The organism is Grimontia sp. AD028 (assembly GCF_000973155.1).
GTDB classification, from domain to species: Bacteria; Pseudomonadota; Gammaproteobacteria; order Enterobacterales; family Vibrionaceae; genus Enterovibrio; species Enterovibrio indicus.
On record NZ_LASY01000016.1, the window covers coordinates 173,015 to 230,160 of the forward strand.

General features: G+C 47.3%; 47 protein-coding genes (1 of these 47 cut by a window edge). 21 read left to right on the forward strand and 26 right to left on the reverse strand.

Annotated features, from left to right (window positions below):
* Positions 1–310, forward strand: partial view of an aerobic cobaltochelatase CobT subunit gene (locus tag RN22_RS04155; RefSeq protein ID WP_046303205.1) — the 3' portion only. It extends 1,439 nt beyond the left edge of the window; 310 of the gene's 1,749 nt are visible here — the last part of the coding sequence; its start codon lies beyond the left edge, outside the window; its stop codon occupies positions 308–310.
* Positions 311–434: 124 nt separating this feature from the next.
* The gene (locus RN22_RS04160) at positions 435–1,238 is read left to right on the forward strand and encodes an IclR family transcriptional regulator (RefSeq protein WP_046303206.1); all 804 of its coding nucleotides are present in this window, start codon (positions 435–437) and stop codon (positions 1,236–1,238) included.
* 49 nt (positions 1,239–1,287) lie between these two features.
* Here the strand turns inward: RN22_RS04160 and RN22_RS04165 are convergent, their stop codons facing one another.
* The 5 genes from RN22_RS04165 to RN22_RS04185 are packed head-to-tail and all read right to left on the reverse strand — an operon-like array spanning position 1,288 to position 6,579.
* The gene (locus RN22_RS04165; RefSeq protein ID WP_046303207.1) at positions 1,288–2,019 is read right to left on the reverse strand and encodes a DUF599 domain-containing protein; all 732 of its coding nucleotides are present in this window, start codon (positions 2,017–2,019) and stop codon (positions 1,288–1,290) included.
* 22 nt (positions 2,020–2,041) lie between these two features.
* A complete protein-coding gene (locus RN22_RS04170) occupies positions 2,042–3,622 on the reverse strand; it encodes a gamma-glutamyltransferase family protein (RefSeq protein ID WP_046303208.1) in 1,581 nt (526 codons plus the stop codon).
* Positions 3,623–3,624: 2 nt separating this feature from the next.
* Complete coding sequence (locus tag RN22_RS04175; RefSeq protein ID WP_046303209.1) at positions 3,625–5,109, reverse strand: tripartite tricarboxylate transporter permease; 1,485 nt, start codon at positions 5,107–5,109, stop codon at positions 3,625–3,627.
* Positions 5,110–5,124: 15 nt separating this feature from the next.
* Positions 5,125–5,580 carry a tripartite tricarboxylate transporter TctB family protein gene (locus RN22_RS04180; RefSeq protein ID WP_231590843.1) on the reverse strand — a complete coding sequence of 152 codons (456 nt, stop codon included), beginning with the start codon at positions 5,578–5,580 and terminating at the stop codon, positions 5,125–5,127.
* Between the two features lie 45 nt (positions 5,581–5,625).
* The gene (locus RN22_RS04185; protein WP_046303211.1) at positions 5,626–6,579 is read right to left on the reverse strand and encodes a tripartite tricarboxylate transporter substrate binding protein; all 954 of its coding nucleotides are present in this window, start codon (positions 6,577–6,579) and stop codon (positions 5,626–5,628) included.
* Positions 6,580–6,718: 139 nt separating this feature from the next.
* Here RN22_RS04185 and RN22_RS04190 point away from each other — a divergent pair, with 139 nt between their 5' ends.
* A complete protein-coding gene (locus tag RN22_RS04190; protein WP_046303212.1) occupies positions 6,719–7,480 on the forward strand; it encodes an IclR family transcriptional regulator in 762 nt (253 codons plus the stop codon).
* Between the two features lie 107 nt (positions 7,481–7,587).
* Here the strand turns inward: RN22_RS04190 and RN22_RS04195 are convergent, their stop codons facing one another.
* The 3 genes from RN22_RS04195 to RN22_RS04205 form a co-directional block, all read right to left on the reverse strand.
* Entirely contained in the window at positions 7,588–8,877 is a 1,290-nt protein-coding gene (locus RN22_RS04195; RefSeq protein ID WP_002538689.1) for a TRAP transporter large permease, read from the reverse strand.
* Positions 8,878–8,886: 9 nt separating this feature from the next.
* Positions 8,887–9,414 (reverse strand): TRAP transporter small permease, encoded by a 528-nt coding sequence (locus tag RN22_RS04200; protein ID WP_046303213.1) that lies wholly within the window; start codon positions 9,412–9,414, stop codon positions 8,887–8,889.
* 90 nt (positions 9,415–9,504) lie between these two features.
* Positions 9,505–10,668 (reverse strand): TRAP transporter substrate-binding protein, encoded by a 1,164-nt coding sequence (locus RN22_RS04205; RefSeq protein ID WP_046303252.1) that lies wholly within the window; start codon positions 10,666–10,668, stop codon positions 9,505–9,507.
* Between the two features lie 430 nt (positions 10,669–11,098).
* On the opposite strand from RN22_RS04205, the gene RN22_RS04215 reads away from it, so the two are divergent.
* Complete coding sequence (locus RN22_RS04215) at positions 11,099–12,712, forward strand: GMC family oxidoreductase (protein WP_046303215.1); 1,614 nt, start codon at positions 11,099–11,101, stop codon at positions 12,710–12,712.
* A 118-nt stretch (positions 12,713–12,830) separates the two neighbouring features.
* Here RN22_RS04215 and RN22_RS04220 read toward each other — a convergent pair whose 3' ends face one another.
* From RN22_RS04220 to RN22_RS04230, 3 genes are all read right to left on the reverse strand, one after another.
* Positions 12,831–13,598, reverse strand: coding sequence for an IclR family transcriptional regulator (locus RN22_RS04220; RefSeq protein ID WP_046303216.1), 768 nt, complete (start codon positions 13,596–13,598; stop codon positions 12,831–12,833).
* Positions 13,599–13,912: 314 nt separating this feature from the next.
* Positions 13,913–15,109, reverse strand: coding sequence for an acetate/propionate family kinase (locus RN22_RS04225; protein WP_046303217.1), 1,197 nt, complete (start codon positions 15,107–15,109; stop codon positions 13,913–13,915).
* A 230-nt stretch (positions 15,110–15,339) separates the two neighbouring features.
* Positions 15,340–15,801 carry a TetR/AcrR family transcriptional regulator gene (locus tag RN22_RS04230; RefSeq protein ID WP_002538662.1) on the reverse strand — a complete coding sequence of 154 codons (462 nt, stop codon included), beginning with the start codon at positions 15,799–15,801 and terminating at the stop codon, positions 15,340–15,342.
* A 458-nt stretch (positions 15,802–16,259) separates the two neighbouring features.
* On the opposite strand from RN22_RS04230, the gene RN22_RS04235 reads away from it, so the two are divergent.
* Together RN22_RS04235 and RN22_RS04240 are read left to right on the forward strand one after the other, a co-directional pair.
* Positions 16,260–17,906, forward strand: a complete 1,647-nt coding sequence (locus RN22_RS04235) for an AMP-binding protein (protein ID WP_046303218.1) — start codon at positions 16,260–16,262, stop codon at positions 17,904–17,906.
* Between the two features lie 205 nt (positions 17,907–18,111).
* A complete protein-coding gene (locus RN22_RS04240; protein WP_046303219.1) occupies positions 18,112–18,402 on the forward strand; it encodes a DUF406 family protein in 291 nt (96 codons plus the stop codon).
* A 47-nt stretch (positions 18,403–18,449) separates the two neighbouring features.
* Here RN22_RS04240 and RN22_RS04245 read toward each other — a convergent pair whose 3' ends face one another.
* On the reverse strand, positions 18,450–22,499 hold the full coding sequence (locus tag RN22_RS04245) for a response regulator (RefSeq protein WP_046303220.1): 4,050 nt from the start codon (positions 22,497–22,499) through the stop codon (positions 18,450–18,452).
* 233 nt (positions 22,500–22,732) lie between these two features.
* Between RN22_RS04245 and RN22_RS04250 the strand changes: the two genes are divergently transcribed.
* Entirely contained in the window at positions 22,733–23,611 is an 879-nt protein-coding gene (locus tag RN22_RS04250; RefSeq protein WP_197076246.1) for a DMT family transporter, read from the forward strand.
* A 34-nt stretch (positions 23,612–23,645) separates the two neighbouring features.
* On the opposite strand, the gene RN22_RS04255 is transcribed toward RN22_RS04250, so the two are convergent.
* From RN22_RS04255 to RN22_RS04265, 3 genes are all read right to left on the reverse strand, one after another.
* Positions 23,646–24,254 carry a DNA-J related domain-containing protein gene (locus RN22_RS04255; RefSeq protein WP_002538655.1) on the reverse strand — a complete coding sequence of 203 codons (609 nt, stop codon included), beginning with the start codon at positions 24,252–24,254 and terminating at the stop codon, positions 23,646–23,648.
* A 303-nt stretch (positions 24,255–24,557) separates the two neighbouring features.
* The gene (gene gcvT, locus RN22_RS04260; RefSeq protein WP_046303221.1) at positions 24,558–25,676 is read right to left on the reverse strand and encodes a glycine cleavage system aminomethyltransferase GcvT; all 1,119 of its coding nucleotides are present in this window, start codon (positions 25,674–25,676) and stop codon (positions 24,558–24,560) included.
* A gap of 76 nt (positions 25,677–25,752) precedes the next feature.
* Positions 25,753–26,385 carry a helix-turn-helix domain-containing protein gene (locus RN22_RS04265; protein WP_046303222.1) on the reverse strand — a complete coding sequence of 211 codons (633 nt, stop codon included), beginning with the start codon at positions 26,383–26,385 and terminating at the stop codon, positions 25,753–25,755.
* A gap of 592 nt (positions 26,386–26,977) precedes the next feature.
* Here RN22_RS04265 and RN22_RS04270 point away from each other — a divergent pair.
* The 5 genes from RN22_RS04270 (at position 26,978) to RN22_RS04295 (ending at position 36,881) form a co-directional block, all read left to right on the forward strand.
* The gene (locus RN22_RS04270) at positions 26,978–28,378 is read left to right on the forward strand and encodes an L-serine ammonia-lyase (RefSeq protein ID WP_046303223.1); all 1,401 of its coding nucleotides are present in this window, start codon (positions 26,978–26,980) and stop codon (positions 28,376–28,378) included.
* 114 nt (positions 28,379–28,492) lie between these two features.
* Complete coding sequence (gene gcvH / locus RN22_RS04275) at positions 28,493–28,870, forward strand: glycine cleavage system protein GcvH (RefSeq protein WP_046303224.1); 378 nt, start codon at positions 28,493–28,495, stop codon at positions 28,868–28,870.
* Positions 28,871–28,885: 15 nt separating this feature from the next.
* Positions 28,886–31,750, forward strand: coding sequence for an aminomethyl-transferring glycine dehydrogenase (gene gcvP, locus RN22_RS04280; RefSeq protein WP_046303225.1), 2,865 nt, complete (start codon positions 28,886–28,888; stop codon positions 31,748–31,750).
* A gap of 347 nt (positions 31,751–32,097) precedes the next feature.
* Complete coding sequence (locus RN22_RS04285) at positions 32,098–34,323, forward strand: methyl-accepting chemotaxis protein (RefSeq protein WP_046303226.1); 2,226 nt, start codon at positions 32,098–32,100, stop codon at positions 34,321–34,323.
* Positions 34,324–34,823: 500 nt separating this feature from the next.
* Positions 34,824–36,881, forward strand: coding sequence for a hybrid sensor histidine kinase/response regulator (locus RN22_RS04295; protein ID WP_046303228.1), 2,058 nt, complete (start codon positions 34,824–34,826; stop codon positions 36,879–36,881).
* A 39-nt stretch (positions 36,882–36,920) separates the two neighbouring features.
* Here the strand turns inward: RN22_RS04295 and cqsA are convergent, their stop codons facing one another.
* Complete coding sequence (cqsA, locus tag RN22_RS04300) at positions 36,921–38,105, reverse strand: alpha-hydroxyketone-type quorum-sensing autoinducer synthase (RefSeq protein ID WP_046303229.1); 1,185 nt, start codon at positions 38,103–38,105, stop codon at positions 36,921–36,923.
* 260 nt (positions 38,106–38,365) lie between these two features.
* Positions 38,366–39,373 carry an esterase family protein gene (locus tag RN22_RS04305; RefSeq protein ID WP_046303230.1) on the reverse strand — a complete coding sequence of 336 codons (1,008 nt, stop codon included), beginning with the start codon at positions 39,371–39,373 and terminating at the stop codon, positions 38,366–38,368.
* A gap of 406 nt (positions 39,374–39,779) precedes the next feature.
* On the opposite strand from RN22_RS04305, the gene RN22_RS04310 reads away from it, so the two are divergent.
* Positions 39,780–40,184, forward strand: coding sequence for a DUF4332 domain-containing protein (locus RN22_RS04310; RefSeq protein ID WP_002538638.1), 405 nt, complete (start codon positions 39,780–39,782; stop codon positions 40,182–40,184).
* 69 nt (positions 40,185–40,253) lie between these two features.
* Here the strand turns inward: RN22_RS04310 and RN22_RS04315 are convergent, their stop codons facing one another.
* Positions 40,254–40,883: a class II aldolase/adducin family protein gene (locus RN22_RS04315; protein WP_039849971.1), complete on the reverse strand. Its 630-nt coding sequence runs from the start codon at positions 40,881–40,883 to the stop codon at positions 40,254–40,256.
* A gap of 720 nt (positions 40,884–41,603) precedes the next feature.
* On the opposite strand from RN22_RS04315, the gene RN22_RS04320 reads away from it, so the two are divergent.
* The 4 genes from RN22_RS04320 (at position 41,604) to RN22_RS04335 (ending at position 43,739) form a co-directional block, all read left to right on the forward strand.
* Positions 41,604–41,828, forward strand: coding sequence for a hypothetical protein (locus RN22_RS04320; RefSeq protein WP_002538632.1), 225 nt, complete (start codon positions 41,604–41,606; stop codon positions 41,826–41,828).
* The gene (locus RN22_RS04325; protein WP_046303231.1) at positions 41,828–42,172 is read left to right on the forward strand and encodes a hypothetical protein; all 345 of its coding nucleotides are present in this window, start codon (positions 41,828–41,830) and stop codon (positions 42,170–42,172) included. The genes RN22_RS04320 and RN22_RS04325 overlap by 1 nt, the downstream gene beginning before the upstream one ends.
* Before the next feature lie 98 nt (positions 42,173–42,270).
* Positions 42,271–43,098 (forward strand): AraC family transcriptional regulator, encoded by an 828-nt coding sequence (locus RN22_RS04330; RefSeq protein ID WP_046303254.1) that lies wholly within the window; start codon positions 42,271–42,273, stop codon positions 43,096–43,098.
* 32 nt (positions 43,099–43,130) lie between these two features.
* Entirely contained in the window at positions 43,131–43,739 is a 609-nt protein-coding gene (locus RN22_RS04335; RefSeq protein ID WP_046303232.1) for a LysE family translocator, read from the forward strand.
* 48 nt (positions 43,740–43,787) lie between these two features.
* Here the strand turns inward: RN22_RS04335 and RN22_RS04340 are convergent, their stop codons facing one another.
* A complete protein-coding gene (locus RN22_RS04340; protein ID WP_046303233.1) occupies positions 43,788–44,894 on the reverse strand; it encodes a M20/M25/M40 family metallo-hydrolase in 1,107 nt (368 codons plus the stop codon).
* Positions 44,895–45,581: 687 nt separating this feature from the next.
* Between RN22_RS04340 and RN22_RS04345 the strand changes: the two genes are divergently transcribed.
* The 3 genes from RN22_RS04345 (at position 45,582) to RN22_RS04355 (ending at position 48,466) form a co-directional block, all read left to right on the forward strand.
* Positions 45,582–46,376, forward strand: a complete 795-nt coding sequence (locus RN22_RS04345; RefSeq protein WP_046303255.1) for a winged helix-turn-helix domain-containing protein — start codon at positions 45,582–45,584, stop codon at positions 46,374–46,376.
* Positions 46,373–46,837 (forward strand): hypothetical protein, encoded by a 465-nt coding sequence (locus tag RN22_RS04350; RefSeq protein ID WP_046303234.1) that lies wholly within the window; start codon positions 46,373–46,375, stop codon positions 46,835–46,837. Before RN22_RS04345 ends, RN22_RS04350 begins: the two co-directional genes overlap by 4 nt.
* 159 nt (positions 46,838–46,996) lie before the next feature.
* Positions 46,997–48,466, forward strand: coding sequence for an aerolysin family beta-barrel pore-forming toxin (locus RN22_RS04355; protein WP_046303235.1), 1,470 nt, complete (start codon positions 46,997–46,999; stop codon positions 48,464–48,466).
* A gap of 68 nt (positions 48,467–48,534) precedes the next feature.
* Here RN22_RS04355 and RN22_RS04360 read toward each other — a convergent pair whose 3' ends face one another.
* Together RN22_RS04360 and RN22_RS04365 are read right to left on the reverse strand one after the other, a co-directional pair.
* Positions 48,535–49,134, reverse strand: coding sequence for a glutathione S-transferase family protein (locus RN22_RS04360; RefSeq protein WP_046303236.1), 600 nt, complete (start codon positions 49,132–49,134; stop codon positions 48,535–48,537).
* Positions 49,135–49,143: 9 nt separating this feature from the next.
* Positions 49,144–49,803 (reverse strand): glutathione S-transferase family protein, encoded by a 660-nt coding sequence (locus RN22_RS04365; protein ID WP_046303237.1) that lies wholly within the window; start codon positions 49,801–49,803, stop codon positions 49,144–49,146.
* Between the two features lie 122 nt (positions 49,804–49,925).
* Here RN22_RS04365 and RN22_RS04370 point away from each other — a divergent pair, with 122 nt between their 5' ends.
* Entirely contained in the window at positions 49,926–50,783 is an 858-nt protein-coding gene (locus tag RN22_RS04370) for a LysR family transcriptional regulator (protein WP_046303238.1), read from the forward strand.
* Between the two features lie 61 nt (positions 50,784–50,844).
* Here RN22_RS04370 and RN22_RS04375 read toward each other — a convergent pair whose 3' ends face one another.
* From RN22_RS04375 to RN22_RS04395, 5 genes are all read right to left on the reverse strand, one after another.
* Positions 50,845–51,468 carry a LysE family translocator gene (locus RN22_RS04375; RefSeq protein ID WP_002538616.1) on the reverse strand — a complete coding sequence of 208 codons (624 nt, stop codon included), beginning with the start codon at positions 51,466–51,468 and terminating at the stop codon, positions 50,845–50,847.
* 85 nt (positions 51,469–51,553) lie between these two features.
* Positions 51,554–53,485 carry a diguanylate cyclase domain-containing protein gene (locus RN22_RS04380; protein WP_046303239.1) on the reverse strand — a complete coding sequence of 644 codons (1,932 nt, stop codon included), beginning with the start codon at positions 53,483–53,485 and terminating at the stop codon, positions 51,554–51,556.
* Positions 53,482–54,057: a YfiR family protein gene (locus RN22_RS04385; RefSeq protein ID WP_231590845.1), complete on the reverse strand. Its 576-nt coding sequence runs from the start codon at positions 54,055–54,057 to the stop codon at positions 53,482–53,484. The genes RN22_RS04380 and RN22_RS04385 overlap by 4 nt, the downstream gene beginning before the upstream one ends.
* Positions 54,042–56,204 (reverse strand): TonB-dependent siderophore receptor, encoded by a 2,163-nt coding sequence (locus RN22_RS04390; protein ID WP_046303241.1) that lies wholly within the window; start codon positions 56,202–56,204, stop codon positions 54,042–54,044. The genes RN22_RS04385 and RN22_RS04390 overlap by 16 nt, the downstream gene beginning before the upstream one ends.
* A gap of 338 nt (positions 56,205–56,542) precedes the next feature.
* Entirely contained in the window at positions 56,543–57,076 is a 534-nt protein-coding gene (locus RN22_RS04395; RefSeq protein ID WP_046303242.1) for an NUDIX hydrolase, read from the reverse strand.
* Positions 57,077–57,146: the final 70 nt, after the last annotated feature.

Sequence of the window (57,146 nt, forward strand, 5' to 3'; positions counted from 1 at the left end):
AAGGTCGCGTCAGATAGACACCTCGAGACATCTATTGCTGGTGATATCTGATGGTAGTCCGATAGATACCGCCACCAACCTGACCAATGACGACTTCTATTTGGATAACCACCTCAAGCAAGTCATAGCAAGCCGAGAGAAACAGGGCGATATCATCACTGCTCTGGGTGTGGGTGTGGACCTTAGCCGCTTTTACCCACTCAATTTAACCTTAGATATCGACTTCCAACCTGATAGTGCGACTTTCAACGATGTCATCACACTGATTGCAGAATCAGTACGAAGATCTTATGGCAAAAGGAGGTCATGAAAATCGTGATTTAGTCGCCAACGCCGAAGCGGGATAAATGGCAGAGGATTTCATTTTTCAAGATGGTTTGTTGTCATTTTCCAGAATTTTGATATATATGGCGGGTATGGAATAAGGGAGAACCATGAAAACGAAGAACAAATCTGATCTGGCTGCTGTGGACGGCGACACGCCAACATTACGTCTATTTTCATTGCTGGAACTTATCGCTAAAAAAGACGAATTTTTCTCGCTACAAGATCTCACCGAAGAAACCAACATCCCCAAGCCTTCACTGCATAGAATGCTTCAACAGCTGGAAAGTGCAGGTATCATCCAGCGCGACGGTGACGACAGACACTATGGCAAAGGCGCAAGACTGCGTCATATGGCAGAGAATGTCTTGCTCAACTCCACCACGCACAGCGCACGACACAACCTGTTGAGCCAATTAAGAGATGAAGTGGGTGAAAGCTGTAACCTGACATCCCTGTCCGGCGGTGAGGTCATTTACGTTGACCGCGTAGAAACGGAAGCTCCATTGCGTTTCCATTTGCACCCGGGTTCCCGAGTCCCCGTTCACTGCTCAGCAACAGGTAAACTGTTTCTGGCAAATATGACCCCTTCCCAGCGCCGCAGGCTGCTTGGTAACTCTGAAATGACCGCCTTCACTGAAAAAACGATCACTGATCTGGCTTCTTTGGAGGAAGAGCTCGAAAACGTTCGTGCCTGCGGTTATGCCATCGACAACGAAGAGTTCCTACCCGGATTGTTGTGTGTCGCGGTTCTTGTGCCATCCAAGCGCGGAAAATCCAATCTCGCTGTCGCCATTCAGGCACCTATCATGCGACTCAAAGCCGACCAAGCCTTACATTTCCTCCCTGCACTACAAAGGGCATCTCTCGCGTTTGCGAAGATAGAAGAAGAAAGCTGGGGTGAAGATTCTTGATGCTACCGGTACACACCAAAAATACTAATATTCCAACTACTTGCCGATCCTAACGACTCCCCGTTGAGGAGTCTGAGGTTGGCCATTCGATGTCTTCCATTGACGTGATATCGAAAGCTCTTGAAAAGAACTCTCTTCTCAAAATAATAAGAATAACAATCAGGAAAACAGCATAGAAAACATAAGGATGGATAATCCAAGCCAGTGAGGATATTCCAAAGTAATAAGCTCGCACACCATATTGAAAGTGGTAAGAGGCCAGCACGCTCATTTCGGAGAGTTTGTTGACAACGAGGCTCGTCGCTTTTGAATCCTTTTCACTAGGCTCTGGCGCTGACCCCAGCATAAGCAAAGAGTTCGCGTGTAAACCCATAGACCACGCAAATTCAAAAAACGCAATCACCATGATAATTAACAAACTCGTTATTTTTAAAACCACTGCCTCCTCTGTCGTGCCATTCAAGTAAGAAAAAGAGTTTAACTTTTCGGTGATTGAGTGGCTTGCACCTAATAGCGCAACTAAGCCGCTAATAACAAAAACGGTCGTTGTAGCGAAGAAAGACACATTGTGAATCAATCCTCGCACCAAACTGACATCCGTAATTCTCTCATGGCGCCAGAGCATCTGGGTTGCCCACGCTTTTCTCCACAACATCATTTGGCTGGAAATATTCTTCCCAAATATCGCCTTACTTATAGGCTCATAAAGAAATAGAGACAAAAAGAGAACAACAAGTGCAACCAAATCTCCGTCGTTTAGCTTTAGTAAGAATTCACTCATCCTCTGCCACCCATCACGCCTTTCATTCTTTGATCGCATCTGACCAGGCTGACATCACCTCTGTGATGCCAGCATTCTCAAGTTGGCCACCTACAACCTGACTCGAAATGATGCTTGGGCAAGCGAAGTTGAACGGATATATCGTCCTCGGGGCTAATTTGACCTGTTGTATTGTTCCCCTTAAATCTTCAATGAGGCTTTCATCCATTGTGTCATCCACAATCGTGAGCTCACTGAGGCTGGTATCTATCCTTGGCATACACATCGCTTTCTCTATATCCATCTTGTAATCCAAGATAAACGAGGAAAGTTGCGCTACAGCAGGCATGATTTTACGTCCACCCGATGCGCCTAGCGCAAAGTAGTGACCATCGTTGCGTTTGAGAATGGTGGGACACATATTCGCCAAGCATCTTTTATCAGCAGCAAGCGAGTTTGGCTTGTTAGGTTCAGGATCAAACCACATGATGCCATTGTTCATAAGAATGCCACTGTCTCCCAACATCAACTTGGAGCCAAAAATGGAAAGCAGTGTCTGCGTTACCGATACGCAATTTCCCTCAGAATCAACAACGTTAAAATGTGTCGTGCAACTAGGTGCTACTTCCTTACGTTCATCTCCCATTAAGCGGTAGCGCTCTTCGTTGGCTAACCTAATTGCAGTGTCGTAGACCTGGTAGGCTTTTGAGTCAGGAGAATTGCCCTCTGGCTGCCAATTCTCCATCAGTGAAAAAGTGCGTTTTAAGGTTGGACCGGCAGTCATTGACGGCGTACCAAATATGGTATGGTCACGATAACTGTATTTATCCGCAGTCTGCAGAGTAGCTGTGTAACTTTCAAAGTCTTCCAAACTATGCCGGCCTCCTGCTGCAGCGAGTTCATTGACAATAGTTCTTGCTAACTCCCCGCGGTAAAAACTTTGATAGCCTTCTTCCGCTATGGTTTCCAGCGTTTTAGCCAGACGTGACTGATCGCAGACGTTTGATGAATGAGACGTCCACGCTGAAGATTTAGGGAAAAGACCAGAATCCAAAAACGTTTCCGCAGACGCTTTAAACGGCACCAGATCTTTGGCGACGGAAGAAATAACTAACTGTGCATACCAGTCAACGACCAGCCCTTTCTTAGCAAGGTCTATGGAAGGCTCAATCAGTGCTTTCCAGGGAAGAGATGAAAAATGCTCAGCAGCCAACCCCATTCCAGCCACTTGGCCAGGAATAGCAACCGCGAGCGCCCCCGTCACATTCCTGTCTTCATGGACGCGAGTCCAAGGAAACAAATCTGTCGCTGAACCTTCAACAAGCGGATAATCTTCGACGTTAAGATTCTTAGGGGACTTCATACCGAAGTTGATCACCTTAACTTCGTCAGTTTTAGCTAAACGAATCACCATAAAGCCGCCACCACCGATACCGCTCATCCAGGGCTCCGCGACGCCTAAGGCGAACGATGTTGCTATTGCCGCATCCACTGCGTTTCCGCCTTTTCTTAGAACCTCTGCACCAATTTCTGACGCAATACGGCTTTGTGACGTCACCACACCTCGGTGCGTACGAACAACTTTCTTCTTAATATTCCACGAGGATGATTGAGACAGACTCACTGTTAAACTCCATTTTTATTCGTGTTACGACGGAAAATCACTACCGCAGATATGACTGATAAAGCTAAAAACAACACAGAAAGTGGTGTAGAGACGAAGATGAGCCAATTCCCTTCAGACAGGGTGAGCGCCTGACGCACTGCTTGTTCACCCACAGGCTCAAGAACAAAGCCAATCATCATTGGGGCAAGAGGAAAATCGAGCTTTCGCATGACGTAACCCAGCAAGCCGAACCCCAACATAATCCAGAGATCGACCGTGCTGTTGTTGAACCCATAAACACCAACAACACAAAACACGGCGATGATGGGCAGCAAGACACTTTGAGGGATTCTTGTAATCTGAAAAAACAGCTTTATCGCGACCTTACCAACAAGAGGTAGAAACAGTGATGCGATAAAAAGCACGACGAACAGTGAATAAATCAACGAAATATCTTCACTAAAAAGCGCAGGACCAGGCGCCAAGCCATGTATCAGGAAGGCTCCCATCAGAACAGCGGTTGTCACATCTCCTGGCACACCTAATGCGAGCAGAGGAATCAAAGCACCACCGCAGGTAGCATTGTTCGCTGACTCTGCGGCAGCGACTCCCTCTAACTCTCCTTGGCCAAATTTCTCGGGTGTCGCCGATTTCCTTTTTGCCTCGGAATAGGACAGAAACGCCGCGGGCGTTGCTCCCAATCCGGGTATCGCCCCCAGCACAACACCAATGAATGAGCCTCTGCAGATGGTCTTTAAGCTCCCCCTGATTTGAAACCATGAAATAGATGAACTGGCTTTGTCGTGGGCTTGTTTCGCTGTCTGTTTCTCAACCAAATTTTCTGCTTGTATCAGGAGCTCAGAAACGGCGAATAAACCGATCAGCATCGCCATCAGCGAAATACCATTCATCAAATTGACGTTATCAAAAGTGAATCTTGGGGTGGCCACCATCGGGTCTAGCCCGACGGTCCCAAAAAGAAAGCCGAGTGAAGCGGTAATTAGACCTTTGGAAAGTGAATTACCCGATACACCAGCAACAACAAGAAGCGCAAAAAGTACTAGGGTTGCGAACTCCGGCGGTCCAAAATTAGTTGCCAGCTTCGCAAGGGAAACAGCGCCCAAAACCAATATGACAGTGGCAATAACATCGGCAATAACGGACGCCCATAGCGCCATTCCCATCGCCTCGCTTCCTCGTCCTTTTTGAGCCAAAGGATAGCCATCCAGAACAGTCGCCGCTGCTGCAGGAGAACCTGGTGTATTTAATAAAATGGCGGGGATACTCCCCCCGAAAAGACACCCCTTATAAGCCCCTAGCAAAACACAAAACGCTGTTAGAGGGCTAAATCCATAGGTCAATGGAATAATCAATGCAATCCCCATGGTGCCAGTTAACCCCGGGATTGCACCCATAAAGATGCCAAATGCAACACCAACAAAAATAGCGACAAGATTGAGTACAGAAAAAACTGAAACAACAGATTGAAGGATCTCGCCTTCCATACCACCCTCCTTGGTTTAAACGGACATTCCCAGTCCAATGACAAACAGTGCATAGAGCGCGAGAGTGACCAGAGCCGGTATGATGATTAGCGTCGCTGGTCGTCGTACTCCATTGATGAGAAAGAGCAGAAACATCATTGCTGATACAGAAAGGATGAAGCCGTATGTTTCAAACACACTGATAAACAGAACTATCACAAGGACAGTAAGAAGAGGTCGAAACCATGTCCCAACACTCTGCTTTGAAGCGGCAGTTTCGTGCTCACCAGCGGCTTTATCAAAGCTGCTTATAAACAGAAAAACTGCGCCAATACCAACCAACGCACAACCAAAGTATGGGAAGAACCTCGGTGACAACGCGATAGATTGAGTATCTTCAACCTGTCCTGGTATTAATGTGGCACCTATAAACACAGCAATAATGGCAAGCACCACTGCTGACAATCTGTCCTTTGATTTTTGATTCATCATTCTTTCCTGAATTCCTGCTCTACTCTTCCTGCTCTCAATACTGGGCTATTTCCCTAGCCCAGAGAGCTGAATGATTTCGCCTTGCTTGTGGAACGTCTCTGTCACGTTCTTCTCGAATTTCTTCGCGTCAAGATAGTTCACCTGCATAGCCAGTTTTTCGATAATCTCCTTGAAGTCCCCACTTTCTGTCGCAACTTGTATTGCGCTTGCAAGTTTCTCTACCACTTCATCGGGAATCCCTTTTGGACCCGCAATACCCAAAATAGAAGGCGCGGAGATGTCGTAACCTGCATCAATCAAGGTGGGCACATTTGGGAACTCAGCCATTCGCTTGTCTGTGATGATTGAAAGGAGTTTAAATTCACCAGAACGGACTTGAGGCAGCCACTCCGTCGCTCCAGCCATCAAATCAACATGCCCACCCAAGAGTGCCGTAACACTTGCAGCACCGCCTTTAAACGGGATCGCCTTCCAATTCAACGACTCTTGTTGCGCGAGACGCTCCATAGCAAGGTGTTGTGGAGTACCGGCACCAGCAATGGCGTAACTCACTTCGCCCGGATGTTGCTTCACATATTCAACAAGCTCTTGAATAGATGAGTACGGCGCATCCTTGGGGGCCACTATTCCAAGGTTCCATTGGGCAATTTGAGAGATGAAAGAAAAGTCGTTTAACGGATCATAAGGCAGGTTTTGCATATGGGGAGAGAGTACCGCCGCGCCTGTCGTCAGTGTGAAAATAGAATATCCGTCAGGGCGTTGCGCTTTCGACAACGCAGCCGCGACAGACCCGCCACCTCCCGGCTTATTGATGACAGTAACTTTCTTACCAAGACTTTTCTCAAGTTCGGTGGATAACACACGCGACACTGTATCCGTTGTTCCACCGGCTCCATAACCAACGGTTAATTTGATTGTTTTCTTTGGCCATTCAGCAGCTTGAGTAAAGCTAGCGACAATAGAAAGCACAGCAAATAGCGTAGCGAATAGATACTTCATGATATTTACCTCCATATAAATATTGCATTGCAATACTTTGTTGTGTATTGTGTTACTTCGTTAACAACCCTATAACGATCAGGTTACGATCGCAAACCAGATCTTGCGTTCTAATGTCTTATTTCTGAGGATTTAGAGGATGGAGAATCGCTTATTTGTTGGCTCAGTTAAGAAAGCCTTTGAAATCATTGAAGCTTTTGATGTGACCACGCAAAGCATGAGTTTGACCGAACTTGTTCAGGTCACGGGGATGGGGAAAAGCGCAGTCCAACGATATGTTTATACCCTTGAGGAGCTGGGATACCTGACGAAAAATCCAACCTCAAAGCGATATGAGCTCTCCTTAAAAATGCTCCTTCCAGCAAGTAGTTACCTTAGTCAGAACAATCTGGTGAGCGCCATCAACCCACACATTGTCAATCTGCGTCAGAACCTGGATGCGCGCGTTGGCGTCAGTGTCTACCATCAAGAAAAAGTGGTTTATCTCATTCCGTTACAAAGCATCACCGAAGCCTATCCCAACGATTATCCGGGCTTTACTGTCCCCATTTACTGTACAAGTTCAGGCAGAATTTTCCTTTCCACTTTTGATGATAATAAGGTCGACTCTATCTTGGAGAAGGAAATCAAAAGACCATTCACGCCGCTGACGATGACAAATGAAGAAGACATTAAGAATGAAGTGCAGAAGTTTAAGCAAAATGGATATTGCATAACCAATCAAGAGATAAGCCATGGAAAGATAAATATTTCTGTACCCATTCTGAATTACGACAAGGAAATAATAGCCTGCATTGTCGCCATATTTAAAACGAGCGAATGGGATGAAAATCGCTTAATTAAAGAGGTTTTCCCTAAGATCCAGGAGGTAGCTTCATTCATCAGGGTTCCCTCAAGATAGCGTATTGAGAATGAATGCCCCCATTAACAGTAAAAAGTAAAAACGGCGCTATATAACAGCGCCGTTTTTATTTGTCAGCACAGCAATAGATTTTAAGGTCGGGCTCCCTAACCCACAGCTGAAAACTGCACAAGATAGGTCGAAAGCGGCGGCCAGAAAGCGATGATCATCCATGCCACCATCAGTGCAAACAGGTAAGGCATTACGTATTTCACAATGGTGAAATACGGTATTCCCGTGATCCCGCTGGCAACATACAAGTTCAATCCATAAGGTGGCGTGATAAACCCAATGGCATCACCAACCAAGAAGATTACCGCGAAATGAATCGGATCCACCCCCACGCTATAAGCAATTGGCGCCAGAATAGGCGCAAGAATGATGGTATTGGGCAGGCTTTCTAACACCGTTCCGGCCAACAACACCAACATCATGCAGGCAATCAAAACAAACGTCGGGTCACCAATGGCAGACATCCATCCACGCACCACTTCACCAGCACCCAAGAGGGAAAGCAACTGTTGCATCACAACGGATATCGCGATCAGTGGTGCCAACATGCCCGTGATTTGCCCTGAACGCAGTAAGATGTTCGGCAATTCGCGCAGTTTGATTTGTCGCGTGATCAGCACGCCCGCTATCAAACAGAAACCCACCGTGACACCGGCTGCTTCAGTCGGAGAAAAGGCTCCGGAATAGATGCCGTATATCACTATTCCGATGGCAATTAAGCCGAGGTAGGCTTTTAAACCGGTTTGAAAGATACGCTTGGGCTCAAACTTGATTAGGTTACCCCATCCATTCTTCTTACAGACGATGTAGCACGCCAACTGCATTGCAATAACCATCAATAAGCCAGGTAACATTCCACCAACGAACAAATCGCTGATCGAAAGATCGAGCAGGAAGCCATAAACAATGAAGATGATACTTGGCGGAATAATGATGCCCACTGTGCCGCCCGCCGCAGCGGTGGCAGCAGCAAAACGCTCATCATAGTTATTCTTCGCCATCTCTGGCTGCATGATGGAACCGATGGTCGCAGTTGTCCCTGCATTGGAACCGGAAATAGCGGCGAACATTCCGCACGCACCAATGGTGGCCATTCCCAAGCCCCCCCTCACCCATCCTAAAATGGAATAGGCAAAATCTGACATGCGCTTGGCGATACCGGCAGCATTGATTAAGTCTCCTGTCATGATGAAGAGTGGCAAGGCCAGTAAGCCAAAGAAGTTCAAACCTTCAAATAAGGTCACGCCAATGTTGGCAAGGGTAAAATCGATAACGAGGCTACATCCTACAACCCAAAAACCAATCACAAGAAAAATGGGAACGCCGATGATAAATAGCAGTGTGACACCGAGAGAAATCAGCGTAATGAGAGTGCCGTCTTCCATATCCTGCTCCTAATCCAGTAGTGATGCTTGGAGCACGAAAGGCTCTTTACGCTGATATTGCCTAATATCTTGAGCTAGATTCTGCAGCACACGAATGACGATCAGCCCCCAAGCAAGTGGCGTTGCTAAGTAAAACCACCACTCCATGACATCATCCGTTCCACCCACAATGGCGAAATTGTCATAAGCAATGTAGGTTTGACTCGTTGCGTGATAGATCACGATGATGGCGAAGGCAATCCAGAGCACCGCATCCAAAACCAAGCAGTAAAATTGATGTTTGTAGGAGAGTCGCGAACGAATTTCGGTTAACGCTAGATGCGTACGTTTTTTGATGTTGTATGAAGCACCAAACCACGTCACCCACAAGAAAAGCAGTACAGGCACTGTCGTGCTCCAGGGCACTTGTTGGTTGAACAGAAACCGCCGAACAACCTCTACAAAAATTATCCCAGCCATACTTGAGTAGGTGATCAAGATGATGACCTTTTCAGTGTTTTCATCTAACCATTTGAGCAAGGTTTGTAGCGGTTTCATGCTGACCTCACAGAGTTTGAAGTAAAGACACGCACAGGCCTGTTTGCGGATGTGGTTTCACATCAGCAAGCAGACACTGTGCGACCCTATTTAGCTTATCCACCAGCGTTGTGGCGGCACATTAACAGCGGAAGTGTCGCGCGGAATTTCTCGCGCAATATCGTAGATTTCTTGGTAGGTATCGTGTCCGCCGGACCATTTATTCAAACGGTCACGCCACTGTTCCCAAGGTTCTGGGTTAAACTCTGGTGAACACATTTCTTCCGCTTTACGAAGTTCAGCATCAGACAAAGTGGCAACTCGGGTGTTGTTTTCAGCGAAGATGGTGCCCGCACGTGGCGGGTTCGTTGCACCGATGACGTCAGTCAGTGCCGCCTCATTCATGCCCTGTGTGAAAATCTGAGCGACATACGCAGACTCCATCACATCATCCTGAAGGTCGGATCCCAACTTATCAAACACCGGTAGACTCATAGCCGTGTGCTCAGTCCCCGAGAAGAATTTCAGGTCAACACACTGCGATACCACTGGTGCCATACCCGCATAAGCCACCGCCCCCATCCAAGTTTCTGCCCCGTCGATAAGCCCTTGTTTCAGACCATCCAAGGTTTCTTCCCAAGCAATCGGTACTGGGTTGAGGTTCATCAACTGCATAGCGATACGCCCTAGTTGCGTACCCGTTACACGGTTTTTCGTGCCCGCTAACTGGTCGATCGACGTGACGAGAGGCTTGTCTTTCCATTTCAAGCCAAGCTGGATACCTCGCAGCTCGCAATGGGTAAACAGGAATTGCATTTTATGACGCTGGCGCAACGGCTCTCTAAACAGGGGCTCGCTTTTCTTGCTGTAGAAAAAATGAAACTGAGAGGCGCGGGAAGGGAACATGTAGGCGTAATCCAACACATTGAGATACGGCGCACCACCCGCTGAGTTTTGGGTTGAGGCAGAATACATATCGATGATGCCCTGCTGTGTCTTCTTCACACAATTGGTTTGCCCGCATATCTGATTGCTGCCAATGAACTCAACGCGAATTGCGCCGTTTGTCCGCTCCTCCAGATCTCTTGCAAAGAAAAGCTGCGCCGACTTTTGAATATCAAGGTTCTTCTCGTTAAACCCGGACGCACCAAATTTAAGTTGAAATTTCGGTGGCGCAGAATAGCGTTCCTTTTGGGTATTTTCGGCTGCTCGTGCCAGTGAAGATACCGTGGCACCTGCTCCCAAAGTACCTGCTGCGATAAGGGTGGAGGTCATCCCAAAATGGGCTGACACCTTCATAAAATCTCGCCGCGTGAGTTTTTCCCGATTTTTGCTCATGCTCGCACTCCTTTGTGTTGGCTGTCGCTCAAACGTTTACGCTGGCATGCCCACATTTGCGTTCTCAAACAGAGCCTTCTGCGTTCAATCATCACGCTCTGAAATTCAAGCAATCCAACGTTCAGTGGAAAATTTTTGCTCCGTGTTTTTGGTAACGCTTCAACCACTCCATGTTAAAGAATGGTTAAAAAATGAACCGGAACATTCCATTTATGGCATAGAAAAATCAAAATTCAAGCCTTGACTATAAAAATCGAGATAACTAGTCTCATATTTTAATGTTTGAGAATTTTCGATTTCGCGCTGGATCGGGAGCATCTCGCCTTGAATACATGACAGTTACTCGTGAACAGGGAGAAGGGAAAAGATGGGATTATCTTCAAATCATTACGATTTTATTGTTGTTGGAGCTGGATCTGCCGGGTGTGTTCTTGCCAATCGTCTGTCTAAAAACCCATCGGTCCGGGTCCTTTTGATAGAAGCTGGAGGGAAGGATAACAATCCCTGGTTGCATATACCGGTGGGGTATTTCAAGACCATGCACAACCCAAAAACAGATTGGTGCTATCTCACAGAGCCTGATCCGGGTATCAATTCTCGCCAATTGCAGTGGCCAAGAGGCAAAGTGTTAGGAGGCTCCAGTGCTCTGAATGGGCTGTTGTATGTTCGCGGACAAGCGGAAGATTATGATCATTGGGCAGAGCTCGGAAACCAGGGGTGGTCGTATCAGGAGGTGCTTCCCTACTTCAAAAAGTCAGAAGATCAGGAACGCGGTTCCGACGAGTATCACGGTGTAAATGGCCCGCAGAAAGTCAGCGATTTGCGCTTACGCCGCCCGATTGCCGATCACTTCATCAACGCCGCGACCGCGCTGGGTATACCTTATAACCCTGACTGCAATGGCGAAGTCCAAGAAGGTGTCGGTTACTTCCAGCAAACCGCATATAAAGGCTTTCGCTGGAGTACAGCAAAATCCTTCTTGCGCCCCGCTAAGCATAGGGAAAACCTGGATATTCTCACCAATCACCATGTATCAAAAGTGCTCTTTGAGAACAAAACTGCCACCGGCGTTGAAGTACTCAAAGAGGGTGCTAAAAAGCAAATTATGGCGAGTCGGGAAGTCATTCTGAGCGCAGGTGCCATTGGCTCGCCACAGTTACTTCAACTTTCAGGAATCGGTCCAGCTTCTCTGCTTAACGCTCTGGGCATTACGACTGTTCAAGACTTGCCTGGTGTGGGTGAAAATCTGCAAGACCATCTTCAGGTGAGATTGGTCTTTAAAACCAGTGAGCGCACACTCAATGACGAATTGAATAGTCTGACGAAACGAGTGATGGTGGCGCTGCAATACCTATTTAACCGAACAGGTCCACTCACTCTGGCAGCAAGCCAAGTCACCATTTTCACACAGTCCGACCCAAGCTTAACGCGTCCAGACATTCAGTTTCACATGCAACCGCTTAGCGCCGACAAACCCGGGGATGGCGTACACCCCTTTTCAGCGTTTACTGCGTCAGTGTGTCAACTTCGACCTTATAGCCGCGGGAGTGTAAAAATCACGTCGAAAGATCCCTTAAAACATCCAGCCATTCAGCCCTGCTATCTGTCTGATGAGCGCGACCAGACTGTGATTATCAATGCCATTAAAGTCGCAAGAAAGATAGCGAGTACGCCTCCGCTTTCAGAGCATGTGCTAAGCGAATATGTGCCGGGTGAAAAATTCCAATCCGATGAAGAGTTGTTGGCAGCAGCCAGAGAATTCAGCCAAACCATTTATCACCCAACTAGTACCTGCAAAATGGGGGTTGATGAGATGGCTGTCGTAAACCCAAGATTGCAGGTTTATGGCGTTAAGAACTTACGTGTTGTAGATGCTTCAATCATGCCGGAAATAGCATCAGGTAACACAAATGCACCCACTATCATGATTGCAGAAAAGGCCTCTGACATGATTCTGGAAGACCATGGTTTCGCGCATTAACGGGCTGTTCAGACTACGCCGAAGAAAGTGTTCGCCATCAAGAATGGGGAGAGTCTGCTGGCTATTTGGTTTCAGTTTACCCTTTTCGCTCACCAGACTCTAAATTAGCGAGTTTTACTCAATCGTCAGTTATACCAAATTCCGCGACAGCTAGACGCTGGGCAGCACGGCGAAGTAGCGGCAAATACTGTCTTAACTCTTCTGTTGTTTTACGCGCAGAAGGTGCATGAACGGCGACAGTAAAAGCGACGCGGTTATCGTTGTTGATCACGGGAACCGCGATTGCCACCATATCATCAAGAAACTCGCCAGAGTCCACACCCACGCCATCTTCGGCGATCTTCACCAAATGCGCTTCCAACTCAGCGAGATCCGTGATGGTTTGCGAAGTCTCGCGAGTCAGGTTCATGCTTTTTAACAATCGTTTGCGCGTCGCAGCCTTCATGTCTGCAAGGAACAGCTTACCCGATGCTGTGCAATGCAGTGGGTAATGCGCCCCGACAGGTAAATGAATGCGATATGGCCAGTTAGTCTCAACACGTTCCAGATAGAGAATTTCATAGCCATCCAAAATCGTCAGATTACAGGTCTCACCTATCTCGTCAGAGAGCTCTTTTAAAATGGTATAGCGATGTGCATTGATAGAAGAATTTTTAAGAGTGGCTCTGGCCAAATCTAACAAACGAGTGCCAGCGGTGAAGCGCTTTCCATCAGGTTCGCGCTGCAACAATCCATCCTCTTCCAGTTGTTGCGCGATACGATGAACGGTTTGTTTTGGTAAATCTAACTCTTCAGCGAGATAGACACTGGAAAGTGGCTTTTCGGCTTTCACAATTTTTTCAAGGATATGGAAGCCACGAATAAGCGTTGATTGCGTTTCCTTCATTCTGCTCCTCCGTTTGTTGTTTGTTCTTTTTAGGAACGCGAGAAATGAAATATAAAACTATCTTGATTTTATTAATTGGATACATAAATCGCCAACACAACTCTAATAATTGAGACATTGAGTCCTGAATACCCACTCAATTTTAATGTTGGAAGGGAAATATAGCATTGGGCAAGCCCCCCCTATTTGGCGATGTAACCGTTAGGCGTCAACACCAAGAAGAGTTTTACGATTTTCTGATGTTTGTTTTGCTAACAAAAAAGCCGCTGACTCTCATCAGCGGCTATTTTTGTTATTCGTCTGTTTACTGCTGATTAAGCAAAGCTTGCAGCTTGCGACGCGATAACGAATTCTTCGTTGGTTGGGATAACAATCGCAACCGCGCCAAGCATGTCAGATTTAGCAATAACACCGCCATTACCAAAACGTGCAGCTTCGTTACCTGCTTCGTCTTCAACAAAGCCAAGAAGCTTCAGGTTTTTCAGGATTTCACGACGGATAGGTAATGAGTTTTCACCGATACCACCGGTAAAGATGATCGCGTCGATGCTATCAAGTGGGATCATGTACGAACCGATGTATTTGGCTACGCGGTAAGTGAAAACCTCAAATGCCAGCTTGGCACCTTCATGACCACTTTCCATCGCTTCCAGAATGCCGCGCGCATCTGAAGTCAGGCCTGATACACCCAAGAAACCTGATTTCTTGTTCAGAGCTTCGAACACTTGCTCTTGGCTCCAGCCTTTCTTCAGCAGGAATTCAATAATGCCTGGGTCAAGGTCACCACAGCGAGTACCCATCATTAGACCTGACAGTGGCGTGAAGCCCATTGAGGTATCAACAGACTGACCATTGCGAACCGCACACACAGAAGCGCCGTTGCCCAGATGAACAGAGATGAAGTTAGCTTCTTCAACTTGTTTGCCCAGCTGTTTTGCTGCTTCGCGAGTCACGAAGTAGTGGCTGGTACCGTGGAAACCGTAGCGACGAATGCCGTAGTCCGTGTACAACTCGTTAGAGATGGCACCAGTGAATGCCTTCTGCGGCATGCTTTGGTGGAAAGCGGTGTCGAACACTGCCACCTGAGGCAGCGCTGGGAAAGCTTTCATTGCCGCACGGATACCCATCACGTTAGCTGGGTTGTGCAGCGGCGCAAGATCGCTCAGTGCTTCAATTTCTGCCAATACGTCTTCGTTCAGAAGCGTCGCATCAGCAAATTTCTCGCCGCCGTGAACAACACGGTGGCCAATTGCAACCAGTTGGCTGCCAACATCCATGCTCTCCACCAGCTCAACAATCAGGCTTACTGCTTTCTCGTGATGGTTACCACCTTGTTCCAGCATGGCTTCTTGCTTGTCTTGGCCTTCGCGTTTCCAGCTAATGCGCGCATCTTCTAGGCCGAAGCACTCGCCCAGACCAGAAAGAATCGCTTCTCCGGTTTGTGCGTTCATCAATGCGAATTTAAGAGAGGAACTGCCCGCGTTAAGGACCAGTACTAGTGAATTGCTCATGAAAAATCTCGTTGGCAAATGGGTGTAGGATTCGAACTCGAGAGCCCATTATTAAATTAATTTTGAACAATTCAACTTAAATTTGAATGAGAAGCCCTTTTTTGGCCTTTTACTGTTTCAGATCAAAAATAGGCTCCTAACGCACAGAAAACGGGCACTTTAGAAGAAAGTGAAGGACACAAAAAAGGCTCCTTCAGAAGGAGCCTCAGAAATCTGTCGAGCTGGCTTTATCAAGCCATGGTAAGTAAGGATTTACCCAGCAGCCACTCGAGGTCTTTTTCAAACTCTTCACCATAGCGGTTGCAGCAGACATCATGCAATTTTCTGCTGGCATGACTGGTGAACTCCACGGCGTTTTCCGACGAAACAGTGTGTAGAAAAAAGAGACGGAGAACGGCAATAAAACGGTTGTCTGAGCGAAGGGCTGTCAGCCAGCTTTCTATAAAAGAACGCTTATCGCCTTCCAAGTCCAATCTGTCAATCAGGATGCCTAGTAGCCTGTCATCCAAGCGAGTGATGAAATCCGTTTTCTTTGGAAAGTGATGGCTGATCCCCGTTCTGGAAATCCCCGTTTGCTGGCTCAGCGTGGTATACGACATCTTGTCATACCCCAAGGTCACCAACTGATCGACCACTGCATCCAGAATTAACCTGATGGTTACTTCTGTATCTTCTTTGCTTCTCTTTGGCATAGCTTTATCCCTGTTTTTTGGCTTCCGTAAGCTTTAACAATCAAGACATCACTACTACCGCTGTTAACGCTGTTGTTAGTATGGATTTCACGTATGTAGAGCTTGATTATGTTGGTACAAAGAGGGTTTACCGACTACCGACCCTTAACTTAACAGTCTTAAAGATAGTACATACGTGTAAATTATGAGCCATATAGATGCAAAAAAAATGAGAAGCGTGAAGGGCATTGCATAAGCTGGACCAACAAGTGTTATCAAGGTGTAACACGCTGAAAGACAAATGCTATTCTTGTCAGTAAATCTCTAACGCTGATTGTTGCAGCGTTACATGCATCATAATTTGAACAAGCGTTTGAATTAATAGCTTGACCCTTGTCCTATAAGACGCCTAATTTAACAAGCTAGTAACATAGAATTAAAAACAAACTCTTTTCCCTACAGTTATACGGGGTCCTTTTATGGCTCAACAAAAACCATATCTACAAATGCTGCGCTGGGCTGAAGAACGCCCCAATGAAATCTTTCTTCGACAGATCATTAACCGGAAGTTTAACGACTTCACCTACTCCGATGTCGTTGACCAAGCGTTACGTATCGTCACTGCCCTGCGTGGTATGGGTCTCGAGCCAGGAGATCGCGTCGCTCTGATCTCAAAAAACTGTGCTGAATGGTTCACTGCTGACTTAGCGATGATGCTCGGCAGCTACATCAGTGTGCCTATCTTCCCAACAGCCGGTACGGAAACCATCTCTCATGTGCTTGATCACAGTGAATCCAAAGCCCTATTTGTAGGTAAATTGGATGACACACAAGCACTGAAGGATTCTTTAGTTGATCGTGCAGATATTCCTACCATTGCTTTCCCTTACCCAACCATTAATTGCGGTTACGATTGGAAAGACTTGATTGCCCAAAACGATCGTGCGGACGTGAAGCCTGATCACCAAGACGATGAACTGATGTCTATTGTTTATACCTCGGGCACTTCAGGCTTACCGAAAGGTGCAATGCTGACTTACGGTGCACATGCTTGGTCTGCGCAGCAATTGATTAATCACATTGGTATGCGTGAAGGCGAGCGACTCTTCTCTTACCTTCCTCTGGCGCATATCACAGAGCGCGTCTATATCATGGCGACGGCAATGAATGCAGGTATCTGCACAGCCTTCCCTGAGTCGCTCGATACCTTCATTGAAGACGTGAAGATGCATCGCCCTACCCTGTTTATTTCGGTGCCTCGCTTGTGGACGCTGTTCCAGCAACGTATTCAAGAAAAACTGCCAGATAGCAAACTTAACTTCCTGCTTAAGCTGCCTATCATTTCTGGCCTGATTAAGAAGAAAGTGGCAACGAATCTCGGTTTGGATCAGGCTCGTGTTCTGGGATGTGGTTCAGCGCCGGTTTCCGCAGCGTTGCTGCGCTGGTATGAAAAACTGGGGCTTAACATTACTGAAGCCTGGGGTATGACCGAATCCTACGCTTACAGCACCCTGAACTATCCGTTCCGCAGTGACAAAATTGGCTCAGTGGGTAACGCAGGACCGGGTGTTGAAATCAAAATTGCGGAAGACGAAGAAATTCTGGTTCGCAGCCAAGGTTTGTTCACCGGTTACTACAAAAACCCTGAGGCATCTGCTGAAACCATTGTTGATGGCTGGTTGCACACAGGCGATATCGGCTTCTTAGATAACGAAGGCTTTCTCACCATCCAAGGCCGCAAGAATGACACCTTCAAGACCGCGAAAGGTAAATTTGTTGCGCCAGTGCCTATCGAGAAGCGCTTGTTCGAGCTCAGCAATATAGAAATGATGTGTCTGGTGGGGTCTGGTATGCCAGGGCCTATCCTACTGGCTTTGCCACACCACTTCCCTGATTTTGACAAAGAACGCTATGAGCGCCGTGTGAAGAAAGTGATTGATACCATTAATGGCGAATTGGAATCACACGCGAAAATCAAAGGCGTATTAATGATCAAAGAGCCATGGAGCATCGAAAATGGCCTTCTGACGCCTACACTCAAAATCCGCCGTCATCTGTTAGAGAAGAAATACCACGACACAGGTGCGAACTGGCCATCTGGCACATTGGTTCAATGGGAAGAGTAAGCCTCGATAAATAAGCATGGAAAGCGCGGGTTTTGCCCCGCGCTTTTTTAGTTTGGGTATAGCAAAACGAATGCTCACCTTCTTTCAAAATTCTTTTTAAAAAGCCCTACTTTTTACGAGCTCTAGTGTAGTAATATTACATAAATTCCAACATACAGACGCTAGGGAAATACCCAACCAGCGGCTGCTATTGAGAGAGAAAGTGATGAGCCAAGAAGAATACCAAGTATGCGATGCCTGCGGTGTGACAGCAGAAATGGGCTTTGTTATCGGTGAAGGTGACGAAGTGGCAGAAGTTGAAATCTTCGCTGAAGATAAGGCTTCGGCTGTTGCTGAATTTCAACGTTATCTGGATCTGGCAAAGCAGGTAAATGACAAGGTTATCCACGATCTTGATAAAAATGCCGAGCTTTCACTGAACCCGCTGGCCGTTAAACTTAAGTTCGAATGCAGCGCTGAAAAGCTGATTTTTGAACTGCGCAGTCGCTCGCTGTAAATCGCATTCAAAAAAGCCGCGTACCAACGCGGCTACCTTACTTAAGGTCAGAACAGCTCTGGAGTTTCATCCACTTCATCGACGCCCAGAGATTCAATGACCACTTCTAATTTGCTCGCAGCGGCTTCATATTCGAACTTGCGAATTGCATCTTCTACACCGGAGAGATCCACCTCCATGCCTTTCGAGTTCTCTTTGATGCCAGTGATGAAATCTACCGCCTGAGTATCAAAGTTGTTCAGCAAAATCTTCAACTGTTCGAGCTCAATACGGAACTCTCTTGGCGTGTAACCGGCAAACGCCTGAACCTCTTCTTTTTCTTCTTCGGGTTCTGCACCCGGAATGTAGGATTGAATTTCCTGCAAGCACTGCTCGATTTTATCCATCAGCGATGCTTCCATTTTCAGCTCCGAGCCCGCTTGGTCTTCAAGGTTCCCTGCCAATACCGCCAGGCCTTTCGCCGACACATTAGCGGCAGCGCCTTTCAGAGAGTGGGCAAACATTTCAACTTCATCCCTCTCTTCATTGGCGAGTTGTTCGCGGACCTTGTCGATCACCGCCAGCTTGGTTTCCGTAAACGCCGTGATCACTTTCCAGTAGGCATCCACATTGCCGCCAATCCGTGTAATCCCCTCATTTGCGTCCAGCACGAGCGGGTCGATGTTGTCCATATCTGCCGTTGGCGTTTCTTCTTTTTTGCCATTGAGCGCTACGGAAGATTTCACCGCTTCTTTCGATGCAGACGTCCAACGCTGAATAGCTTTGAGCAGCTCATTCACATCAATAGGTTTGGAAACGTGGTCATTCATCCCCGCTTCCTTACATTGCTTCACATCCCGCTCCATGGCATTCGCTGTCATCGCAACAATTGGCAAGCTGGCAAGGGCTTCGATTTCTCGTATTTTCCGAGTTGCTGTCAGGCCATCCATCACTGGCATTTGCATGTCCATCAACACGATGTCGAATTGCTGTTCTTGCACCATATCCAGCGCCACCTGACCATTATCTGCCACCTCAATGGTCGGGTTGAATTGTTCAAGAATCCCTTTCGCCACCTCCTGGTTAATCATGTTGTCTTCAACCAGTAAGATAGTCAGCCCAGTAAAGTCGATTTCCTCAGTTTCATCTTTTTCCGCTTCACGACAGTTGGCTAGTTTCATTTCTTCCCTGCCAAAGGCTTCCATCAGCGCATCAAACAAAGATGATGGGTTGATGGGCTTAACCAATGACGCGTCAAAGACTTTCTGGACTTCTTCATTGATCAAGCCAGAGTCCTCACCATAGGCACTGGCAAGAATGACTTTTGGCATCTTGTTCAGAGGTTTATCGCGAATTTGTAGTGTCGCTTCATCGCCGTTAATGCCTGGCATTTTCCAGTCCATGACAACCACATCAAAGCCGTCATGGCTCTTATCTGCGGACTCCACTTCGTAAACCGCTTCTTCACCATTCGAAACGGCTGCCACGCGCAGATCGAGGTTATCCAGCAGCGCATACATGATGTCGCGGGACGCTTGGTTATCATCCACCACCAGCACGCGTTTATCATGAAGAATCGTGGTACGTGCAACTTGCTCTTTGATGCTGGATTCACTGCGGCCACAACGGATGGTGAACGAGAAGGTCGATCCTTTACCTGGCTCACTTTCCACCCAGATTCGACCACCCATAAGTTCCACAAAACTCTTCGAAATGGTCAAGCCGAGGCCAGTACCACCGTATTTGCGGGTAATGGAACCGTCAGCTTGCGAAAACGACTGGAACAAACGACCCAGTTGCTCCTCGCTCATACCAATACCGGAGTCCTGAATGTCGAACTGGACTTCGATGATCTCGTTAGCATCACTGACTTTGCGGGCACGAATGATGATTTCGCCCGTTTCAGTAAACTTCACGGAGTTACCGGTCAGGTTAATGATGATTTGTCCCAAACGAAGCGGGTCACCCACCAAGTCGTCTGGGAGATCTGGGTCGATATCAAAGATAAGCTCCAGATCTTTTTCTTTCGCTTTCACGGAAATGATGTTGCTGATGTTGTCCAACACCTCACTGAATCGGAACTCGATATGTTCAACAGTGAGTTTGCCCGCTTCAATTTTCGAGAAGTCAAGAATGTCGTTGATGATGCCCAGCAGGGATTTACCGGCTTTCTCGATGTTCCCGACATAGTTGCGCTGTTTATCGTTCAAATCTGTCAGCAACGCAAGATGAGACATACCGAGAATCGCATTCATTGGCGTGCGGATCTCATGGCTCATATTCGCCAGGAATTCCCCTTTCGCTTTACTTGCTTCGGTGGCCTGATCTTTCGCCGCAATCAAATCAGATTCGAGGCGTTTCTGGGTCGTCACATCTACGAACAGGCCGACAATACCCATTGGTTCCCCATCACCGCCGAAATACGTCGCTTCGTAAACGGTCAGTATCCGGACATCGCCACTCGCATTGGCCAGTTCAATGTCATAAGCCGTAGATCCCGAGTTTTCAAGAAGCTCTTTTTCTTTTTCAACAAACATGGTGGCGACATCATTGTCGAAAAGCTCTGCAGGTGTTTTATCCACGACGTCGACAAAGAAGAGACCAAGGAAATCGGTGAACGCATCATTAACACCGATGTAAGTGCCTTCGGTATCGCGGAAGTAGGTTGGATTGGGAATGGCGTTGATGATTTGTTGATTAAGTTTGAGCTGTTCGGAAACGCGTTGTTCGGCTTCCATTTGAAGTTCAGCATTGATGGTCAACTGAATGCCGACAGCCAAATCTTCCTGCACTTCGTTGAGCCAGTCTATTTCTTTGTCAGAAAGTAAACGCACTGAACCTAACTCAAGCACGCCGACCATTTCGTTATTCACAATCAGTGGAATGAAATACATTTCACTCAAAGAAAGTTTGCCCACTGGCAAGGTCAAAGCGAAGTGGTCTTTGTCGTTGCGAATCCTTAGCGTTTCTTTTGTGACCAGAATAGTGCGGTGGAAAGAAACGGTTTCTTTCTGCATCGCTTCAGATTGCTCATCAACACCGACGCCACCGACCAGATTCATGCTGTCATTTCTTACGACATAAAGCGCCGCATACGGTAACTCGAGGCGTTGAGAAAAGAAATTCGCGACTTGGAAGCCAAGTTCTTCCATGCCAGAACAACCGCGAATCAAGTCTGAAAATGCTTTAACCTGGCGGCTGAATTCAAAGCGTTCCGCAATTTCACGTAACACTTCATTTTGCGCCTGGGCAAGATCTTTCAGCTCGCCCTGTCTATCAACATCCAACTTAAATTCAAATTCTTTGTCGCGCACCTTGCTGACAATCGTGCTTCGGATGTTATCCAGTGGTTTGAGGAAGCGGAACCAAAGTAAGGTGGTTGTAGCAAGCACCGCAATCAATAACATGCCTGCCATAGTAATGGCGATGCCATCCATATTGGCGCGCTCTTGTGTCAGGACCTTCAGGTCTTCGGAAGTCTTTTTATCAATCGCATCATAGAAAGCACCGATAGGCCCCATGATTTTGTTGGTGGCGTGAATATAGTCCGGTCCAAATAGCATTTGCCGAGCAAGTTCTGGGTCTGGAATCACTCGTTCGATGCCACGGGCTGTACGTTTTCGGCCTTGGATCAAATCCATGGCCGTTTGCTCAATGCTGATGAGATCCTGTGAGCGTGAGAGCGCTTGGGTCAAGAACGACATGTGCGCTTCGCTGATCCCAGACTCACGCATCCTCGCTAGCAGTGAGGGATGGGCGGGACGGTTTGGGATATTGGGCTCAATAATTTCTTTATTGGGATCAGACTGCTGTGACCAGTAGTCAAAATTGTAATTGTCAGGTGTAGCCAGTTGCCCGTTACGCACCGCCTCAACCTGTTCGAACAGATAACGCCAACGATTGTTAGATGTCACCGCGTAACTGCGCGCGAATTTTGTCAGAAGTTCAGAGCTATGTTTCAGCTCAATGGCCAATTTGTATTGCTGATAACGCTGCTCATAGATGGCGTTGATTTGCTGAGTCAACGAATCAGAACGTAAATGGGCGATGATGATTGCTACGCCGAGAAAAAGGATTAATCCCATCAACGCGAAAAAGATGTGGCGTATAGATCTCATTTTGTCTCCAAATTCTCTATATGGTGACACTCTTATCAGATAAGAGTAGACCCCACTTGCTGCTTGATAAAGTGAGAAGGGGCAAAACCTGTTTGCACTTATTGACTTAACTCAGAATAAATGGGCTACTGTCATCGAATAAAAATTAAACAAAGCGTTTCTATTACCTGCCCGCCCCTACGTTTGGTGGTTTGCCCGCAAGGAATTGGGCATAAAAACAAGGAGAAACAGGCGTGACACCGATTTTCAAAGGCACGACAGCCATGTTGGTGGGGATCACGATCCTCAGTGTTGATGCGCTGCTCATTCGGTTGATTGAAGCGTCCGGTTGGACATTGTTGTTCTGGCGTGGACTGCTGTCTGCGCTCATCATCGCTAGCTTTATGATGGCGACCCGCCCTGCCCAGACAATTTCGGCACTTAAAAAGCCCTCCAAAGCGTTGCTGGTAGGCTCGTTTGCATTCTCTATTTCGACGGTTTGCTTTGTCCTTTCTATCGACCATACGCAGGTTGCCAGCACCCTTATTATCATCAACATCAGTCCGCTGATCTCTGCCCTTCTTGCATTCCTGTTTCTGAAAGAGCGGGTTGATAGCCGAACCCTCATCGCCATCGTGGCGGCGATGGTCGGCGTTGGTTTCGTTTTCTATGGAAAGGCAATGCCTACGGCCTCCTTTGGCAATTTGATGGCGCTGATAACAGCGTTTATGCTGGCAACTTACTTTGTAATTTTGAGGAAAAGTAAAAGTGCCAATGCTCCGCTTTATCTGGTTCTGGGTGGGCTTTGTACTTCAACGATCTCACTGTTTGCGGGTGCTGAGCCTTTTTCACTGACTCCCCAGGAATGGAAATACACCTTGCTGCTATGCGGTGTTGTCGTCCCAATTTCGTTTGTGTTGATTTCAATTGGTCCGAAATACCTACCCGCTGCGCACGCAAACTTGTTCATGCTCCTTGAAGCGATTCTTGGACCACTGTTTGTTTGGGCCGCTTTGGGAGAAGTACCAAGTAACAATGTGCTGATTGGTGGTGGGATTGTATTGTTGACTTTGGTGGTGTTTACGCTAACTGCTGCCAAAAAACATCGCGCATCAAACAAAAAACCCAGCTAGGTATAAGCTGGGTTCTATAAATATCCGCTTTGTATCATAACCGCAGACTCTGCCAGGCTTCGCACATGGTACGGAAGGTTGCGGCATCCCCTTCCGGTCTGTCTGGGTGCCATTTCAGCGCCATCTTGCGCCACTGGCGTCGGATTTCTGTATCAGAGGCATTTTCAGCCAACCCTAAAGCTGCCAGCGCATTTCGGCGCTCAACAGTCGTTTCACTGCAGTGGCCCACGTGTTGCTGATAGCGTTTCCAGAATGAACTCAACAGTTCGCGAACGTCTTCCGTTTGCGCGTCGTAGTTATTCCAATCCATGTAGTAGCCGCGAAGTGGGTCATCGCGGTTCACTTCATGTTGCACAAAACCCGAACCTGCACCACGCCACATGAGACGGATATCCATCGACTCTACCTGCAACCATTGCTGTGGCAGCAACATTTCCTGCAATTGGTAAAGCGCGTTCATGATAAGAAAATTACGCTTGAACAAGTCCAGTTGAGGGTCGTCATCTAGATGGTCCATGATGGTATTTTTCTGCAGTTCTGCCATCAGGTAATGCACTTTCCAGCTTTGGTTTGACGCTTCAAGTACACTCAAAATCGGCCAGATCAGAGGGTTATCAATATCATCCCGTTGTTCCGCAAGCATACAACTCTTTCTCCTATCGACCTCATGTCGTACATATAAGACATTAATCCATAATTCCGTGAATCGCCTGCTTAATTAAGCGGTTCTGTCCGATTTCACAGTCTCTTGCTTCCTGTGCCAAAGAAATTGCATTCCTATTGATAGAAAGCTCACTTAATCAGGCCAGCATATCCGGTGCCAATTTTGCAACTTGGTGTAAATTTTTTCGACAGTAAAAGTGCGCATATCTCGCAGCTGATTGAGAGACAAAAGAAAAAGGCCGATGCATAGCATCGGCCTTTTCTCAGGGTTTATTCTCTAGCGTTAACCACGATAGTAACGCTGAGGAACAAACGGCATTTTTTCGACGGTCATCGGCAATTTCTTACCGCGTACTTCTGCAAAGACTTCAGTACCAATAGCAGCACTGGCTGTAGCCACATAACCCATGGCAACTGGCTGGCCTTTGGTTGGGCCAAATGTACCACTGGTCACTACACCAATTTCGTTGTCGTCAGCATCAAACAACACAGCGCCTTCACGCACTGGCGCTTTGCTTGAGCCCAATAGGCCAACGCGCTTGCGGGAAACATCTTTGGTCGCGATTTGGTCGAGAATGATGTCTGCGCCAGGGAAACCACCTGCACGCTCGCCATCGGCACGGCGTGGCTTACTGATTGCCCAAAGCAGGCTGCCCTCTACTGGCGTCGTAGTGGTATCAATGTCGTGCCCGTACAGGCAAAGGCCACACTCAAGACGCAGTGAGTCGCGAGCTCCCAGACCAATCCACTCAACTTCCTCTTTCAACAGCAGTCGGCGTGCAAACTCTTCTGCTTTGTCTGCTGGAACAGAGATTTCGTAACCGTCTTCACCGGTATAGCCAGAACGGCTGACCAGACATTCGATGCCTGCTAAATCCATTTTCGCTGCATCCATGAACACCATGTCAGCAACCGCTGGGTTCAGCGTCGCCAGTACAGTAGCGGCTTCAGGGCCTTGCAGTGCAAGCAGAGCGCGATCTTCAATCACTTCCAGTTCGACATCTGCTGGGATGTTCGCGCGCAAGTGTGCGATGTCTTGCTCTTTACAGGCAGCATTAACCACCACAAACAGGTGATCGCCAAAATTGGTCACCATCAGGTCGTCCATCAGACCGCCTTGTTCGTTAGTAAACAGCGCGTAACGTTGCTTACCTTCTGGCAAATCAATGATGTCTACCGGCACCAGAGCTTCCAGTGCCTTCGCTGCATTCTCGCCGTGCAGACGCAACTGACCCATGTGAGAAACGTCAAACAGGCCCGCGTGTTCACGGCAATGAATATGTTCTTTACGCACACCCAGTGCGTATTGCACTGGCATGTCATAGCCAGCGAATGGAACCATTTTCGCGCCCATTTCGATGTGAAGGGCGTGCAGTGGGGTTTTAAGTAGATCCTGAGACATGTTTCACTCCATGATCACGGCGCTTGCCGACTTGCTAAATAATCATCCGCGGTATCTGCGGGGATAAAATCCAATCTTAAGATGCCGTAACCCAAAGGATCTGGGCATCTTCTTCACTGAGCGAAGTGAGCATATGCCCCATCGCAGCGTCGTAATAAACGCTGTCGCCCTCATTCAGTTCAATCGCTTCGTAAAACTCAGAGTAGAAGGCAATGCTGCCTTCCAGCACTAAAAGAAATTCTTCACCATCGTGGCGAATCCATTCGTCATACTCTTCAAACGAGCGCGCCCTCACGCGGGATTTAAACGGAAACATCTTCTTATTAGTGAGCTGGGTCGCCAATAATTCATGTTCGTATGTCCCTGTTGGGCGGCACTTCCCTTCGCCTACACGGGTAATATCACGGCGTCCGGTTGCCTGGCGCGACTTTGGTGGCGCAAACAGCTGCGGAATATCAATCTTCAATCCAACCGCCAGTTTTTGCATGGCCTGGAAAGTTGGAGAGATCTGTTCATTTTCGATTTTCGACAGCGTGGAGCGAGCCAGACCGGTAAGCTTGCTAGCTTCTTCTAACGTCAAACCGCTATTGGTTCTGATCTCTTTCAGCCGTTCACCCAAACGCAGCGGAGCAATTGGCGCATCGGCCTGCACGCTGGCTCTTTCAACGGTAACTGACGGATACACGTCCTGTGCATCTGGCTCTGACATAGCTCGACTCTCGACTTGATGTTGCTGGTGGCGGCCATTCTGACACAGTCATCACGAAGACCAACACGAATAAGTTAACACTTTTAACAAAAAGTTTCCTATTGGAAACTTGGCTAAATCTTCATCATCGAATTGAAGCCAACTTATCAGCACATGAATTTACACCGATAGACACCCCATTTTTGCCGATATAAATCAACTCTGGCTGCAATCGTTTAACGCGTTGAATTTATTGACCACACCTATCCTGAAAGGATTTAGCATTTGCAATCTTGCGTGTAAAAGAGTAAAAAAGCAAACGTTTGCGCAAGGTAAGTATTTTAAGAAAGTCTGATATTGAGCAAATTGTCAGAACTGTTCGCGAGATCACATCAAGAGTTTCCTATAGGAAATTTTGTTTTGCAGGGCGCAAACACGTTTTGTATGTTACGCAAATGTTGAAGTTCAAATAACAATAAAACGCCACGCTTGCTATACCCAAAGTAATAAGCACTTCAACGTGACAACTGGGCAAGCGATGACGGGATAGTCATCAACCGGCACCCAAGCCAGAACGGTGGTGCGTAACCTACAAAAAGCAAGGAGACGTGCAATGAGTCATAGCATGTTTGACCTGTTTAAAATCGGCGTTGGTCCGTCTAGTTCCCACACTGTGGGGCCAATGGTCGCCAGCGCAAGATTTGCAGAAGAATTGCGCGATAAAGAAATCCTCCACAATGTGGAAACCGTGACAGTCGAACTCTACGGTTCTCTGGCACTAACAGGGAAAGGTCACGCGACGGATGTCGCGTGTGTAATGGGACTGATGGGCGAATGGCCTGACAGCGTAAACCCAGACGACATCCCGACCATGACTAACATGGTGAAAGGCAGCAAAGAGCTACCACTAGATGGACACCGCTTTGTTCCTTTTGATTGGGACACTGACTTGGTTTTCCATTTCGACAAAGTGCTGCCAGAACATCCAAACGGGATGACATTGACCGTGAAGGGCGACAACAGTGAAGTGCTGCTTTGTCGGACATACTTCTCAGTCGGTGGCGGTTTTGTCGTAGAAAAAGGTGAAACTGATGCCCTTGCATCAGATTTTACCCCGCCGTTTCCGTTTAATAGCGCGGTGGAATTGCTCGCCCATTGTGAGCAACAGAAAAAGAGTATCGCCGAGATCATGTTTGCCAATGAACTGGCTCGTGCCAAAGCGCATGACAGAAAAGCAACCATGAAAACGGTCAACGAACACATTGATGCTATCTGGCATGTGATGAACGCCTGTATTGAGCGAGGCATTGCGCAAGATGGTGTGTTGCCAGGCGGCTTGCAGTTAAAACGCCGGGCAAAGAAATTGCACGACTGCATTATCAAGAAAGATTTAGATGGCCTGCCGCTCGACACCAATGATTGGGTCAATATGTTTGCCATGGCGGTCAACGAAGAAAATGCAGCAGGTGGCCGCGTTGTTACCGCACCCACCAATGGTGCAGCTGGCGTCATTCCAGCAGTGCTGGCGTACTACAACAAGTTTGTTTCGCCGAACAACATGGAAGGGATAAGAACCTTCCTGGCAGCCGCAGCAGCGATTGGATCTCTCTATAAGACCAATGCTTCGATCTCAGCTGCAGAAGTGGGCTGTCAGGGTGAGATAGGTGTTGCCTGTTCAATGGCAGCAGGCGGATTAGCCGCCGCGATGGGTGCTACTTCAGCACAGATTGAAAATGCAGCAGAAATCGGCATGGAACATAACTTGGGACTGACTTGCGACCCGATCAACGGATTGGTTCAGGTGCCATGTATTGAAAGAAACACCATGGGTGCAGTGAAGGCAATCAACGCCACCAGGCTCGCACTCAATGGCGATGGAGAGCACCACGTTTCGCTAGACAGCGTGATTAAAACCATGCACGAAACAGGACTCGACATGATGAGCAAGTACAAGGAAACGTCCCAAGGCGGACTGGCAACCAACGCAATCGCCATCAACGTTGTTGCCTGTTAATAGAGTACTTGCTGGACAGAAATATCAGACGGGTTTGGAGAATCCCCGGCCCGTAAAATTTTTATGCTGCATGCAGCAGCAACGATTTAACTCGTTTCACACGGAGAAGTAAAAATGGATGCAACCCTGAAGTTTACTGAGAGCCACGAGTGGGTAAAAGACAACGGCGACGGCACTGTAACTGTCGGTATCTCTGATCATGCACAAGGACTGCTTGGTGACGTGGTATTCGTTGATTTGCCAGAGGTAGGTTCTGAAGTAGAAATCGGCGAAGGTTTCTCACTCGTAGAATCTGTAAAAGCTGCGTCAGATATTTACGGCCCGGTAAACGGTGAAGTGGTAGAAGTTAACGAAGATCTGGAAGACAGCCCAGAGCTGGTTAACGAAGCACCTTTTGAAGGCGGTTGGATTGCAAAAATCAAGTTAGCTGACGACAGCAACCTTGATCATCTGATGAGCGCTGACGCTTATCAGGAAACTATCGAAGACTAATTCAGGACGAAGGTCATGACAGAATCACGCTTACTTGATCAACTGCAGGCTGACAACGAGTTTGTCTCCCGTCATAACGGGCCGCGCGTATCAGACCAGCAAGCGATGCTGAACACAGTAAATGCCACCAGCCTTGAGCATCTCATCGAAGAAACTGTGCCAGCGGGTATTCGCCTGCCGCAACCTATGACTCTGGACGCGCCACTGAGTGAAGTGGCGATGTTGAGCAAGCTGAAAGCTATCGCCAGCAAAAACGTCATCAAGCGCAGCTTTATCGGTCAGGGTTACTACGGCACCCACACGCCAAACCCTATTCTCCGTAACGTGTTGGAAAACCCAGGTTGGTACACGGCGTACACCCCTTACCAGCCAGAAATTTCTCAGGGTCGCCTTGAATCTCTGCTGAACTTCCAGCAAATGGTGATGGATCTGACCGGTATGGAGCTGGCTAACGCTTCCCTGCTTGACGAAGCAACGGCTGCTGCAGAAGCCATGACGCTGTGTAAGCGTGGTGGTAAAAGTAAGAGCAACACTTTCTTTGTGGCAGATGACGTTCACCCGCAAACGCTGGACGTTATCAACACCCGTGCTGGCTTCATGGGCTTTGACGTAGTCGTTGATACAGCTGATAACCTGCCTCAACACGATGTGTTTGGCGCCCTCCTGCAATACCCTGGCACAACGGGTCAGGTGCGTGATCTGACCGCTCTTATTGCTGCGGCACAAGCGAACAAAACGCTGGTGACGGTTGCTGCTGACCTGCTCTCACTCACCCTGTTGAAAGCGCCGGGCGAGATGGGCGCAGACGTCGTGATTGGTTCTGCACAACGCTTTGGCGTACCTATGGGCTTCGGTGGCCCACATGCCGCATTTATGGCAACGCGTGACAAACTGAAGCGCACTATGCCTGGCCGTGTGATTGGTGTGTCTATCGACTCAAAGGGCAACCAGGCGCTTCGCATGGCAATGCAGACCCGTGAGCAGCATATTCGCCGCGAGAAAGCGACCTCAAACATCTGTACTGCACAGGCACTGCTGGCAAATATGGCTGCCTTCTATGCCGTATATCACGGTCCAGAAGGTCTGAAGAAAATTGGTCGTCGAGTTCATCATCTGACGGCACTGGCAGCAGCGGCATTTAACCATGCTGGTATCGCGCTTGCGTTCCATGACTTCTTCGACACGATTACGCTGAACACAGGCGATCAAACTGACGCACTGTTCAATAAAGCGCAAGACGCTGGCTTCAACCTTCGCAAACTGGATGGTCAGTTGGGCGTGAGCTTCGACGAAACCACCACATTGGCTGAAGTAAACGCACTGGTTGCCGTGCTGACTGACGAAACGGACGTAGCGCAATATGCCTCTTCTGTAGAAGCAGACGAATACGCCGCGATCCCAGAAGCGTGCCGCCGCACCAGCGATTACCTGACGCACCCTGTGTTTAACACTCACCAGAGTGAAACCCAGTTGATGCGCTACATGAAGAAGCTGGAAAACAAAGACTTCTCTCTGACTCACGGCATGATCCCGCTCGGCAGCTGCACCATGAAGCTGAATGCCGCCGCAGAGATGATCCCAGTAACCTGGCCTGAATTCGGTGAACTGCATCCATTTGTTCCTGCTGATCAAGCACAAGGTTACGGCGAGCTGGCGGATTCTCTCAGCAAGATGCTGTGTGAAATCACAGGTTACGATGCCATGTCCCTGCAGCCAAACTCTGGCGCACAAGGTGAATACGCGGGTCTGATTGCGATTCAGCGTTACCACGAAAGCCGTGGTGAAGCTCACCGTAATGTCTGTCTGATCCCAAGCTCAGCACACGGCACTAACCCGGCATCTGCTGCCATGGTGTCAATGAAAGTTGTTGTGGTTGGCTGTGATGAAGACGGCAACATTGACGTTGAAGACCTGAAAGCAAAAATCGAGAAACACCGCACCGACCTATCGTGCATCATGATCACTTACCCTTCTACGCACGGTGTGTATGAAGAAGCGGTACAGGAAGTGTGCGAACTGGTTCATGAAGCTGGTGGTCAGGTTTATCTGGACGGCGCGAACATGAACGCACAGGTTGGCCTCACCAGCCCTGGCTTTATCGGTTCAGACGTTTCTCACCTGAACCTGCACAAAACCTTCTGTATCCCGCACGGCGGTGGTGGTCCAGGTATGGGTCCAATCGGTGTGAAATCGCACCTTGCACCATTCCTGCCAGGACACGTGATTGAAGGCACCAACTACGCAGTTTCTGCTGCACAGATTGGTAGCGCATCAATCTTGCCAATTTCATGGGCATACGTTGCCATGATGGGTGAGCAAGGTCTGACGGAAGCAACTAAGGTTGCCATCCTGAGTGCAAACTACGTGATGGAGCGTCTGCGTCCTTACTATCCGGTTCTGTACCGCGGTACTCACGGTCGCATTGCGCACGAATGTATTATCGACATTCGTCCAATCAAAGATGCATCTGGCATCTCTGAGGAAGATATCGCAAAACGTCTGATGGACTACGGTTTCCACGCACCAACCATGTCTTTCCCAGTTGCTGGCACACTGATGATTGAGCCAACAGAAAGTGAAGACAAAGCCGAGCTGGACCGCTTCTGTGACGCGATGATCGCAATTCGCGAAGAGATCGCTAAAGTTCAGGATGGTGAATGGCCACTGGAAAACAACCCATTGGTTAACGCGCCGCACACACAGAGTGACCTGATGGCTGCAGATTGGGAGCGCCCTTACAGCCGTGAGTTGGCTTGCTTCCCAAGCGCACAATCGAAAGATGCGAAGTACTGGCCAACAGCGAACCGTGTCGATAACGTCTACGGTGACCGTAACCTGATTTGCTCTTGCCCGAGCATTGAGAGTTACATTGAAGACTAACAGGTGACACGGTTTCACCACCAAAAGCGAGCCCATCGGCTCGCTTTTGTATTTTTGGAACTAACATCCCGTGCAATGCATTTCATCAAAATCTCCCACTAATGCATCTATTTGCAAAATAGGCAGTTAGTACAAATCCCCCATAAACACCACCCATTTTTTGCTCAACAAATGTTCATATTTGTCGACACAAATATATGCATTACAAGACATAATCGTGATGAGAATCACTTTCACTTATTGGCAGTTAATAGTTCCTAACACTATTTTCATTTCATTGAGCACAATTTCTCGCTATTGATACACGAATAATTAACAAATAAATAACATTGGCTAGGGGACAAAGAATGAAGCTTAAGCAGAAAATGTTGTTGATCCTTCTTGGTATCGGGTTAATCCCCGCTGCCATTATTTCTGTCTTTTCGTTACAAATGGCCAGCGCCTCGTTGGAGCAGCAAACGTTCAGTCAACTTGAAGCACTTCGTGAAGTGAAAAAAGATGCAGTTGTGCGTTACTTTGACAGTGCAGCCGCTCAGTTGACCACCACTGCAAATTCATCCGCATTGGCAGAAAGCGCGATTGGAATGATTGATGCCTATCGAACCGCGCCAACTGAAATCAATGCTGACCAAATTTCAGAACAAAAACTTGTCTCCTACTACCAAAAAACACTGATATCACCGACTGAGCAAAAACGCGGAACCAGGCTCGACACAGATGCTTCGTCTCTCGTCGCTGAGCTCAGCACTTCCGCGAAATATCTCCAGTACGCTTACCTTGTCGACAACGACAACAGCAACAAAGCCTTGATGTCGGCCAGTAATTTTGGTCTGCGCTACGATTTCCACCACAAGGCCATTCATGACTACCTCGCTTCGACCAAAGAGAAATTTGGCTATTATGATATTTTCCTGATTGACGTCGAAAGCGGTAACGTTGTCTATTCCGTCAGTAAGGAAACTGACTTCGCCACCTCGCTGAAAAAAGGGCCGTTCTCAGATAGCGGTCTGGCGGATGCATATCAACAAGCAACCGGCTTGAAGAAAGGACAAGTCACTTTTGTCGACTTCGCGAAGTATCTGCCATCGTTCAATGACCCCGCAGGCTTTATCGCCACGCCGATTTATGACAAAGGTGAGGCTGTTGCCATCCTTGCTTATCAATTTCCGATTGATCGCCTCAACGCCATCATGGGAGAACGCGCTGGGCTGGGCGAAACCGGTGAAACCTATCTGGTCGGGGCTGATAATCTGATGCGTTCTGATTCTTATCTCGATCCCGTCAACCACTCTGTGATTGCTTCATTCAGCAACCCAGTTAAAGGCGCAGTGAAAACACAGGCTGCGACACAAGCGTTGAATGGCATTTCCTCTGTGGAAACCATTATGGATTACAACGGAAACCCAGTGTTATCCGCGTATGCCCCACTTTCCATTCTGGGAGCAGATTGGGCGATTCTGGCTGAAATTGATGTGGCTGAGGCCTTTGCATCTGTCACAACGCTTCGTAACTCTGTACTGGTCACTATTACCATCGCGTTGGGCATTATCGCAGCTGTGGCGATTTACTTTGCCAATGCCATCACCCGTCCACTCGGTGGCGAACCAAAAGAAATGCAGAAAATTGCAGATACCATCTCCAAAGGGGATCTAACACTCAGTTTCACGATTGATGACGCCAGCAGTGGTGTTTATCGCTCAATGTACGACATGACGAACAATCTGAAGGCGCTGACAGGTAGTGTGGTGAAAGCGACCGAGCAGCAATCTTCGGCGTCTTATCAGCTGTCGCAAAGCACGCGTGATACGTTGCAAAACATTGAGAAGCAAAACAGCAGCACGCTCCAAGTTGCCACTGCCATGGAAGAAATGACCATGACGGCCAATGAAATCTCCAACAATACCTCTGAAACCGCCCGTGCAGCGGCGGAAGCGCAGGAGCTCATCAAAGAGAGTAATCAGGTCGTTCATTCCGCTTCCAACAAAATGATGAACCTGGTTTCTGATCTCAATGTCGCCAAAGAAAAAACCAACTTGCTGGTAAAAAGTGCTGATAATATTTCCGGTATTTTGGTGACCATTGGGCAAATTGCCGAGCAGACCAATCTACTTGCACTGAACGCAGCCATCGAAGCGGCGCGAGCAGGTGATCAGGGAAGAGGCTTTGCCGTTGTGGCAGATGAAGTCCGGAGCTTGGCGCAAAGTTCGCAAAATGCGACTGAAGAAATCGCTAGCTTGATCACCTCGCTACAAAAAGTATCTGATGAAACCCGCAAAGCGATGGAAACCGGCGCACAAAATGCCGAGCAGGTGGCGAATCAAGCGATGGATAGCACTGACCGCCTGGAATCAGCCGTCGCTTCTGTCGAGCGTATTGCAGATATGACGATTCAGATGGCGAGCGCGTCAGAACAACAATCCACTGTCGCAATCGACATCAACAAAAATCTGGTCGACATCAATTCAATGTCCCAAAGTACAGCAACAGCCATGCACCAGATCACCGAAGCCAGTACCGAACTGACGAAATTGGCGAAAACGTTGGAACATCACACCAGCCAATTTTCAATTTAGCTCTCATACCCAAACAAGCTGAAGATATAGAATTCAGCGCGTTTGGGGAGACTCAAATATCTTTGCCAAAAGCCACTTTTTCGAAAGTGGCTTTTTTGTCTAAAAATGGTCTTAAAACCACTTCTTTCCGCGCATTTATCATAGAAATTTGAAGTCAAATAGTTGCCTTTCATGAAAAACAAATCTTGTACGATTAATAAGACAACCCACTGTTTACCCATTGTATAAAGTTTCTTTCAACAGTTGCTATTGCGTCTAATTATTTTAAAAAGCGCTGACCAAATATGAATATAAATTCATACAAGTGACTCGGACTAACATACTGATTTATTGAATTTCTCTTATTTTTCATTGCAGAAGAAAAATAAACGAGGCCAATAAGCGAGTTAGCCAATTTTCTATTCAATGTTGTAACCGAAATAAAAATGGCAACTTCTCGATATCAAAGACAAAAACGCTTGTGGCGAAACGTTTGGATTAGGACAGCATTTATCAAAAGCATGGAAGCGGCCTTCCGCAAAGTCTACCAATACGCCGAACCCAACCTGACACTGGTCGGCTGGATGGGGCTTATTGGCTTTCCCCTCTATTACTTTGTCTGGACTGATTTCCTGCCGCAAACCTATGAGAATCTTCCATTACGACTCTTCTGCTGCGTGTTTTTTATCATCGTGTTGATGCGAAACAAACTCAAGCCGCCTCTCAAAGACCAAATGCATTGGTTTTATCAAATTGCTATCACCATCGTTTTACCGTTTTTCTTCTTCTACATGTTGTTGATGAACAACTGGTCAACTGTCTGGTTATTGTCATTTATGGCCGCGGTTTTCCTGCATATTCTGATGGTACACATCACCTGGGTTATGTTTGCTCAGACCCTGATTGGCATTAGTTCAGCAATGCTTTGCGCTTGGGTAGCAAGCGGGTATCACCTTGAGTTTTCGATGGATTGGACGTACGTGCCAGTTTTTCTTTTCATCTATCTTTTCGGCAATATTTTCTTTTTCAGAAACCAGCAGGAACATGAAACCAAAGTGTCGATTGCCAAGGTCTTTGGCGCTGGTATTGCCCATGAGATGCGAAACCCACTGGGTGGACTTTGCTCCACGCTGGATTTAATTCGCTCTACCCTGCCCGACCCCTCCAACAGCAACAAACGGGTTTATCAACTTAGCGAAGAAGACATCAAGCTGCTGCGTGAAGTCAGCAGTGATGCGATGAACATCATCCGGGCCGGAAATGAAACCATCGACCTGCTTCTCACTTCTATTGACGAAAGCCGTGTCTCCCGATCTACCTTCAGACGCCACTCGGCCAATCATGTATTGAAAGGAGCAATAGACAGTTTCGGTTACAAGAGCACAACGGATAAGTCCGCTATCGTATTACGCACTGAAGAAGACTTTGAGTTTTTGGGTAGTGATACCCTGCTCAAGTACGTTATTTACAATCTTTTCAAAAATGCTTTTCACCATCGCAGCAATGAAAACTTCGCGATTGATATCATTTTGGAAAGCGACCAATACGATAACCGCATTATTGTCAGAGACAGTGGTCAGGGTATTCCACGAGAACTGCTTGAAACTATCTTTGAAGATTTTTACACCACAGGCAGGACCGGAAATTACGGTCTAGGCCTCCCCTTTTGCCGAAAAGTGATGCGCTCATTTGGGGGCGAAATTTCCTGCGATTCAAAGCTTGGCGAGTGGTCAGCGTTTACCCTGACTTTCCCAAATATCGACTCCCCAACAGTTGATGACATTAAATCTAACCTCATCAAACTGAAGTCGATGTTGGTTGTCAGTGACGAAACAGACTTGGTTGCGCGTGCCAACAAAATCAGCAAGGAAGCAGGATTTAAACTGCAGGTATTCAATGTACTGGAAGCACTGCAGAAGCGGGACTACGAATTCGAATACGATGTGATTGTGGTTGACCTTGAGAGCGTTAAATCCAACGGCGATGTTCTTAGCCATATCGAACCTTTGCTGTCCTTCACTGATGCGCAAATTGTGTATCTACACAATGGCTCGGTTGCACTCCACTCATCGCACTCGGTTTATCAGCCTATCTGGATTGAAACGCTGGTTTGGCGTATCAACACGCCTGCTGTTATCGAGCAGCTGTTTTTTGATACCGCAGAAGTGGCGCCAACAGGTCCTGTGGTCACGCCAGGACATTCACTCAACCAGACCATTATGGTCGTTGATGACAGTGAAACACTGCGGCAATTCACATCAATACTGCTAGAGAAGCAGGGATTTAAAGTCATCCAGTGCCCCAACGGCAATAGCGCGTTAGAAACCTTAATGGATGATGACCAATCCATTGATTTGATATTGATGGACGTTGAAATGCCCGTTATGGATGGACTTGAAACCTCCAGAAGGATCCGCGATGCGAAACATCGCCACGCCAACATCCCCATCATTGCCCACACTGGTGATGATTCGAAGCCCACACTCGATAAGATCATTAGCTCAGGCATGTCTGACTTCATTTTGAAGCCATCAGATCTTTGTAAGCTCCGCGACAAAATCACTATCTGGCTGCAGTAAAAGCCTCTAGGGTCTGTTGACCCTAGAGGCTCGACAAGGTTAGTAGAAACATAGTTCAGGATGATCATACGCTGCCTGGCATACAGTAAGCACTTGATCGATATCCCTGTTGCTCATGTCGGCACTCAGAGAGAACCGGATGATCGCTTTGTTTTTTGGCGTGGCTGGCGCACAGAACACCGCGCCATAAACGCCATTGGCTTCCAGAAAATCCCGCACTAGTTCCGTGTTTTGCTCATCACCACACTCTAAAGAAATGATTTGGGAATCGCTTCGTATCTTGAACCCAATGCTTTGCAGCCCATCACGCAGTAAGTCGGAAATTTCAAACAGTCGCCTTCGCTTAGGATCAGCCTTCATGATGACGTCAAGCGTGGCATCCAAGCGCGCGATTTCCTGTGGCAGCACCGTGGAACTGAAAATCGCGGGGAACGACACAAAAGGCAAGGATGTAATTAACTTGTGCGGCCCCAACACAGCGCCTGCGCGATAGGCAAAAGCTTTGGCAAGACTGGTCGTCACAAAGTCCACCCGGTCACGCACGCCCATTTCATTGATAAGGCCAGAGCCTTCTGGCCCATGCGTTCCCAATGAATGAGATTCATCCACAACCAGCGCACAACCGAATGCCTCAGCAACATCACAGATTTCAGGGAGCGGTGCCACCGTGCCAATGGTGCTATAAACCGAATCCACCAAAATAATGCCTTCACCGTGTTTTTTAATCTGACGTTTTAGATTACTCACGCTGTTATGCATGAATGGAATAATTTGTGCGCCGGCAATTCTCGCCCCTTCCCAAAGTGACATATGGGCAAAAAAGTCGATATATACGCGGGTTCCAGGCTCACAAATGGTTTGAAGCAAACCAACGTTTGCTGCCCACCCCGACTGTGACAGCACGCAGCCATCCATACCGACAAATTCTGCCAATCTATTTTCAAAATCAGGTTTATGATCCTCGTCCTGCAAAAATACCGCTGACATCACCACATTCTCATTGGAACTGGCAATGGCATTGAGATGAGCTGATTGGATATTGTCATCAAGACTCAGCGATAAATAATCGTTACTTTGCATCACGACAGCGCCTTCTCCTGGCCGACTACTCACTGGCAGTGGTCTGGCATTCTTATAAGGTTCTGTCATATCCCGCAAAAAAGAGTTAAGACGCGCATCGATAAAAGAAGGGAGTTTTTTTGTAATAGTTGAATGATTTTCCATAGCCAAGCCTCTTCTTGTTAAAGAAAAACGCCAGAGCGGCGTTTGATGTTTTGGTTATACCCAAAGCACTTCAGCAAGCCGTCGAAAACGAGTCTTTGCTGCCTGAATATATGGCTGATTATGTATGAGGCTTAAGTGGTCAGACTTTTTAAGTTTGCGAATTTACAGAATTATTTATTGAATCCCCCTGTATAAATCAATGGACAAATAAAAAAGACGAGCTGTGAAAAAAGCTCGTCTTTTCAATATTTAAATAGAATTTACACTGAGGATTTATCCCGAAATACACCACCAATAAATCTCAAACCCCGATAGATTTGTTCAATCACTTTATCTGTGTGCCCACCAGAAAATACGTGGGAAGTGACATTAAGCTGTAGCGTCTCAAACGTCTCAATCATGGCGTTAAAGTTATCTAATATAGGTTCACCGACAGACTCCCCTTCGTTATCGCCTATCTCTGTGTAAATCGGTAAGTCGGCTATTTGTTCTGCCCGGTTTATTGCCATTTCTGAAAGCTGGAAGCTTTCCAATGCGGCGACAATTTGATTGATGTCCTTTGAAATATAAAGCAGCGGGTTTTCTGGATCAGGTGCAATAGCGCGGAGGATCGTAACATAAGCATAAATAAACCATTCCGGCTCACTCCCCCTTGTGAGCTTGGCGAGCTCCTGCTCGAAAAAGCCTGAATGCCGCTGATAGTCATGCCTTTTCATCATCATGCCTGCCGGGCTTAAGCCAACGCAGGTGCGATATTGCTCAGGGAATTCAAAGGCGGCCATCATCGCGCCAAAACCTCCCATAGAATGTCCCATGATCGCTATCTTTCCTGGCTGGGTCCGGTAACGGATATCAATTTCCTTAACGATATCCGTCGTCAGGTAATCAAGGAAATTCCCAGATATTGGTGAATTGATATACCAAGAGCCATTCAATGAACTTCGGCCGTCAACAGCAACAACAATGGAAGCCTCAAGATCCCCTTCATCAATAAGTTCATCCAAAATATCGTCAAGGCCAGCTTCGTCATTCAATCCTTCATCAAACCAGGCGCTCGGTTCACCTTCGTAACCATGAAGGACATAGATGACAGGGAAAGTTCGGTTGGTATCGGCATAGTAACCATGAGGAAGATAAACAATGATCTCTCTGTTAGCATTTTCGCCCGCAACGTTGTCCTTCAATGAGGAAGCGTCGAAACTGAATTGTTCAAGTGCGCCGCACGGCGTTGGGCTCGGGTCGTCCTCAATCTGATAGTCAAATGACATAAATGGATCCTTTGCGATAACGAATACATTTCATCTTAAGTAACTATTTTTTAATGTAAACCTCCTTCATTTTCTAACATCATCTACTGTGATATTGGCTTCTTTTCCTTGCTACCTTTAACGCTAAAACAAACCTGATAATGCAGGGTACTGTGACTTTGACATCGTTGTGATCACGCGTAAATCAAACCTCCTTATTCAAAGCTCCCCTACCCAAGCATTTTCAGGTTATTTGAGCACAATTGTATTGCCCACCAGCTCTTTCTATCCCAGTACCAAGTTCAAGACACTTTTATAAGGAGTTGCTTGAGTAGATTAAATGAGCCTGTATTTCCACCACCGCAATTCGTCTCTTTTCACACAGGAAATGCTGGCCTCTCGCTCACTAATTAAGGAGAAAGAGCAAATGACTAAGCTTGTTGATATCGAAGGTATTGGTGAAACCTACGCGGAAAAACTTGAAGCAATTGGTATTTCAACCATTGAGCAACTTCTGGAAAAAGGCGCTCAACCTTCAGGTCGTAAGTCCATTGCAGAAGACAGTGGCATCAGCAGCAAACTCGTGCTGAAGTGGCTAAACCGCGCTGACTTGGCACGCGTTAAAGGGATCAGTACTCAATATGCTGATCTTCTGGAATTTGCAGGGGTTGATACTGTGCCAGAATTAGCACAGCGCAACGCAGCAAATCTAACCGCGAAAATGGCAGAGGTAAATGAAGAGAAAAATCTCGTTCGCCAATTGCCAGGCGAAAGCAAAGTAGAAGATTGGATAGCACAAGCGAAAGATCTTCCTCGCGCGATCCATTATTAAGATACCCAAACAAAGAAGCTGGCATGATAGCCAGCTTCTATTTAGGATCCTTTCTATATTGTCAGTTTTTTAATGCGCGAATACCGAGTTTATTTCGGCAATTTCTTCATTGCTCAGATATTGGAAATTGTCGTTAGCAGCCTGCATTCTCAGTGCTGCAGTCTCTTCCAACTCTTCAACATTACAAAGCGCATCTTCAAGATCTTTTCCCATAACTACCAACCCCAAATTGGCGATTAAAATGGCATGGTGATGTTTGGCTTTTTCCGCCAGATAAAAAGATCCAGAAGATCTAAATAGCGGAATTTTAGGAAGCGTCATCGTTCTCATTGCCACGATAGGAGAGAGAGTCGGCAGTACGTTTTCGACATCCAGTTCGTCTTTCTGAACTAACTTGGAAATATGCTTTGGTGTAATAGTAAATATGGCTTTATGTTTCGGGTTGGCATTATAAATATCTAAGTGATGATCGACTTCCCAACTAGGAGAGTCGCCGGAGATAAGTTTCCCATCAAGAGAGACCACCGAGAAATGCTCTTGCTTCAAACGACCCATTCTCAGCCCATTCGTCGTTACCACGACAGTTCCATCTTCTAATTGAGCCGACAGGTTTCCGGATTCTCCTGTATCGTGTCCTTGCAAAAAGAGTTTACGACCGTAATCAACGAGCTTATTTCGTAGATCGCCTTGCCCAAACATGCCACATCTCCAACAAATTCGCTTCCAGTGCACCGCTGCGTTTTCAAGGTTTGTATGTTCAGAATATTGATCGCTGTAAACGATCAAATTATTTATCACCGAACAATACACACTAACTTATTTACGATCCTTTCTAAGTACAAAACTAAGAAAGGATCCATATCATCACCGGGAAACGATCCTTTTTCCTTTTTGGATGGTAATGATATTGATGTGGCTGGATACGTTTTTAATTATTTCCTCACCACACTTTGTTATTTTTTATCATTTTGATGATCACGCAACAGAAAATGCGATCTGATCCGTTTTTATTTTATTAATGAGACCTCTATCAACATTTATTAGGCAAATATCACTAAAGTTTTTCTCTTTTCTCATTATTGCCAACAGTTATTGAGAGCAATCCATCTTATTTTCTTCGATCATTGAGAGCCTTGTCATCAGTTTTTCATGTCGATATTCCTTAACATTTGGATCTTTTTTACGCCCGATCATTAGATCCATACCAAGAGCATTTGAATACGTCAGAATGTCTGTACCCAGAGACTAAACGGACAAGTATTAGACAATAGTGCAGCCAAACTTCGAATCACTTCACACTTTTATCGCCTTGGCTTCATTTCACCAAGATGGCTCAAGTAGTCTGAAATTCTGTTTGAACGGCGTTTTCATGGGTTTTAACCAGAAAGGATGTACGCCTATCAACCAAGGAAGGTAAATATGGCAGAACAAGAGAACAAACTTTACTGCAGTGATTGCGGGAAAATGACTGCCCACACGCTGGTGCAACTTGAGCCAAGAAAGGCAGAGCCGGATGCAACTTTGTTTCGGCGCGCAACGATAGTGCTTTCGAACTCTATGGATATGGTACTTGGCAGTTCTTATCAGCAATGCGATTGTTGTGGTTCTACATTTGGACACACAGACAGTATCGGTGGCATTTAGTGGATTTAGACAAACTCAGCCAGCATCTCAGGGAAAACGGCTTTAACGCAGTATTGAAAGACGGCAAGGTGCGCGTGAAATGGGGATGGAGTACCTTGCCAGTCACCATAGGAAATGACCCTGTCAGTGGGATCCTGAGTGTTAGTTATAATCAGCTAGCCCAACTTTTTCTTATCGGCCTTTTTTCATTTATGACCTTCGCTTTCTTTAGCTGGGGATCGTTTCTTTCATCAGGCGCCTATTTTGCCATCGCAATGATCTCTCTCGCCAATCTCTTGCTGACAGAATCAAACGCGAAAGAGCTTCGTCAACATATTCGCCAAATGGTAATACCCACCAAATAGCGAGATAAACAGAAAATCGCGCAATTTTGTTCAAGTTTTCGTTTCCTCTCCCTTCTATATTTTGCAAAGATGTTAAAGAGATGGATGAGGGAACGGACGTGGACACAGACAATCGCTTCCAGTTTGTAAACAGTGAGCACCTTGAAGGTGTAGCTGTGCTTGACGCAAATATGAGCGACTTCACTTACGACAAACACGCCCACGAAGAGTTTTCTATTGGTGTGACGCTTAAAGGCAGGCAGGATTTTTTCTGTCAGAGCGCTTTCCATAAAAGTCCTGAAGGCGGCGTTATCCTATTCAATCCGGAAGATGTCCATGACGGCAGTTCAGGAGGAGACCAAAACCTCGAGTATTTGATGCTCTACGTCCACCCAGACAGTATTTCCGCTCAAATCAAAGCGCTTGGCGTGAAGGCACCATCATCGCTACGAATCAAAGGCTGCTTACTCAACGATGTTAAACTCCGCAATCAGGCGTTGATCCTTTCCAGCCTGATTAAAGATCCCTCCTGCCATCGTATTGAGCAGCAATCTGCACTCTTTAACCTCTCACATACTCTGGTGTCATTAGCTGGCATGTTAGATGAGGCCACGCCAACAAACCGCAGAGATACCTTGCTAACACGCGCCAAAGATTTTGTGCAGGACAACCTAGCTAAAGATATCGCTATTGATGATCTTGCTGATGCTGCCAACATGTCGAAGTATCATTTTATCCGTCAGTTTCGGGCGCAGTTTGGTATTACGCCTCACCAATACGTCATCAATTGTCGTATCAATGGTTCTCGCAAAGCGCTGGAAAGCGGCCAGCCTGCAAGCGATGTTGCTCAGGAATTCGGTTTTGCCGACAGTAGCCACTTCAATCGAAGGTTTAAGCGCGTCTATGGTATGACGCCTAAGCAATACCAGCTTCAAATCTCTGACTAACTTCCCTCTCTGATTTCTGAAAAGGACTTCCTATGTTCGAACTTTGGGCATATGCCTTTGGCATTATGTATTCTCCAGGGCCTGTGAATCTTCTTGGCCTGAATGGCGGACTTCAAAATCGCACGCGAGAGGATCTCGGTTTCTTCGCCGGTGTCGCCACCGCAATGCTGATCCTCTTCATTTCAATGTCACTGATTGGTGGTACGCTTGTTTCCACGACCTCCCTTCCTTATATCAGTGTTATTGGTTGCAGCTATATTCTTTACATCGCGTGGAAGTTGGCCAAAGCGAAAGTGGATATTGATGATAGTTCACGTAATCAAAACATGATGACGTTCCGCGATGGATTGGTGCTGCAATTGCTTAACCCAAAGGGCATCATTGCGACGCTTCCTATTGTGACGATTCAGTTCCCTGCTGCTGGCATCCATGGGATGGAGAGCCTGCTCTGGATTGGGATCTTGACCATACTGGCTTTTGGCGCACCTGCCTCCTATTCCCTTATCGGCAGCTTGCTTGGCAAGCGCATCGCTAACCCCGTTTATTTCCGGGTATTCAATATCAGCATGTCAGTTCTGTTGGTCTATGTTTCCTTAGACATCGCCCATCAGCAAACTTATCTTCCTTGGTTTGGACAATAAAGGAAGGATTAAAAAACCGCCCGAAGGCGGTTTTTATTTATCAGCCGATTAACGCGTCACGTAGGTACGCACAAATTCACTGATCGCAATCAGGTCTGCAATGGCAATGAATTCTTCTGTCGTGTGCACTTTCGCCATACCAGTAGAAAGGTTCACGGTTTTCAGGCCTTTCTCGTTGAAGATATTCGCATCTGAGCCGCCACCTGTTGGTTTGGTCACTGGCTCAACACCGTTGGCTTCGAAGGCTGCTTTGATGGCCACAACGTGCGGATCGCTGTCTGCAATCTGGTAAGCGTTGTAAGAGCGGGTAGATTCGATCTCAATACCTGCACCGTGCTTTTCAACCGCGGCTTCGAAGGTTGAAACCATGTGTTCAACCTGCTTCGCCAGCTTATCGTCATTCAGCGAGCGCGCTTCTGCTTCTATATACAGTTCAGGCATCACAATGTTTGTCGCCTGACCGCCGCGAACGACACCAATGTTAGCCGTGGTTTCTTCGTCGATACGGCTCAGATTCATTTGGCTAATCGCATCAGATCCTACAGTCAGGGCATTGATGCCCGTTTCAGGCGCAAGGCCAGCGTGCGCCGGTTTACCTTTGATGGTGATTTTCAAGCTTTGCTGACCAGGAGCAGTTGTAATAATGGTGCCGATTGGGCCGCCTGAATCCAGCACGATGGCTTGCTGGGATTCAATTTTGCTCATGTCGAAGTGTTTAGCGCCTTCCAGACCCAGTTCTTCGTACACGGTAAACGCAACTTCGATGGTCTTGTGTGCTTCACCACGTTCCTGAATTGCGCGCACAGCTTCCATGACGGCTGCAATGCCAGACTTATCATCGCCACCCAAAATGGTGTCACCTTTCGAGCGGATAATACCGTCTTCAATCACTGGCTCAATGCCGTTGCCTGGGGTAACAGTATCCATGTGGCTGCTGAACACAATGCTGCCTTCCAGCGAGCCTGCCAGCTTGCCATAGATGTTGAAACCGTTAGTGATGTGCTCAGGCACAGGAAGCTTTGTAACTTCAAAGCCCATTTGACCCAGTTGTTCTGCCAGTGTTTCTGCCATGGCTTTTTCATTGCCAGACTCACTGTCAATTTTCACCAGCTCAATAAAATGCTCAACCAGTCTTTCTTGATTAATCTTTGTCATCGGTGTGCGACTTCTTCTCTGCGGGATGAGGCAACACCTTAAACCTATCCCGCAGAACATTTTGATGGGCTACATCAAAGAAAAGGTCGATTTGGTTGTCTATCCGCCGAAATCTTCCAGTTATCAGGTCCGTCGTTACCAAAAGCCTCAACTTTCTCCTTACACATCGGTTTTGTCCATCAAGGCCATCGAAATATCCCTCTTAAAAACAGAAATATTAATGACTAGAATAACATGCAGAAAAAAGAACCTTTTTATAACGGGGATGTAAATTTTAGGAATGACATAAAAATAACAAAACCATGACAATTTAGCAGAAAGAGAATCCAAAAAAAGAGTGTCAAAAGATTATTCAATCACCTCTTCTCGAATGTATGCAAGTAATGGCACTCAGTTAAAACTGCATTCTACCGATGCAACCGATTACACCCAACTCACTGATAAAGATAGGTTAATGAATATAGGATTCACCTAACGATTTTTCAAACACTTAGAGAGAGCATGTCATGCCTACCATATTAATATATTAGTTAACAATGAAATTTAAATATAGCCACGAAGAAAAATATATATTTTTAGCGTTGTAAATTTCGCTTTAACAATCAACTAAAATCCCATATAGATATCCTTTATGGAGATTATATTTCTTATGCATTTGTCAAATTTACAATGCAAGCAGGAATGCAAATGATAAAGTTTGATCCAGTGGAAAACCGGATATTTACTGATACGCGAAGTGTGGGTATTGGTCACCGGGAAGGACTGATTCTCGAGTTACTGCTAGCGCGTGCGCCGGATGTGATCGAGAAGCAAACAATTATTACCCACGCCTGGGGAAACGTCTGTGTGGGTGATACCTCACTGGCTAAATCCATCAGCACTTTAAGGCACGCTTTTTTAAAACTTGGTGTCAAAGAGAGCCCAATCGTTACGGCTCCAAGAGTGGGATATCGAGCACTACCGGGAAGAGTACAATGCATTGAGATTCCATTGGAAAGTACCCTCGAGCACAGCCACTCAGAAGCATTACCCAATCCAAAGATGGATCTCGATTCCTTGCCCGAGCAGCAACAAGTAGCTTTGGAGAGCAATCATCAAAACAATCAGCTCCCCATCCGCCCTAGCTATATTAAAGCAGCACTCAACGCACTCTCTATCGCCTTGGCATTTACCACACTTGCCACTCTCTCCGTCAAACTGGATCTCGTGCCCTGGCCAGCCTCCCACTTAACATTAACCAAACAGCATGTTGGTGAATTGGTGCTGATTAAATCCCCGTCCGTAAAGCTCTCACTACCTCTCAGGCGATTACTCGCTTCAAACCAGTGTGATTGTGTCGTTTATGTCGGGCTCGGAGGTGGTGAAAATGAGCTTTCATGGTTCCATCGCCAAGCGCAAGACGCCATTAACCTCACTTATCGCTCGGGGCAGTTTCCCGTCGTCGCAGCTCAAATCACTCAATTTGTGGAGCAAAGAAAATGAAAGTCACCATTGCTTTTCTCTTCCTTAGCACCAGCGTGTTTATCGGTGTACTGGCCTTGCCCTGGCAACAACAATTAATGCCTGGTCATTACCAGCATTTCCTCGTGCAAGTTCATCCCGATCGCAGTACTACCATTGCCAAAGGCCAGACTGCTGTTGATGGTCGTTCTATCATTCATGTTTCCAGCATAGAAGATGGCACTACTGAACAAACCAGTCTGGTGAAGCTGACAGGACACTTAGCATCAACACTCGATTCCAGTTTCCTTCTTCAGGGTGATGTCAAATTGGTCTATGTCGATAACCTAAACAAGACCACCAACTTTTTGTATGTGACGCCTTACTTGTTTTTCGAAGAGGGAAGCTGTCTGGCAAAACTGGATGTTATCTATGAAGATCCAGAATTCTTACTTATCAAGGATGAAGTCTCCGAGCATACCCAGTTAATCACCCGCTTATAAAGCAAGAGTAAGTTTGAAAATATAATCGTAATACGATGATTTTATTGGCGATTACTTTTCATTGTTTTTCAGTTAGCACCACCCAAGAGCGGTGCCATGCTGACTCTGCGTTACCAATAACGCAGGAACACAACATCTAAAAACAATGGAGAAAAAGCCATGCCTAGAGTCACCCTATCGCTGATCACCCTGTCTCTGTTTTCAGCGTTTTCTACACCCAGCTTTGCGAAGATTTTTCCTGATCAGCTTGTTGTCGACTACCAGGGAGAAGATGTATGTCGCTCTGGTTATCGTCCTATCACACGCAGTGAAGCCACTTTACATCGCGACTATCTGCTATCGAAAATGGGTCAGTGGCAAATTACCGGTTTGAAAGATGACTGGGTAATCATGGGGACTGGACATGAAGGGCGAATAAAACAGGATTTACCCAACTACAGTACGTGGTGCCATCCAACCAACACGGGAAATACAGGGATTCCTGACGTCGCGAAACATACTTTGCCTGAAGGAGAAGAAATCGATATTCAATACAATCTGGTTTCGGATGAAAACAAGTTTATCCGCCCGCTAAGCAATCTAGCTCACAACCTTGGGTACGCTTGGGTCGGCGGAAACAGTAGCCCTTATGTTGGCAGAGACATGTCGGTCCGTCAGGAAGGTGACAAATGGGTAATTCAAGGCAACAACCGTGGTTCCTGTGACGGGTACCGGTGCGACGAGAAAACGGCTATCAAAGTCAGCAACTTCAACTACACACTGAACAGTGATGATTTCTGGCACGGTGATGTGACTGAGTCCAGCAAGCAGTTGGTGAAAACCGTGTATGTAACGGCTAGAAACCGCAGCGACATTGCACAGCAGGTGGTCATTGACCTCAAAGTGGATGAATCCACCAACTGGTCGAAAACCAACACTTATGGTTTCTCACAATCCGTGCAAACCAAAAACACGTTCCAGTGGCCTTTGGTCGGCGAAACAGAATTGACGATCAAACTGGAAGCTAACCAAAGCTGGGCGAACACCAATGGTGGTGCGACCTCAGAAGCAGTCACACTTCAGGCTCGCCCTATGGTACCTGCCAATTCTGAGATCCCTATTCGCGTGGAGCTATACCGTTCAAGTATCTCCTACCCTTACCGGTTCAGCGCAGACGTTAGTTATGATGTCGAATTCGACGGCTTCCTTCGCTGGAGTGGTAATGCATGGCATACCCACCCAACCAACCGCCCTACCCACAAACATACTTTCACCATGGGACGAGCCAGTGAGCCTTCTGCCGATATTCGGCACCAGTGGAATATTCGTCATATCCCGGGCGCATCACAATGGTGGGATTGGAGCTGGGCCATTCAGGAAAATGGTTTACAGAACATGCAGAGCGTCACCAGCCAAAGCCTTCGTCCGTTCGAAGCTGTTGTTTCCGGTGATTTCTATGCAGAATCCCAATATGCAGGCACCATCGACATTGGGCAGGCACAACCTATCTCTGAGTCGCGTCGCTCTAAACGCAGTGTGACGGAAACACTTCGTCAGGGTGATATTGAGCTGGAAACCAATTTGGATACTGATGAAATGCGTGCGCTCGGCTTTGGTGAAGTAGAGATCAGCATTCAAGCTGCGCAGTAATGGATATTGTGAATTGAATGAGAAACCGCCGCATATGCGGCGGTTTTAATGTTGGATTTGTCAGAGCTTCAATCGGGCATGCCGACGTAACGCTCACTGTCGGCGATAGCATTAATCCAACGCAGAATGTTTGGATAGTTTTCCAAGCTGAACCCGCCCTCGTGCGCCACATGCGTGTAGGCGTATAGCGAAATGTCTGCAACCGTCATCGTATCACCAACGAGGAAGGTCGATTTTCCAAGCTGCTGCTCCATCAATTTCAGTGCTTTGTGCCCACCGGCCTGAAGCGAGTGGTATTCATCAAGCCGCTCTTCAGGCATTCCCTGATATTTTTGAATGAAACGGGCTACCGCAATAAAGGGTTCATGCGAGTATTGTTCAAAGAAAAGCCATTCGTAGACTTTGGCTTTTAAGAAGTTGTCAGTCGGCAGATAAGAAGTACCTTCTGCAAAATAGCCCAATATGGCGTTTGATTCAGACAATAAACGACCATCATCCAAAACGACTGCGGGTATCTTCCCATTGGGGTTCACCGCCAGAAATTCGGCCGTTTTCGTCCCGCCTTTCAAGATATCGACATGCTGCCAATCGTGCTTAATATCCAGAAATGAAAGAATCAGCTTCACTTTCAGGCAATTTCCGGACTTCATGTCTCCGTATACAAGCATCCTTTCCTCCTAACCCGTGATCTCTGCGCCCGCTTCTCCCTGCGGAACCACAACTGTGTTCAGTTTTGATTCCTCAATCCACTGCTTCATAGCGGCATCACTCAACACCTTGTCCATGTAGCGCTGCGCTTCAGCGGACACTGAAACGCCATAGGACAAAAAGCGCAACGCGACAGGCGCATACATCACATCTGCAATCGAGAAGTCACCGAACAGCCAGCCACCTTTATCACCAAACTGTGCCATTTGCTCAGTCCAGATTGCATCTATGCGCGCGATGTCTTTCAAGCACGCTTCCGACGCCGAGATATTGCGGCGTCCTCGAATATTCATCGGCATCTCTCCGCGAAGTGCCGTGAATCCAGAGTGCATTTCGGCAGAGAGTGCACGCGCCTTGGCACGATGTGCGACATCTTTAGGCCAGCCTTTTCCGTTGAGATGTTGTTCGTTGACATACTCACATATCGCCAGAGAGTCCCAAACGACAACATCACCATCCACCAGCACTGGGACCTTTCCGGCGCCTGAGTGTTTTCCCACCTCGGTGTAGAAAGCATCCGTGAACAAATCGAGATCAACTTCTTCAAAATCAATATCAAAGCCTCGGAGAACCAGCCAGCCACGTAGTGACCATGTTGAGTAATTCTTGTTGGCGATTATCAGTTTCATCAGGCTCTCCTTTCCTTTTGCTTTTTGTTGATATGAACGAGTATGCTCAGAAGCAGGACAGGTTTCTAACGCATAGTTTTGATACCTAGTATTCGATTTCATGATGCAAGGACAGATCGAGAATGGATATCGATTCACTGCGAAGCTTTTTAGCCATCGTGGACACAGGCAGTTTTACCCGCGCCGCGGCACAGATTCACCGCACGCAATCTGCCATCAGTATGCAAATTAAAAAGCTGGAAGAAGAGCTTGGCAGTCCGCTGTTTGATAGAGATAAACGGCCACTTACCGTGAGCCTTGCTGGTCAGCGTTTGGTCAGCCACGCCCGGAGACTGGTTGCCTCACACGATGAAGCACTGGATGCTTTCATTCGTGAAGACAACACCCGCCCTATCCGTATCGGATGTCCTGACGACTATGCCCAATCATTGCTCCCTGAGCTACTTGAGGCTTTCAGACAGCAACTCGGCAAGGTCACCTTTGATGTGCTTTGCGCTTCCAGTGTGCGTTTGCGTCAACGACTCGACAGCGGTGATTTGGACTTGGCCATCGTCACCCGAGCCCCCGACTCTGACGAAGGTTGGCTGCTAAAGCATGATAAAGGCGTCTGGGTATGTGGTGATGACCCAACGTTAGTGGAACGTCGACCTTTGCCATTAGCCTTGTTTGATAAAAGCTGTAAGTTCCATACCACCGCACTCGATGGACTCGGCAAGTTTGGTATTGATGTCGATTTGGTCGCGTTCACCACCAGCGCATCAACATTGGTAGGTTTGGTAAGAAACCAACAGGCGCTTTCCGCCATGGCGTCTGGGAGCATACCATCAGATCTGAAAGTGCTGTCGGGTGCCAACTTACCGCCACTTCCTGCTATTGATATCGTGATTGTGGCCGCGACCCATTCACATCCAATGATCACGCCGTCGATGATTTCTTCCATTTCCCATCAGTTCACGGCAGCGCAAGCCAAAATCGCCTGATGAGATTGCTAGAGACAAAAAAGCAGCCTTAAGGCTGCTTTTTGCATCCAGATTCTTAAGCCTAACGACTGATAGCCAAATACGCTCCAGCACCAATCATAAGAGAACCGGCACTGCGATTCATTCGCTTAACCGCTTTTTCCGTTTTGAGTAACTTTGCTGCGCGATCTGCGCCCACAGCGATCATCATGACACCACTCATCAAGGCAAAACCTGCCAGTACATTCGCCAGCACCACGTCACCCATGCTCAGAAGCGTCACATCCATAAAAGTTGGCAAGAACGCAATATAAAACAGAATAACCTTAGGATTTGAAGCTGAAATCAAGAAGCCTTGGGCAAAATCAGCGGCTGCACCGGAGGATTTCTTAACGGTTTCCTCAGATAACTGCGCGACCTGCGGCAAAGCTTTGAACATCTTGTAGCCCAAATAAATCAGGTAAGCAGCACCCACGTAGCGAATCACGGTAAACAACCCTGCGTAATTTTCTGCAATGGTTGCTAGACCAAAACACGCTAGCGTCAGGTAAATCAAATCACTTGCTACCATGCCAGAAGAAATCGCCACACAATCTCGCCAGCCAGTCACCATAGCTCGAGCCAGTATGGCGAAAATGCCCGGGCCGGGAGTAATGGCAAAAACGAATATAGCGATGCTAAATGTAATCGCTCCTTCCAGAGTCATCTATCGTTCCTCACGCTGCTTTTCACCGTATAATCGACACTAACAAAAGCCAGCATGCCCCTCAGTTTGAGTTTTGACTGAGTTTTCAAACTTCTTCCATCTGCACAGCAAGGTTCGCGGCTAAAGAATATCTATTCTTACCATTGGCTTTCGCGTCGTACATGGCCTTATCTGCCTGTTCGATAACTTGTGCCAACGATGACGGATCATTCGAAGACCAATAGCGAACACCTATACTTGCGCTTACCTTTGGCTTGCAATTGTTGATCACGATTTCATCGCTGAGTTTTTCCAGCAGTCGGTTTGCAATGGCATCGACCGGAGCATTGCCATACAACGCAATCAGGAACTCATCACCAGATAAACGTGAGACAAAGTCACGACGCGACACGGACGCTTTCATACGTTCAGCCACCACTTTCAACAGCTCATCACCCACCTGATGACCAAACTGGTCATTCACCGATTTGAAGCCATCCAAATCGATAAACAGAATGTGCATGTCGCGCTCTTTGTCATGGTCTTGGGTTAACTTTTCCAGCGCATGAGCGCGATTCGCCAAGCCTGTCAGCGCGTCGTGGTTCGCGATGTAGTTAAGCCGCTGAATTTCCATTTCTGTCGACAAGTCAACAATGGTAATCACGAAACCTTCCACGCTACCTCGATGGTTAGTAAGAGTTCGCGCGACGACCTGACAAGGCATTTCAATGCCACCGTGTCCAACCAGTGTACGATGCCACTCCATGGTGCCGTCCGTTAGCAAGGTCTTCAGCTCCGCAAAACTCAGATAGCTTTCACTGTCTGTCGACAGGGTGCGCCAAGAGTAGTGGACACCAAAGGCATCAATACAGGCAGCGTTTTGCGTTTTGATGGTGAGATCACGTGACATCACCAAGGTCGCATCCTGACTCTTATCGAAGATCAGCTCTGCCAGCTTACGGCGCTGCTCAGCCTCTCGCTGCTCCGTGACATCTTCAAACTGCACCAGAGAATGTTGCGCCGCCAACATGGGTTGAGTGCTGATCTGAAAGACCTTTCCAGTCAACGTATGTCTCAGCTCAATGCCCTTCATCGGCTGGTGATTGTCAATGGCATGAGAGATCGCATGAACCCGGGAGGCAGGCGAGAAGGTTTGTAATAGCTGTGGCAGATTTCTCGGTGAGCAGTTGACCTGACGCAGCAAATACTCCGCCGCAGGGTTGAAATAAGTCACGACATCACCCGGCGCGATAACCATGACCCCATGCTCCATAGTATCCAGCACCTCTCCAATGTACTGACTCTTATTTTCCAACTGGTTAAGGGTTTGCTTTAACTGATAATCGCGCTCAGACAAATTGGAAACCAGATCGTTAAAGCACGCCGTCAATTGCCCCAACTCGTCGTTGTGTTTGACGGGAATCGCACGCCCGAACACGCCCAATCGCAACATAGAAGACATCGATTGATGCAAAGATGCCAGTGGATGAGAAACCAGACGATGCAACAATTGCGCAAAAACCAATGCCAACAGAGAGAGCAAACTGGTGCCTGCGGTGAGATAGCCCACTAAGAAATGGCGTTCTTCTTCAATCGCAGCTCGGGAGACATACACCTCGATAAAGCCAAGAATTTCTTCTCCAAGCACTATCGGTTTTTTAACACGCTCAAATTGTGTGTCACTGCAGATAATGGCATTGCCGTTTGAACGGCAATCCGGCGGTAACTCCATGACTGACGCAAAGTTAGCATCATTGGTAGTGCGTACCTTGGCACCAATCAGATCAGGGTCAACACGCAGCGCTTCAAGCTGTTCCAACGCTGTCTGTTTGTCATCAAATGCCAGTGCTGCCGTGAGGTTAACCGCCGCAGCATTAGTCAGGATTTTGGTACGTCCAATCAGGCTTTGTTCCATTTTGTCTTCGGCGACGTTTTCAATCGCAAAACCCAGCAGCACAACGCCTGCGGTCATCAAAAACCAGGTCGGCAACACCAGTTTGATTCTGAGCGGGAGGTTATTCAGCCAACGAACAATCATGCTTTGTCCTCCTCATCGATTACTGCTATTGAAAGCAATTGAGAACGGAGCGAGAACGGAACACCCGTTAAATGACCTCTGTTGATCAATGGCTTAATCCGGTTATTCATACGAACAAATGCCATCATGCCACCCGCCCTGACGAACCGGCGCCCTTCTCCCACTAGCAAAGCATCAGGAAAGCGAGCTTTCAGCGCCGACACTTGGTCAGCCTGATCGGTAGTGGAATAAACAATATGGCACCCAGGTGGCTGGGTTTGAGTGGTTTGAATTTGATGAAACACTGCCTGAGGTTTCTGTTGAATAATTGCCTTCAATTTTTGGCTGACACCGTTATCGGCATCCACGCAGAAGTGATATTGAGATAACGATTGATGCGACGATTTCCAGTCCACTAATAAAGCAAAGCGGAATAAATAGACCGCTTTCAAATCGTCATCCTGAATATCATTAGCCAAGGCACAGGTACTGATTGAGAAGACAAGCAACGCCGAAAGCCAGAGCGTAAACGCTCTGGCTTTGTAGTGTTGATAAAGATGCTGCCAAGACGGGGGCATTACGGAAGCTGCCAATCTATTTCCAACCAGTATTGGGTGCCGTTATCAAAGCCGCTATAGCTTTCAGGGTACTCATTCACTTGATCGTTAAACAGGTTCTCTACCGAGAAGATAAATTCCGGGAAATCTTTGGCAGGTTTCCAGCCTGCAATAAAATCCCAAGTCAGCACTTCTGGCCAGCCATAATCTTCCTGACTGCCTAGCAGCTCATCTGGCTTGGAAGCAGCGACGTAGTTCAAGACATTGCTGACCCAAAGATCCGGCGTGATATCCCACATGATTTGAGCGTTGGCGAGGTGGACAGGTTCGTTTTCGTAGCTGCGAAGCGGCCCTTCACTGCTTCCGCACACCTCGCCGTGACACTCTGCTTTAATTTTGCGGTAGGAGTAGCTGGCGTTAACCTGAAAATCGCTCGATGGTTGCCATTTAACACTTAATTCGCCACCGTGGGTTCGAGCACTTAATGGCGCTATCTGGCGATATTTATAGACATCGATAATGGTACCGACAGTCCCAGGAGAAGAATCTTCCCAAATGTAATTACGCTCAGCACTTTCCAACAGCCATGCTGGAATATCCGACTCTTCACTTAAAAAGAGATTGGCATCAAATTGAACCGTTTTATCTACCCAGAAGCGATAACCCAGCTCAAACGTCTCCACCTTTGGAACGGGCATATTTTCATCACCTTGATTCACAATGACTTGCATATAATCAAAGGTGTATGGCAAGCAGTTGTTTGGGTTTCCAGCCTCACAGAACGCTACGTCACTGGAATAGATATTTTGATGGAAATCCGTTGTTCTGCCTTGGCGTGCTGGCGTAATGACCGCTCGACCCCAACCTGCCCAAATTCGTTGGTTGTCGCTGAGATCCTGCATTAAACGAATTTGTGGTTGAGCGAAAGTGTCTTCTACCAAATTGAAATACTGCCAACGGTTACCAACCATCAATTCGGTGCTATCCGTCAGCGGGTAGGTATAGTTGAGATACAGCGCAACACTTTGATTGGTGAAACCAGGTTCATCAGTCACACGCAGATACGGCGATGTATATCTTTCGTGATCACTGTAAGGACGGAAGTATTCTTCGACCAAACGATAGTTCAGACCCACCATAAAGTGGCCGCCAAGCACGTTGCTGTCGGTATAGGTTGTTTCCGAATCGAAGCGGGTAAAATAGGCGTTGCGATCACTGCCATTAGTGTTGCTGTATGTCAGCCAGAATTGCTGTTCCCAGTGGGTATCTTGGCTCAACTCCTGAAGATATTTAATCCCCGCGAAGTATTCCTCAGCCACCATTTCCGTATCAAACGCCAAGTAATCTTCCATATCCTGACCCGGATAAAGGAAATGGGGTTGGTAGGTTAGCCATTGGTAATCTTCACAGGAACGGATGCCACCCACCTGGAAGGAAATGGTACGGTCGAGGTTTTGGTAATCGCCGCGCATACCGAATCGTTCAGTGTAAACACGGAAGTGCTGCTGATCTTTTACCAGCTCTTGATCCGTCGTCCAAGGCATATGCTGAACAAACTCAGCGTACCCGCTCAGGAAGAAGTTGTCCGCGACTTCACCGCCGTGTCGAGCCTGATATTCCTGATAGTGATAGTTACCGACAGAAGCAGATACCCGTTTTCTTGGGGCATCTTCAGCGTCCAAGGTAATAATATTGATGACAGCATTTGCGGCATTTCCGCCCCAAATCGTTCCCACCGGCCCGAGCACGACTTCAATGCGATCGATGTTATCTAGGCTGACAGGAATTAAGTCCCAGTCCACACCCGAAAACATGCCATTAAACACACTTCGGCCGTCAACCATCACCAACATGGTGTTACTCAAAGCTTCGTTGGTAGTACGAGCCGCGATACCCCAATCGTAGTTAGAGAATTTGGCGACATGTAAACCCGGTGCCAGCACCAGTACGTCGGCGACAGATCTCGCACCCGATCGTTTAATCTCTTTTGACGTGATGACATGAACGGCGGCAGGAATATCAGCAAGGCTAAGTGAAGTTCGGGTCGCTGATACCACTTTGGTGTCAGAAAGAGACTCAAGCGGCATATCAAGCAGCGCATCAAGATCTACATCAGCCAGGGAAGGCAGTGAAAAAGGTAGGCTTAAACAAGCAGCCATCGCGGCTCGGCGGGCTTTAAGCATTTCGCGTATTCCAGAAAATCGTTATTGGCACGTTGCCGTAAATCTGCATCCGTAAGGTGACATGTCATCCGTGTGTTGCTGAGTTCAAAATGCGGTAGATCACCTTTTGAACTACAGTGTACTTTGAGCGAGATTATACGTGCGACAGCACGGGCAGAATAGCGATTTAGGAAGGAGAAAATAGGGTTTTTAGCACGCTAAGAGGCATATCTCATTGTAAGTCATATAAATGACGCCAATATCAATAATTGCGTCATTTATATGACGAAAGAACCCCAGATCAGATAATAGATTTCAATGAGTTAGCAATTTCTCATTTATAAAGCGGAAGACTGCATTTATACCAGCTTTTTCAATTTCGCCAGTCCATAAGCAGCGACAGTGACATTGTCTTTGATCTCTCCTTCTATCATCATTCGCTCAAATTCCTCGATGGGGAAAGGACGTGAGATCAGATCCTCCTCTTCAACATCAAGAGACTTACCCACATCCGTCAATTGAGTCGCTAAATAGATATGACAGGTTTGGTTGAGGAAACCATAAGCGATGTAGTGCGCGCCCACATAGACCATCTCTTTTGCATCTAACCCTGTTTCTTCGCGTAGCTCGCCTTTTGCTAATTCAAGATGATCAGCATTGGGACGGGATTCCCACGCGCCTTGCGGCAGCTCCCAACAACGCTGTTGAACGGTATAGCGAAACTGCTGGACTAAATGGACCTGTCCGTTATCAATCGCCATGATCACCGCGCAATCAGGTTTATCTACCACACCATAAATACCTTCTGCGCCACTGGGGCGAAGGATTTTGTCTTCACGAACAGTCATCCATTTGTTTTGGTAGACCACTTTAGTATCGAGCTGTTTAATCATTGTTCTGCTATTCCGTTCTGAACCATTAAATAGGGGCTGTTGACCTTTGGTGGTTAAATTTTGTTCTCGC

Coding starts and splice junctions, on each gene's coding strand:
- RN22_RS04175 (WP_046303209.1), bottom strand. CDS start 5,109: ATGGAAGGCGAGATCCTTCAATCTGTTGTTTCAGTTTTTTCTGTACTC.
- RN22_RS04200 (WP_046303213.1), bottom strand. CDS start 9,414: ATGAAACCGCTACAAACCTTGCTCAAATGGTTAGATGAAAACACTGAA.
- cqsA (WP_046303229.1), bottom strand. CDS start 38,105: ATGGAAAATCATTCAACTATTACAAAAAAACTCCCTTCTTTTATCGAT.
- RN22_RS04255 (WP_002538655.1), bottom strand. CDS start 24,254: ATGCTTGCGGAACAACGGGATGATATTGATAACCCTCTGATCTGGCCG.
- RN22_RS04220 (WP_046303216.1), bottom strand. CDS start 13,598: ATGAAGGAAACGCAATCAACGCTTATTCGTGGCTTCCATATCCTTGAA.
- RN22_RS04160 (WP_046303206.1), top strand. CDS start 435: ATGAAAACGAAGAACAAATCTGATCTGGCTGCTGTGGACGGCGACACG.
- RN22_RS04245 (WP_046303220.1), bottom strand. CDS start 22,499: ATGAGATCTATACGCCACATCTTTTTCGCGTTGATGGGATTAATCCTT.
- RN22_RS04365 (WP_046303237.1), bottom strand. CDS start 49,803: ATGAAACTGATAATCGCCAACAAGAATTACTCAACATGGTCACTACGT.
- RN22_RS04205 (WP_046303252.1), bottom strand. CDS start 10,668: ATGACCTCCACCCTTATCGCAGCAGGTACTTTGGGAGCAGGTGCCACG.
- RN22_RS04360 (WP_046303236.1), bottom strand. CDS start 49,134: ATGCTTGTATACGGAGACATGAAGTCCGGAAATTGCCTGAAAGTGAAG.
- RN22_RS04285 (WP_046303226.1), top strand. CDS start 32,098: ATGAAGCTTAAGCAGAAAATGTTGTTGATCCTTCTTGGTATCGGGTTA.
- RN22_RS04270 (WP_046303223.1), top strand. CDS start 26,978: ATGAGTCATAGCATGTTTGACCTGTTTAAAATCGGCGTTGGTCCGTCT.
- RN22_RS04215 (WP_046303215.1), top strand. CDS start 11,099: ATGGGATTATCTTCAAATCATTACGATTTTATTGTTGTTGGAGCTGGA.
- RN22_RS04230 (WP_002538662.1), bottom strand. CDS start 15,801: ATGCCAAAGAGAAGCAAAGAAGATACAGAAGTAACCATCAGGTTAATT.
- RN22_RS04355 (WP_046303235.1), top strand. CDS start 46,997: ATGCCTAGAGTCACCCTATCGCTGATCACCCTGTCTCTGTTTTCAGCG.
- RN22_RS04190 (WP_046303212.1), top strand. CDS start 6,719: ATGGAGAATCGCTTATTTGTTGGCTCAGTTAAGAAAGCCTTTGAAATC.
- gcvT (WP_046303221.1), bottom strand. CDS start 25,676: ATGTCTCAGGATCTACTTAAAACCCCACTGCACGCCCTTCACATCGAA.
- RN22_RS04310 (WP_002538638.1), top strand. CDS start 39,780: ATGACTAAGCTTGTTGATATCGAAGGTATTGGTGAAACCTACGCGGAA.
- RN22_RS04265 (WP_046303222.1), bottom strand. CDS start 26,385: ATGTCAGAGCCAGATGCACAGGACGTGTATCCGTCAGTTACCGTTGAA.
- RN22_RS04350 (WP_046303234.1), top strand. CDS start 46,373: ATGAAAGTCACCATTGCTTTTCTCTTCCTTAGCACCAGCGTGTTTATC.
- RN22_RS04195 (WP_002538689.1), bottom strand. CDS start 8,877: ATGGAAGACGGCACTCTCATTACGCTGATTTCTCTCGGTGTCACACTG.
- RN22_RS04335 (WP_046303232.1), top strand. CDS start 43,131: ATGTTCGAACTTTGGGCATATGCCTTTGGCATTATGTATTCTCCAGGG.
- gcvH (WP_046303224.1), top strand. CDS start 28,493: ATGGATGCAACCCTGAAGTTTACTGAGAGCCACGAGTGGGTAAAAGAC.
- RN22_RS04380 (WP_046303239.1), bottom strand. CDS start 53,485: ATGATTGTTCGTTGGCTGAATAACCTCCCGCTCAGAATCAAACTGGTG.
- RN22_RS04185 (WP_046303211.1), bottom strand. CDS start 6,579: ATGAAGTATCTATTCGCTACGCTATTTGCTGTGCTTTCTATTGTCGCT.
- RN22_RS04295 (WP_046303228.1), top strand. CDS start 34,824: ATGGAAGCGGCCTTCCGCAAAGTCTACCAATACGCCGAACCCAACCTG.
- RN22_RS04315 (WP_039849971.1), bottom strand. CDS start 40,883: ATGTTTGGGCAAGGCGATCTACGAAATAAGCTCGTTGATTACGGTCGT.
- RN22_RS04395 (WP_046303242.1), bottom strand. CDS start 57,076: ATGATTAAACAGCTCGATACTAAAGTGGTCTACCAAAACAAATGGATG.
- RN22_RS04240 (WP_046303219.1), top strand. CDS start 18,112: ATGAGCCAAGAAGAATACCAAGTATGCGATGCCTGCGGTGTGACAGCA.
- RN22_RS04235 (WP_046303218.1), top strand. CDS start 16,260: ATGGCTCAACAAAAACCATATCTACAAATGCTGCGCTGGGCTGAAGAA.
- RN22_RS04390 (WP_046303241.1), bottom strand. CDS start 56,204: ATGCTTAAAGCCCGCCGAGCCGCGATGGCTGCTTGTTTAAGCCTACCT.
- gcvP (WP_046303225.1), top strand. CDS start 28,886: ATGACAGAATCACGCTTACTTGATCAACTGCAGGCTGACAACGAGTTT.
- RN22_RS04375 (WP_002538616.1), bottom strand. CDS start 51,468: ATGACTCTGGAAGGAGCGATTACATTTAGCATCGCTATATTCGTTTTT.
- RN22_RS04165 (WP_046303207.1), bottom strand. CDS start 2,019: ATGAGTGAATTCTTACTAAAGCTAAACGACGGAGATTTGGTTGCACTT.
- RN22_RS04340 (WP_046303233.1), bottom strand. CDS start 44,894: ATGACAAAGATTAATCAAGAAAGACTGGTTGAGCATTTTATTGAGCTG.
- RN22_RS04320 (WP_002538632.1), top strand. CDS start 41,604: ATGGCAGAACAAGAGAACAAACTTTACTGCAGTGATTGCGGGAAAATG.
- RN22_RS04345 (WP_046303255.1), top strand. CDS start 45,582: ATGATAAAGTTTGATCCAGTGGAAAACCGGATATTTACTGATACGCGA.
- RN22_RS04180 (WP_231590843.1), bottom strand. CDS start 5,580: ATGATGAATCAAAAATCAAAGGACAGATTGTCAGCAGTGGTGCTTGCC.
- RN22_RS04370 (WP_046303238.1), top strand. CDS start 49,926: ATGGATATCGATTCACTGCGAAGCTTTTTAGCCATCGTGGACACAGGC.
- RN22_RS04225 (WP_046303217.1), bottom strand. CDS start 15,109: ATGAGCAATTCACTAGTACTGGTCCTTAACGCGGGCAGTTCCTCTCTT.
- RN22_RS04305 (WP_046303230.1), bottom strand. CDS start 39,373: ATGTCATTTGACTATCAGATTGAGGACGACCCGAGCCCAACGCCGTGC.